The organism is Marichromatium sp. AB32, from assembly GCF_003718675.1.
Taxonomy (GTDB): domain Bacteria; phylum Pseudomonadota; class Gammaproteobacteria; order Chromatiales; family Chromatiaceae; genus Marichromatium; species Marichromatium gracile.
The window spans coordinates 1-52777 of sequence record NZ_RHFJ01000025.1 but is presented as its reverse complement, the minus strand read 5'-3'; the positions used below and the strand labels follow the sequence as shown (position 1 = coordinate 52777).

47 protein-coding genes, 2 tRNA genes and 3 pseudogenes are annotated in these 52777 nt (G+C 69.5%); 23 read left to right on the top strand and 29 right to left on the bottom strand.

Annotated features, from left to right (window positions below; translation table 11 throughout):
- A pseudogene (locus EBL85_RS09530) lies at positions 1 to 109 on the top strand (IS110 family transposase); the annotation flags it as partial.
- Positions 110 to 205: 96 nt separating this feature from the next.
- Here the strand turns inward: EBL85_RS09530 and EBL85_RS09525 are convergent.
- Both EBL85_RS09525 and waaF read right to left on the bottom strand, forming a co-directional pair.
- Positions 206 to 1333, bottom strand: a complete 1128-nt coding sequence (locus tag EBL85_RS09525; RefSeq protein ID WP_123142789.1) for a glycosyltransferase — start codon at positions 1331 to 1333, stop codon at positions 206 to 208.
- A 19-nt stretch (positions 1334 to 1352) separates the two neighbouring features.
- Entirely contained in the window at positions 1353 to 2414 is a 1062-nt protein-coding gene (gene waaF, locus EBL85_RS09520; protein WP_123142788.1) for a lipopolysaccharide heptosyltransferase II, read from the bottom strand.
- A 187-nt stretch (positions 2415 to 2601) separates the two neighbouring features.
- Between waaF and EBL85_RS09515 the strand changes: the two genes are divergently transcribed.
- On the top strand, positions 2602 to 3735 hold the full coding sequence (locus EBL85_RS09515) for a glycosyltransferase (RefSeq protein WP_005222904.1): 1134 nt from the start codon (positions 2602 to 2604) through the stop codon (positions 3733 to 3735).
- Here EBL85_RS09515 and EBL85_RS09510 read toward each other — a convergent pair.
- Positions 3732 to 4130: a hypothetical protein gene (locus EBL85_RS09510; protein WP_123142787.1), complete on the bottom strand. Its 399-nt coding sequence runs from the start codon at positions 4128 to 4130 to the stop codon at positions 3732 to 3734. The two genes, EBL85_RS09515 and EBL85_RS09510, sit on opposite strands and share 4 nt — an antisense overlap.
- Before the next feature lie 166 nt (positions 4131 to 4296).
- On the opposite strand from EBL85_RS09510, the gene EBL85_RS09505 reads away from it, so the two are divergent.
- On the top strand, positions 4297 to 5385 hold the full coding sequence (locus tag EBL85_RS09505) for a linear amide C-N hydrolase (protein ID WP_123141216.1): 1089 nt from the start codon (positions 4297 to 4299) through the stop codon (positions 5383 to 5385).
- A gap of 38 nt (positions 5386 to 5423) precedes the next feature.
- On the opposite strand, the gene EBL85_RS09500 is transcribed toward EBL85_RS09505, so the two are convergent.
- Positions 5424 to 6812 carry a glutamate decarboxylase gene (locus EBL85_RS09500; RefSeq protein ID WP_123142786.1) on the bottom strand — a complete coding sequence of 463 codons (1389 nt, stop codon included), beginning with the start codon at positions 6810 to 6812 and terminating at the stop codon, positions 5424 to 5426.
- Between the two features lie 253 nt (positions 6813 to 7065).
- Here EBL85_RS09500 and EBL85_RS09495 point away from each other — a divergent pair, with 253 nt between their 5' ends.
- Positions 7066 to 8175, top strand: a complete 1110-nt coding sequence (locus EBL85_RS09495; protein WP_123142785.1) for a glycosyltransferase family 2 protein — start codon at positions 7066 to 7068, stop codon at positions 8173 to 8175.
- Here EBL85_RS09495 and EBL85_RS09490 read toward each other — a convergent pair.
- Complete coding sequence (locus EBL85_RS09490) at positions 8068 to 8625, bottom strand: hypothetical protein (protein WP_190288065.1); 558 nt, start codon at positions 8623 to 8625, stop codon at positions 8068 to 8070. The genes EBL85_RS09495 and EBL85_RS09490 overlap by 108 nt on opposite strands.
- Before the next feature lie 168 nt (positions 8626 to 8793).
- Here EBL85_RS09490 and EBL85_RS09485 point away from each other — a divergent pair, with 168 nt between their 5' ends.
- Both EBL85_RS09485 and EBL85_RS09480 read left to right on the top strand, forming a co-directional pair.
- Positions 8794 to 9444: a hypothetical protein gene (locus EBL85_RS09485; protein WP_123142784.1), complete on the top strand. Its 651-nt coding sequence runs from the start codon at positions 8794 to 8796 to the stop codon at positions 9442 to 9444.
- 4 nt (positions 9445 to 9448) lie between these two features.
- Complete coding sequence (locus tag EBL85_RS09480) at positions 9449 to 10384, top strand: META domain-containing protein (protein ID WP_190288064.1); 936 nt, start codon at positions 9449 to 9451, stop codon at positions 10382 to 10384.
- 126 nt (positions 10385 to 10510) lie between these two features.
- Here EBL85_RS09480 and EBL85_RS09475 read toward each other — a convergent pair whose 3' ends face one another.
- Positions 10511 to 11761: a transposase gene (locus EBL85_RS09475; protein ID WP_123142782.1), complete on the bottom strand. Its 1251-nt coding sequence runs from the start codon at positions 11759 to 11761 to the stop codon at positions 10511 to 10513.
- A 474-nt stretch (positions 11762 to 12235) separates the two neighbouring features.
- Here EBL85_RS09475 and EBL85_RS09465 point away from each other — a divergent pair.
- Positions 12236 to 12550 (top strand): annotated as a pseudogene (locus EBL85_RS09465) (integrase core domain-containing protein); the annotation flags it as partial.
- Between the two features lie 28 nt (positions 12551 to 12578).
- Here EBL85_RS09465 and EBL85_RS09460 read toward each other — a convergent pair.
- The 11 genes and pseudogenes from EBL85_RS09460 to bioB all read right to left on the bottom strand — a co-directional run bounded on the left by EBL85_RS09460 (position 12579) and on the right by bioB (position 23472).
- Positions 12579 to 13181 (bottom strand): LysE family translocator, encoded by a 603-nt coding sequence (locus EBL85_RS09460; RefSeq protein ID WP_123142781.1) that lies wholly within the window; start codon positions 13179 to 13181, stop codon positions 12579 to 12581.
- A gap of 69 nt (positions 13182 to 13250) precedes the next feature.
- Positions 13251 to 13466: pseudogene (locus EBL85_RS17420) on the bottom strand (integrase core domain-containing protein); the annotation flags it as partial.
- A gap of 43 nt (positions 13467 to 13509) precedes the next feature.
- The gene (locus tag EBL85_RS09450) at positions 13510 to 14745 is read right to left on the bottom strand and encodes an SPOR domain-containing protein (RefSeq protein ID WP_123142780.1); all 1236 of its coding nucleotides are present in this window, start codon (positions 14743 to 14745) and stop codon (positions 13510 to 13512) included.
- 267 nt (positions 14746 to 15012) lie between these two features.
- On the bottom strand, positions 15013 to 15441 hold the full coding sequence (locus tag EBL85_RS09445; RefSeq protein WP_123139683.1) for a peptidylprolyl isomerase: 429 nt from the start codon (positions 15439 to 15441) through the stop codon (positions 15013 to 15015).
- Between the two features lie 908 nt (positions 15442 to 16349).
- On the bottom strand, positions 16350 to 17186 hold the full coding sequence (locus EBL85_RS09440) for a trypsin-like peptidase domain-containing protein (RefSeq protein WP_123142779.1): 837 nt from the start codon (positions 17184 to 17186) through the stop codon (positions 16350 to 16352).
- 16 nt (positions 17187 to 17202) lie between these two features.
- Positions 17203 to 18408 carry a D-alanyl-D-alanine carboxypeptidase/D-alanyl-D-alanine-endopeptidase gene (locus tag EBL85_RS09435; RefSeq protein WP_123142778.1) on the bottom strand — a complete coding sequence of 402 codons (1206 nt, stop codon included), beginning with the start codon at positions 18406 to 18408 and terminating at the stop codon, positions 17203 to 17205.
- A gap of 467 nt (positions 18409 to 18875) precedes the next feature.
- Complete coding sequence (gene bioD / locus EBL85_RS09430; RefSeq protein ID WP_123139686.1) at positions 18876 to 19550, bottom strand: dethiobiotin synthase; 675 nt, start codon at positions 19548 to 19550, stop codon at positions 18876 to 18878.
- Positions 19551 to 19581: 31 nt separating this feature from the next.
- Positions 19582 to 20481 carry a malonyl-ACP O-methyltransferase BioC gene (gene bioC, locus EBL85_RS09425; RefSeq protein ID WP_123139687.1) on the bottom strand — a complete coding sequence of 300 codons (900 nt, stop codon included), beginning with the start codon at positions 20479 to 20481 and terminating at the stop codon, positions 19582 to 19584.
- Positions 20481 to 21239: a pimeloyl-ACP methyl ester esterase BioH gene (gene bioH / locus EBL85_RS09420; protein ID WP_123139688.1), complete on the bottom strand. Its 759-nt coding sequence runs from the start codon at positions 21237 to 21239 to the stop codon at positions 20481 to 20483. Before bioH ends, bioC begins: the two co-directional genes overlap by 1 nt.
- Positions 21240 to 21265: 26 nt before the next feature.
- Complete coding sequence (gene bioF, locus EBL85_RS09415; protein WP_123142777.1) at positions 21266 to 22435, bottom strand: 8-amino-7-oxononanoate synthase; 1170 nt, start codon at positions 22433 to 22435, stop codon at positions 21266 to 21268.
- Positions 22432 to 23472: a biotin synthase BioB gene (gene bioB / locus EBL85_RS09410; protein ID WP_123139690.1), complete on the bottom strand. Its 1041-nt coding sequence runs from the start codon at positions 23470 to 23472 to the stop codon at positions 22432 to 22434. The genes bioF and bioB overlap by 4 nt, the downstream gene beginning before the upstream one ends.
- 110 nt (positions 23473 to 23582) lie before the next feature.
- Here bioB and EBL85_RS09405 point away from each other — a divergent pair, with 110 nt between their 5' ends.
- Entirely contained in the window at positions 23583 to 24287 is a 705-nt protein-coding gene (locus EBL85_RS09405) for a ComF family protein (protein WP_123142776.1), read from the top strand.
- A 10-nt stretch (positions 24288 to 24297) separates the two neighbouring features.
- Here EBL85_RS09405 and EBL85_RS09400 read toward each other — a convergent pair whose 3' ends face one another.
- Complete coding sequence (locus tag EBL85_RS09400; RefSeq protein ID WP_123139692.1) at positions 24298 to 25575, bottom strand: HlyC/CorC family transporter; 1278 nt, start codon at positions 25573 to 25575, stop codon at positions 24298 to 24300.
- A 481-nt stretch (positions 25576 to 26056) separates the two neighbouring features.
- Here EBL85_RS09400 and EBL85_RS09390 point away from each other — a divergent pair, with 481 nt between their 5' ends.
- A complete protein-coding gene (locus EBL85_RS09390; RefSeq protein ID WP_123139693.1) occupies positions 26057 to 26968 on the top strand; it encodes a recombination-associated protein RdgC in 912 nt (303 codons plus the stop codon).
- A 74-nt stretch (positions 26969 to 27042) separates the two neighbouring features.
- Here the strand turns inward: EBL85_RS09390 and EBL85_RS09385 are convergent, their stop codons facing one another.
- From EBL85_RS09385 to EBL85_RS09365, 5 genes are all read right to left on the bottom strand, one after another.
- Positions 27043 to 28050 carry an NAD-dependent epimerase gene (locus EBL85_RS09385; protein WP_123142774.1) on the bottom strand — a complete coding sequence of 336 codons (1008 nt, stop codon included), beginning with the start codon at positions 28048 to 28050 and terminating at the stop codon, positions 27043 to 27045.
- A gap of 85 nt (positions 28051 to 28135) precedes the next feature.
- Positions 28136 to 29422, bottom strand: a complete 1287-nt coding sequence (tviB, locus tag EBL85_RS09380; protein WP_123139695.1) for a Vi polysaccharide biosynthesis UDP-N-acetylglucosamine C-6 dehydrogenase TviB — start codon at positions 29420 to 29422, stop codon at positions 28136 to 28138.
- A gap of 121 nt (positions 29423 to 29543) precedes the next feature.
- Positions 29544 to 30836, bottom strand: coding sequence for an FGGY-family carbohydrate kinase (locus EBL85_RS09375; RefSeq protein WP_123142773.1), 1293 nt, complete (start codon positions 30834 to 30836; stop codon positions 29544 to 29546).
- A gap of 5 nt (positions 30837 to 30841) precedes the next feature.
- On the bottom strand, positions 30842 to 31231 hold the full coding sequence (gene queF / locus EBL85_RS09370) for a preQ(1) synthase (protein ID WP_062276506.1): 390 nt from the start codon (positions 31229 to 31231) through the stop codon (positions 30842 to 30844).
- Between the two features lie 84 nt (positions 31232 to 31315).
- On the bottom strand, positions 31316 to 31753 hold the full coding sequence (locus EBL85_RS09365) for a phosphate-starvation-inducible protein PsiE (protein WP_123139697.1): 438 nt from the start codon (positions 31751 to 31753) through the stop codon (positions 31316 to 31318).
- 279 nt (positions 31754 to 32032) lie between these two features.
- On the opposite strand from EBL85_RS09365, the gene EBL85_RS09360 reads away from it, so the two are divergent.
- From EBL85_RS09360 to EBL85_RS17200, 4 genes are all read left to right on the top strand, one after another.
- Entirely contained in the window at positions 32033 to 32857 is an 825-nt protein-coding gene (locus EBL85_RS09360) for an HDOD domain-containing protein (RefSeq protein ID WP_190288063.1), read from the top strand.
- Between the two features lie 83 nt (positions 32858 to 32940).
- Complete coding sequence (locus EBL85_RS09355) at positions 32941 to 34791, top strand: bifunctional diguanylate cyclase/phosphodiesterase (RefSeq protein ID WP_148040528.1); 1851 nt, start codon at positions 32941 to 32943, stop codon at positions 34789 to 34791.
- A 330-nt stretch (positions 34792 to 35121) separates the two neighbouring features.
- The gene (locus EBL85_RS09350) at positions 35122 to 36579 is read left to right on the top strand and encodes an NAD(P)/FAD-dependent oxidoreductase (RefSeq protein WP_123139700.1); all 1458 of its coding nucleotides are present in this window, start codon (positions 35122 to 35124) and stop codon (positions 36577 to 36579) included.
- Positions 36580 to 36655: 76 nt separating this feature from the next.
- Positions 36656 to 36820, top strand: a complete 165-nt coding sequence (locus EBL85_RS17200; protein WP_165913556.1) for a hypothetical protein — start codon at positions 36656 to 36658, stop codon at positions 36818 to 36820.
- Between the two features lie 40 nt (positions 36821 to 36860).
- Here the strand turns inward: EBL85_RS17200 and EBL85_RS09345 are convergent, their stop codons facing one another.
- A complete protein-coding gene (locus tag EBL85_RS09345; protein WP_123142770.1) occupies positions 36861 to 37307 on the bottom strand; it encodes a hypothetical protein in 447 nt (148 codons plus the stop codon).
- Positions 37308 to 37371: 64 nt separating this feature from the next.
- Complete coding sequence (locus EBL85_RS09340) at positions 37372 to 38286, bottom strand: patatin-like phospholipase family protein (protein ID WP_123142769.1); 915 nt, start codon at positions 38284 to 38286, stop codon at positions 37372 to 37374.
- Positions 38287 to 38555: 269 nt separating this feature from the next.
- On the opposite strand from EBL85_RS09340, the gene EBL85_RS09335 reads away from it, so the two are divergent.
- From EBL85_RS09335 to EBL85_RS09325, 3 genes are all read left to right on the top strand, one after another.
- Entirely contained in the window at positions 38556 to 39530 is a 975-nt protein-coding gene (locus EBL85_RS09335) for a diacylglycerol kinase family protein (protein ID WP_190288062.1), read from the top strand.
- Between the two features lie 4 nt (positions 39531 to 39534).
- Entirely contained in the window at positions 39535 to 40335 is an 801-nt protein-coding gene (locus EBL85_RS09330; RefSeq protein ID WP_123142767.1) for a metallophosphoesterase, read from the top strand.
- Positions 40336 to 40590: 255 nt separating this feature from the next.
- A complete protein-coding gene (locus EBL85_RS09325) occupies positions 40591 to 43794 on the top strand; it encodes an EAL domain-containing protein (RefSeq protein WP_123142766.1) in 3204 nt (1067 codons plus the stop codon).
- 200 nt (positions 43795 to 43994) lie between these two features.
- Here the strand turns inward: EBL85_RS09325 and EBL85_RS09320 are convergent.
- Both EBL85_RS09320 and EBL85_RS09315 read right to left on the bottom strand, forming a co-directional pair.
- Positions 43995 to 44071 (bottom strand) — tRNA-Arg (locus EBL85_RS09320).
- A 93-nt stretch (positions 44072 to 44164) separates the two neighbouring features.
- Positions 44165 to 44241, bottom strand: a tRNA-Arg gene (locus tag EBL85_RS09315).
- 256 nt (positions 44242 to 44497) lie between these two features.
- Between EBL85_RS09315 and EBL85_RS09310 the strand changes: the two genes are divergently transcribed.
- The 6 genes from EBL85_RS09310 to EBL85_RS09285 all read left to right on the top strand — a co-directional run bounded on the left by EBL85_RS09310 (position 44498) and on the right by EBL85_RS09285 (position 48668).
- Complete coding sequence (locus EBL85_RS09310) at positions 44498 to 44836, top strand: hypothetical protein (RefSeq protein WP_123139706.1); 339 nt, start codon at positions 44498 to 44500, stop codon at positions 44834 to 44836.
- Positions 44836 to 45669, top strand: a complete 834-nt coding sequence (gene mazG, locus EBL85_RS09305; protein WP_123142765.1) for a nucleoside triphosphate pyrophosphohydrolase — start codon at positions 44836 to 44838, stop codon at positions 45667 to 45669. Before EBL85_RS09310 ends, mazG begins: the two co-directional genes overlap by 1 nt.
- A 46-nt stretch (positions 45670 to 45715) precedes the next feature.
- Positions 45716 to 46573, top strand: a complete 858-nt coding sequence (locus EBL85_RS09300; RefSeq protein WP_123139708.1) for a DUF4743 domain-containing protein — start codon at positions 45716 to 45718, stop codon at positions 46571 to 46573.
- 52 nt (positions 46574 to 46625) lie between these two features.
- On the top strand, positions 46626 to 47858 hold the full coding sequence (gene ispG, locus EBL85_RS09295) for a flavodoxin-dependent (E)-4-hydroxy-3-methylbut-2-enyl-diphosphate synthase (protein WP_123142764.1): 1233 nt from the start codon (positions 46626 to 46628) through the stop codon (positions 47856 to 47858).
- Between the two features lie 54 nt (positions 47859 to 47912).
- A complete protein-coding gene (locus EBL85_RS09290; RefSeq protein WP_123142763.1) occupies positions 47913 to 48407 on the top strand; it encodes a heme-binding protein in 495 nt (164 codons plus the stop codon).
- An 81-nt stretch (positions 48408 to 48488) separates the two neighbouring features.
- Positions 48489 to 48668, top strand: coding sequence for a hypothetical protein (locus EBL85_RS09285; RefSeq protein ID WP_005223509.1), 180 nt, complete (start codon positions 48489 to 48491; stop codon positions 48666 to 48668).
- A gap of 4 nt (positions 48669 to 48672) precedes the next feature.
- Here EBL85_RS09285 and arfB read toward each other — a convergent pair whose 3' ends face one another.
- Positions 48673 to 49095: an alternative ribosome rescue aminoacyl-tRNA hydrolase ArfB gene (arfB, locus tag EBL85_RS09280; protein WP_005223517.1), complete on the bottom strand. Its 423-nt coding sequence runs from the start codon at positions 49093 to 49095 to the stop codon at positions 48673 to 48675.
- A gap of 186 nt (positions 49096 to 49281) precedes the next feature.
- Between arfB and EBL85_RS09275 the strand changes: the two genes are divergently transcribed.
- Positions 49282 to 49749: a universal stress protein gene (locus EBL85_RS09275; protein ID WP_123139712.1), complete on the top strand. Its 468-nt coding sequence runs from the start codon at positions 49282 to 49284 to the stop codon at positions 49747 to 49749.
- A 41-nt stretch (positions 49750 to 49790) separates the two neighbouring features.
- On the opposite strand, the gene EBL85_RS09270 is transcribed toward EBL85_RS09275, so the two are convergent.
- On the bottom strand, positions 49791 to 52631 hold the full coding sequence (locus tag EBL85_RS09270; RefSeq protein WP_123142762.1) for a DUF349 domain-containing protein: 2841 nt from the start codon (positions 52629 to 52631) through the stop codon (positions 49791 to 49793).
- Between the last annotated feature and the right edge of the window lie 146 nt (positions 52632 to 52777).

The following is a 52777-nucleotide window of genomic DNA, read 5'->3' as shown; positions in this document are numbered from 1 at the left end:
GCCCAAGATGGTCGCCCTCGGCGCCGCCATGCGGAAACTCGCCCACATCTGCTTCGGTGTGTTCAAGAACCGTCGTCCCTACCAGCCCGATTACGCTTCCGCGGCTTGACGGGAAAGACGGTATCTTTGCGGTTGCCATCTTCACGGTCGCCGGGCTTTTCGGGCACGTTTGATACCGGCGCGAAGTGCAAGTGCACAAAGACGATCATTCCTTTGTGCGCTTCGCGTCTTGGCGGTTGTGATTCCCAGCGCGCTCGGCGAGCAGTTCGCGGTAGACGGCGAGGTTGCCCTCGACCATGCCGTCGATGGAGAAGTCGCGGCGCATCAGCGCCTGACCGCCGGCGCCGAGCGCACGGCGACGCGCCGGGTCGGCGAGCAGGGCGCTGATCGCCGCGCCCAGCGCCTCGGCGTCGCCCGGCTCGACCAGTACCCCGTTCTCGCCGTCGCGCACCGCCTCGGGGATGCCGCCGGCGCGGCTGGCGACGATCGGTACCCCGGCGCTCGCCGCCTGCAGTAGCGACACCCCCAGTCCCTCCATCAGCGCCGGGTGCACCACCAGATCGAGACAGGGCAGGATCTCGGCGAGGTCGTCGCGGAAGCCGCACAGATGGACCCGGCCCTGCAGCCCCAGCGCGTCGATACGCTCGGCCAGCGCCGCCGCCTCCGGTCCCTGACCGAAGCAGCAGAGGTGCAGCCGGGGGTGGCGCGCGATCAGCGCGGGCAGGGTCTCGAGCAGGATCGCATGGCCCTTGCGCCGGATCAGCTGGGCGATCACCCCGACCATCAGCGCGTCGGCGGGTAGCCCGAGCCGGGCGGTGATCAGCGCCCGCGCGCAGGGCCCGGCATAGGGTGCGGGGTCGATCGCGCTGCGCACCACGCGCAGCCTGTCGGCCGCCAGCCCCTCGTCGCGCAGCACCCGGGCGATGCCCTCGGAGATGGCCACCACGCGGTCGTGCAGCCGGTACTTGAGCGCCACCAGCCAGCGCGGCTCGGGGTTGTCGACGCGGCGGGTGTGGATCACCGGCACCCCGCGCAGCCGCGCGGCGATGCCGCCCATGACGTCGGCGCCGATGCGGCTGTGCAGGTGTACCAGGTCGGGCCGGGTGCGGTCGATCAGCCGCGCCAGCCGCGCGGCCATCAGCAGGTCGGCGTCGCCGTGCATCGGCATGCCGTGGACCTCGGCCACCGGGGCCGCGGCCCGGGCCAGGTCGCAGCCGCGCGGACAGGCGAGCAGGTTGTGATGACCGCGCGCGTGCAGTCCGCGCAGCAGGTGCAGCACCTGGAAGGCGCCGCCGTAGAGATGACGCCCGCCCTCGACGTGGAGGATGCGCAATGTCCGCTCAGGGTTCGGCTCAGTCATCGGCGAGCAGCTCGCGGGCGGCCTCGACCACCGCCTCGACGGTGATCTCGCGCATGCAGTCGAAGCGCCCCTCACAGCTCGGATGGCGCTTGCACGGTGAGCAGGGGCGCGGGTGATAGAGCACCCGGGCGTTGTCGCGGGTGGTGTCGAGATAGGGACAGGTCGAGCCGAACAGCAGCAGGCTCGGGGTGTTCATGGCGATGCCGATGTGGCCGAGCCCGGTGTCGACCGCCACCGCGAGCGCTGCGCGGTCGATCAGCGCGGCGGCCTCGGTGAGGCTGGTGGCGCCGGCGAGATCGAGCAGCGGCGCCTTGCAGCGCGCGCCGATCCGCGCCGCCGCCGCGCGGTCGCCGGGGCCGCCGAGCAGTACCGGGACGAGCCCCAGCTCCTGGTGCAGCCGTTCGGCGAGGTCCGCCCAGCGCGACTCGATCCAGTGCTTCTGGGGCCGGGTGGTAAAGGGGCTGAGCGCGACCAGCCGCGCCCCGACCCCGGCCGGCGCGACCAGCTCGGCGACGCACGCGCGCTCGGCCTCGCCATGGTGCACCGCCATCGCGAAGGGCTCGACGGCGAGATCGAGGGTCCGGGCCAGGTGCAGATACTCGGAGCCGATGCGCTTGTAGGGACCGTCGCGCGCCACGGTGCGGGTCATCAGCCACTGGCTGCCCTCGCGCGAGCCCAGACCGATGCGCTCGGGCGCGCCGCTGAACCAGGTCAGCATGCCGCTCTTGAGCAGCCCCTGGAGGTCGATGGCGCGATCGAAGCGGCGCGCGCGCAACTCGGCGCGCATCGCGCGCAGCTCGCGCGCGAGCGTGCCCAGGCGACGCTCGCGCACCAGTCTGCGCCAGCGGTTGATCGGGCAGGGGATCACCTCGTCGAGGTCGGGGTGCTGGGCGAGCAGCGGCGCGCACTCGGGTTGGACCAGCCAGGCGATGTGGGCGTGTGGATGACTGCGGCGCAGCGCCGCGACCAGCGGCGAGGCGAAGACCACGTCGCCGATGGCCGAGAGGCGCACCAGCAGGATGCGCGGGGCGTTGGGATCTGGGCTTGGTGACATGTCGGTTGATCGGGTTCGGCGCAACGATGGTGTCCGGCCGGGGCGACCGGCGGGGTTGCTGATGGTCGTTATGATCCCAGAAATCGCCGGGCGCCGCGCGGCTGTCCGGACCCCGCCGGTTTTCGCCATAATGATGTCCATCCCGCCGGCCACGCGTCGGCCCACCGCCAGCCTCCGGACCCCGAGCATGACCCCAGCGACCCCCAGCCAGCCGAGCCCCCGCCCCGTGTGTCTCTTCATCCCCAGCTTCGGCGACGGCGGGGTGGAGCGGATGATGGTCAACATCGCCCGCGGGATCGCCGGGCACGGCCATCCGGTCGACTTCGTGGTCAACGACGCCGGGGCGCCCTTCGTCGACACCCTGCCGCCCGAGGTGCGGGTGCACGTGCTCGCGGCGAGCGGGCTGCGCGCGCGCACCCGTTTTCTCGCCGAGCTGGTCGCGCGCACCCGCCCGGCGGCGGTGCTCACCGCCAAGACCCGCGACGACCGGGTCGCGCTCGCGGTCAAGCGTCGGCTCGGCGGCGACACCCGCTACGTGCTGCGTCCCGGCACCGCGATGAGCGAGCGCTGGCGCGCCCGCGGCAAGGGCTGGCTGTGGCGCTGGCGCGAGACGCGCCGGCTGCGCGCGCTCTATCGTCGCGCCGACGCGGTGGTGGCGGTCTCCGACGGCGTGGCCGAGGACATCGTCGCCATCACCGGCATCCCGCGCGAGCGGGTGCGGGTGATCCGCAACCCCAACATCACCCCGGAACTGGCGGCACTGGCCGCGGCCGAGGTCGACCACCCCTGGTTCGCGCCCGGCGCCGAGCCGGTGATCATGGGGGTCGGTGGGCTGCGTACCCAGAAGGACTTCGAGACCCTGATCCGCGCCTTCGCCCGGGTGCGCGAGACACGCCCGTGTCGGCTGCTGATCCTCGGCGAGGGCCGTCAGCGCGAGCGCTTGCTGCGTCTGGCCGCCGAGCTGGGGGTGGCGGAGGCGGTGGCGTTGCCCGGGTTCGAGTCCAACCCCTATCGCTTCCTCGCCCGCGCCGCGCTGTTCGCGCTGTCCTCGCGTTGGGAGGGTTCGCCCAACGTGCTCACCGAGGCGCTCGCGCTCGGCACCCCGGTGGTCGCCACCGACTGTCGCAGCGGTCCGCGCGAGATCACCCGTGGCGGCGAGTACGGCCCGCTGGTCGCCGTCGGCGACGTCGCGGCCCTGGCCGAGGCGATCGAGCGCACCCTCGATCGGCCGCTGCCCGCCGAGCGGTTGCGCGAGGCAGTCGCCGAGTACCGTCTGGAGACCAGCGCCGGGCGCTATCTGGAGGTCTTCGGGCTGCGCTAGCCGGGCGCTGTTCGCCAATCGCGACCGCTGCCGATGCCGGACTCGGCATCGGCGCGCGCCGCTGTCGCGCTGGTGCCGCGACCGTGGTGGCCGCAGTGCGCGCACTCGAGCAGATGGAAGCGCTCGGCGAGTCGATAGTGGGCGAGGTGGGGCTGGCCGCACTGCGGACAGGTCTCGGTGCCGACCCGACTGCGCGCCTTGTGCGCCTGCTCGGCGTCGCGGATGAGCTGGTGCAGCGCCGCCTTGGAGCGTCGGCAGGCCTGGGCCTTGGGACCCTGGCTGAGTTGTTCGAGGATCAGCGACTCCGGGGTCGCGCTGCCGCGGATGCCGTAAGCACCGGGGGCCGGGTGGGACGTCTCCGGGGTGTCGTCGCGTGGTTCTTTGGGGGAAGTCATGACGATTCCTGGCTGGTCGATGTTGACGGATGATCGGGGTGCGAACGGTCGGTGGCAAGTCGCACCGAGCGTCTCGTCAATGCTGGTCCTGCGTTCGTTCGTGGTGCTGCTATGCTTAACGCTCTGGACCCGATGGTGTTCCGATCGCAACCGCAGGAGCCTGTGTATGAGCAAGCGCATCACGACCGTCGCCGCGGCCTGTCTGGCCGCCGGTATCGGCCTGCCCCAGGGCGGCGAGGCCTGTACCCGCACCCTCTATGTCGGCGACGACGAGACGGTGATCACCGGTCGCAACATGGACTGGATGCAGTCGATGGAGACCGCGCTCTGGGTGTTCCCGCGCGGCATGGCGCGCGATGGCCGGGCGGGACCGGACTCGCCGAGCTGGGTGTCGAAGTACGGCAGCCTGGTCGCCTCGTCCTACGATCTGGCAACCAGTGACGGCATGAACGAGAAGGGGCTGGTGGCCAACCTGCTCTATCTGGCCGAGTCCGACTACGGTGAGGACGCCGCGCTGCCGCCGCTCTCGATCGCGCTCTGGGCGCAGTACGCGCTCGACAACTACGCCACCGTCGCCGAGGCGGTGCAGGGGCTGACCGAGCAGCCGCTGCGGGTGGTCGCCAAGGATCTGCCCAACGGCAAGCCCGCCGCGCTCCATCTCTCGCTCTCCGACCCCAGTGGCGATTCGGCGATCTTCGAGTACCTCGACGGCGAATTGGTCGTCCATCACGGCCCCGAGTACCGGGTGATGACCAACTCGCCGCCCTATGCCGAGCAGCTGGCGATCGATACCTATTGGCAGGGGGTCGGCGGTATGGCCTTCCTGCCCGGCACGGTGCGCGCCGCCGATCGCTATGCGCGCGCCTCCTTCCTGCTCGATGCGGTGCCCAAGTCGCTCGACGACGACTATCTCGACGCCGTGCCCAATCGTACCTATGCCAACCAGGCCGTCGCCCAGGTGCTCTCGGTGCAGCGCGCCGTCTCGGTGCCGTTGGGCATCAGCGTCGAGCACCAGCCCAACCTCGCCTCGACCCTGTGGTCGGTGGCCGCCGACCAGAAGAATCGGGTCTATTACTTCTCCTCGGCGACCACGCCCAACACCTTCTGGGTCGCGCTCGACGACCTCGATTTCTCGCCCGGGGCCGAGGTCAAGACCCTGCCGGTCGACGGCGGCTATGTCTATGCCGGCAACGCCGCCGCGCATTTCACCGCCGCCGAGCCCTTCACCTTCATGGACGCCTCCGGCAGCGACTGAGCCGGTGCGCCGGGGCCAGCGCGCCCCGGCGCGCGCCCTCAGTGGGCGAAGCTGGGCGCGGGCGGCGCCGGGTCGTGTGCGCGTAACCCCTCGAAGTGGGCGACGGCCTTGGCGAGGTCGGCGAGCAGCAGCTCGGCGAGATCGGCGCTGAAGCCCTCGCGCACCACCACGCGCAGCACCGCGACCGACTCGGCGTGCTCGGGCATGGTGTAGGCGGGTACCTGCCAGCCGCTCTCGCGCAGCTTGTGGGAGATGTCGAAGACGCTGTAGTCGGTGATCTCGTCGCGCAGCTTGAAGGCGAACACCGGGATGGTGCTGGCGTCGCTGACCAGCTCGAAGGGGCCGAGGTCGGCGACGTTGCGCGCCAGTTCGGTGGCCACCTCGCGCAGCGCCGTCATCACCTGGGTGTAGCCGGCGCGCCCCAGACGCAGGAAGTTGTAGTACTGCCCCACCACCTGGTTGCCGGGGCGGGAGAAGTTGAGGGTAAAGGTCGGCATGTCGCCGCCGAGATAGTTGACCCGGAAGATCAGCTCCTCGGGCAGGTCCTCGTGGCCGCGCCACACCACCCAGCCGACGCCGGGATAGACCAGGCCGTACTTGTGCCCGGAGACGTTGATCGACTTGACCAGCGGCAGGCGGAAGTCCCACACCAGCTCGGGGTCGAGGAAGGGGGCGACGAAGCCGCCGCTGGCGGCGTCGACGTGCATCGGGATCTCCCAGCCGGTGGTGGCGTTCTGCGCCTCCAGCGCGGCGTGGATCGCTTCGATCGGCTCGTACTCCCCGGTGAAGGTGGTGCCGAGGATGGCGACCACGCCGATGGTGTGCGCGTCGGTGCGGGCGATCACCTCCTCCGGGGTGATGACGTAACGCCCCTTCTCCATCGGGATGTAGCGCGGCTCGACGTCCCAGTAGCGACAGAACTTTTCCCACACCACCTGGACATTGGCGCCGAGGATCAGGTTGGGGCGATGGGTGTCCTCGCCGCGGGCGCGGCGCCGCGCCCGCCAGCGCCACTTCAGCGCCATCCCGGCGAGCATCACCGCCTCGCTCGAGCCGATCGCCGAGGCGCCGACCCCCTGCTCGGGGGCGTGGAAGAGGTCGGAGACGATGTTGACGCAGCGCGCCTCGATCTCGGCGGTGCGCGGGTACTCGTCCTTGTCGATCAGGTTCTTGTCGAAGGCCTCGGCCATCAGCCGCTCGGCCTGGGGTTCCATCCAGGTGGTGACGAAGGTCGCCAGGTTGAGCCGGGCATTGCCGTCGAGCATCAGCTCGTCGTGGATCAGGTCGTAGACCGTCTCGGGCTCGATCTCGTGCTCCGGCAGACGGTATCGCGGCACCGCCTCCAGCATGCGTCGCCGCGCATAGGCCGGCGCGAGCAGTGCATCCTGCTCCTCCGGGCTGATCGACTCGATCTTTCGCGTCACCATCGCCAATCCCTCCATCGCCACCGCCCCGGGGTTCGGGGCGCTAGGTGCAAGCGTAGTCAATGGTGCGCGGGTCGCCCGTCGGTGTGCATTCGGATCGGGCAAAGGGGCCGCAGTCGACTGAATCCGTTGTGGAAAGTTTGCCTTCCGCCGCCGCCCCGGCCATACTGCCGCCGCCCCTGAGTTGCAGCGTGGCGTCAGCGACGTTCAGCGTTGCACGTCACCCTCTTCCAACCCCGAAACGAGTCCATCCGCCGTGCCCATCGAGCTATTCTGGCTGCTCCTGCCGTGGAGCCTCGCGTTCATCTTTCTCGGTCGGTTGCGCGCCTGCCCGCCGCTGACGCGTCCGGTCGGTGGGGGCAAGGTGTCGGTGATCATCCCGGCGCGCAACGAGCAGTCGCGGTTGCCGCCGCTGCTCGCCTCGTTGCGTGAACAGGACCACGACGACTACGAGGTCATCGTCGTCGACGACAACTCCACCGACGCCACCGCGGCGCTGGCACGCGCCGCCGGGGCAAAGACCTTGTGTCTCGGCGAGTTGCCGCCCGGCTGGCTCGGCAAGCCCCATGCCTGCTGGGTCGGGGCGCAGGCGGCGAGCGGCGACCTGCTGGTCTTTCTCGACGCCGACACCGAGCTCGAACCCGCCGGACTGCGGCGCATCGCCGCCACCCATGCCGCGCGTGGCGGGCTGGTCTCGGTGCAGCCCTATCACCGCATGGTCGCGGCCTACGAGCGGCTGTCGTCGATCTTCTTCGTCATCATGATGGCGAGCATCCGCTCCTTCACCCTGGCCGGCGACGCGCTGCGCGCCAACGGCAGCTTCGGTCCCTGCATGGTGTGCTCGCGCGCGGATTATTTCCGCACCGGCGGGCATCGTCTGGTGCGCGCCGAGATCGTCGACGACGTGGCGCTGGCGCGCGAGATGGCGCGACGCGGCGTGCCGACCTCGAACTTCATCGGCGCCGGCACCATCGCCTTTCGCATGTATCCCGACGGGGTGCGCGATCTCGCCGACGGCTGGACCAAGAACCTCGCGCGCGGGGCGATGACCACCGGTCCGCTGATGCTGCTGATGACCACCTACTGGATCTATGGCGCGGTGGCCGCCGTCGACGCCTCGCTGGGCTGGGCGAGCCAGGGGCTGTCGACCTGGGTGGTCGCGGGGCTGATCGCCTACGCGGCCTATGTCGCGCAGCTGTGGTGGCTGTTGCGCCGGCTCGGCAACTTCGGGCTGGCCACGGCGCTCACCTATCCGGTCTCACTGGCCTTCTTCGTCGCGGTCTTCTTCCGCTCGCTCTATCGCACCCTGGTGTGCAACAGCGTGCGCTGGAAGGGGCGCTCGATCGCGGTGCGCACGCCGGGCTAGGAGCGCGATCGCGCGCAGCAGCCGCGCGCGGTTGTAGCGCTGCACCAGGATGCAGGGGGCGTTGACCAGCGCACCATAGATCAGCATTGCCACGCCGACCGGCCAGGGGGTCCAGACGAAGAAGCTCAGCGCCATCGCCCAGGTCAGCCAGTGCGAGACCTCGGCGCGCGTGGTCTCGCGCACGAAGCGGTGTAGATAGGCGAGATCCTGCCCCCGCAGGTTGCGCTTGGAGAAGCCGCCGGCATAGAAGGCCCCTGCCTCGGGCAGATGATCCTTCCACGTCTGGATGCCGAGCCGCTGATAGAGCCGACCGTCCAGCTCCCAGCGATAGCTGCGACCGAGCAGCGGCAGCCCGGCGAGCAGGCGCTCGGGCAGGCGGTGCGCCAGATAGCCCGCGCCGAAGTGGATCGACAGCCAGATCAGGGCATAGAGCGCGACGGTCGTCAGCACGGCGGGGAGTCTCGCTGTAGTGGGGGAGGGGCGGCATCTTAGAGGCGTTCGGCGAGCGCGACCAGCCTTGAACCCAGGACGCGCGGCCCTCAGAGAGCACGGGTCGGCGCGCGCTGGCCGCTCTCCATGCCGGGCGCGAGGGCGCCATCACACGAGGAGGTATCGATTATGCGGGTTCAACCCCTTTTGCTGGTCGTCGTCACCGGGCTGTGGGCGCTCCCGGCCACCGCCGACTGGACCGACGCGCGCTGCGAGATCTACCCCACGGGGGAGGACCGTGCCGAGCAGACGCTCCCCTGTACCTTCAGCCAGCGCCAGGGCTATGTGACCATCACCCGCGAGGACGGCGTGGTGCACGAGCTGGCGCCGAGCGGTGAGGCGGTGGGCAACTTCCGCGATCAGGCGGGCCGCCCGGTCTATCGCCAGAGCGGGCTCGGCGACCAGGGGCTGATCTTCCGCTTCCCCGACGAGAGCCTCTATGTCTACTGGGATCGCGGCCCGACGACGACCGCCGCGGACAACCCGACCTGGCCCTTCTCCACCGCCGACTACGACGCCACCACGCTGCTGCGCTGTCGCGCCCTCACCGCCGAGGCGTTCGGCCAGTGCCCGGCCGGCATCCTGCGCATGGACGACGGTCAGGCCTCGATCGTGGTGCAGAGCCCCGCCGGTGAGCAGTTCACCATCAACTTCATGACCGGCTACGTCAACGCCACCAACCGCAGCGTCGAGGCCTCGCGCGATGGCGACACCTGGACCGTCGTCATCGACGGCCAGGAGGTCTACGAGGTGCCACTCGCCGCGATCGAGGGGGGCTGAGACGATGAGATATCCGACCATTTTGCTGATCGCGCTGCTGTGCGGCGTCAGCTCGCTGGCGCTGGCCGAGTCCTCGCCCCTGGCGGGGACGGCCTGGAGGCTGGTCGAGATCCAGTCGATGGACGATCAGGTCTATGTCCCCGAGGAGGGCGCCGAGTACAGTCTCGAACTGCGCGATGACGGCATGGTAGCCATTCGCGCCGACTGCCAGCTCGGTACCGGCACCTGGGCGTCGGACGCGCCCGGTCAGCTGCGCTTCGGTGCCATCGCGACGACCCGGGCGCTGTGCCCGCCAGGCTCCCTGTCCGAGCGCTATCTGGCGCAATTCCAATGGGTGCGGAGCTATGTCATCGAGGACGAACACCTCTTCCTCGCCACCATGGCCGACGGCTCCATCATCGAGCTGGCGCCGCTCGAGCCCCCGGCACCGGTCGCGACCCTCTTCGGCGAGTCGCTGCGCGACGTCGATGCCACGCAGCTCCAGGAGATCATCCTCGGGCGCCTGTTCGAGCACTATGCCGACGAGCAGGGCATCGTCGCCGAGCCAGACGAGATCGCTGCCCTGCTCGAACGGTTGCGCGCCGGTCGGGCGGCTGCGGGACTGGATGCCGACACCAGGTTGAGCCCGGACGCGCGCGAACAACTGGCGGTCATGCAGCGCGACATGGCCCGCGCGCTGATCCGTCACTGGAAGGTCAACCGTGCACTCCACCAAGAGTACGGCGGGCGCATCATCTATCAACAGCTCGGCCCGGAACCGCTCGATGCCTATCGCGCCTTCCTCGACGCACAACAGACCGCGGGCGCCTTCAGTATCCACGACCCCGCCCTGGCCGAGGCGTTCTGGCGCTACTTCATCGATGAGTCGATCCACGACTTCATGCCCCCGGGCAGCGACGACGAGACGCAGGCGTTCGCCGTCCCGCCCTGGGGGCGTTGAGCCGGTGTGCGCTGATCGGTGAAGGCTCGGCCAGGCGCGACAGGGCGTCGTGATGTCCACCAGAACGGCGCCGAGCCCTCGTGCGGTCTCAGATGCGCAGCACCTCGGGCAGGCGCTTGGCCGGCCTCAGGCCGCCAGCCCCCGCCCCGGACCGAACAGCGCCCTGGCGCGCCCGACACCCCGCAGATAACGACACTCCCGCTGCGCGGCGAGCGCCGTCAGCCGCTCTGGCGCACCGATCGCGGCACCGAACCCCTTGAGCAGGAAACCCGCGTGCTCGACGAAGCGCTCCGGCGCGATGCCGAGCCGGGTGAGGATGTCGGGCAGCTCCGCCGGGATCGACCCGCGCTTGCGCGGATGCAGGGCGCGGCCGAGCGAGTCGACGAGGGTCAGATAGTCGTCGAAGGTGAAGGGGATCGACGCGGGGACCTCGGCGGGGTTGCCGAAGGGCAGTAGTGGGGCAAGGGGCAGGCGATCGAGGACGGTCTCCCAGAGGGTGGCGCTGCGGGCGTCTGGATTCGGTGAGGCGTTGCCTGCGGTCTCAGGCGATGTGGATATGTGACTGGCTGGAGAGGCGCCGTCAGCCTCGGGGGGCGTGATTGTCTTTAGCTGGGGAATCGGTCGTTGCAAGTCGGGATGGACGTCTGGTGGTGGTGGTGGTTGCTGCTCAGCAGCTGAGCCGTGCACTATGTCGAGTTGCTGTCCGGTCATCGTGCCCTCGTCGCCCGCCCGCAAGCCCGCAATCCGCGCTGCAATCCCGGTATGCGCACTCTCCTCCGGCGTCTCCGCGATCCCCGCCCGGATCGGGTTGAGATCGACATAGGCCATCACCGCCAGCAGCGCCGTCTCGTCGAGGATTGCCTGCGAACGAAAGCGCCCCTCCCAGAACCGCCCGCGTACCCCATCCTCCCGATTCGCCGCCCGCGCGATTGACTCGTTCAACACCCGCATGAACCAGGAGAGATCCGCCAGCCGCGCCCGATAGGTCGCGACCAACCCCGCGACCCCATCCAGCTCCGTCTCGGTCATCTCCGCCCGTGTCGCAGGCGACAGAAACCGTTCCACCACCATCGGCCCCCGGAACAGACACCGCCAGCGCCGCAACACCTCGGCATCCGACCACCCCGCCGCCCGATCGGCATCGACCCGCACCACCAGATGCACGTGATTGCTCATCACCGCATAGGCCGCCACATCGATCGCGAACACCCCCGCGAGCTGACGCAACCGCAACTCCACCCAGCCGCGCCGATGCTCGAAGCTCCGTCCGGTCAATCGATCGAAGCCACAGAGATAGGCCCGGCGCACGCAGCGCGTGACGACGTGATACCAGGGCGTATCGGACAAGGAGACGAGCGCGGCGCGGGGACGAGTCATGGGGCATCTCCGCTGGAGGTGTTGGGTGAAGCGTAGGAGAGCGCCTTGGGGGCGTCAACGATAAGTGGGTGTCCTTTTCAACCCTCGATCGCGAACCCTCGATCGCGAACACCCCCCCGGCGAGCTGACGCAACCGCAACTCCATCCACCCGCGCCGATGCTCGAAACTCCGCCCCGTCAGCCGATCGAAGCCGCAGAGATAGGCCCGCCGCACGCAACGCGTGACGACGTGATACCAAGGCGTATCGGACAAGGAGACGAGCGAGGCGCGGGGACGAGTCATGGGGCATCTCCGCTGGGGGTGTTGGGTGAAGCGTAGGAGAGCGCCTTGGGGGCGTCAACGGTAAGTGGGTGTCCTTTTCAACCGGGGGGCGTCAACGGTAAGTGGGTGTCCTTTTCAACCGAGTGGGTGTCCTTTTCAACCTTCACCCTTAACCTTCAACCGGGTGTCCTTTTCAACCCTTTTCAACCCTTGGACTGCATCGCTTCGATCAGCTCTGTGCCCAGCATGCCATCGAGCATCGTCTGATCAAACCCAGAACCCCGCAGACCAACGGCCTGGTCGAGCGCTTCAACGGGCGCATCGCCGAGGTGCTGGCCACCACACGCTTCGACTCCGCCCTGAGTCTGGAACAGACCATCACCCGCTACGTCCAGGTCTACAACCAGCATATCCCTCAGAAAGCGCTCGGGCACATCACTCCGATTCAAGCGCTCAAGGAGTGGGCGCAGAAACGGCCGGAGCTATTCAATAAGCGGGTTTACAATCTCAAGGGGCTTGACAAGTAAGTAAGTGGCTTGCTGGTTGAGGTTATGGTCAATGTGTAATTACAGTATTTGTAGGTATTACGGATATAACTAATAGACAGGCCATTGTGTAGTTGAATAATTGGCGGCGAACAGGATTTTTTAAAGCTTTTCTTAAGCTAGAGCCAAAAAATAGCCACGCTCCTACACAGGGAAAGGATACCGCAAAAAATGTTGAAGCTAGTATGATTGTTTGGTTGTAGAAGGTGGCTCCACCGCTGGTAAATGCCGCAACTGCTCCTATGGATACTATCCAGGCTTTCGCATTGACAAGTTGAAATAATGCGCCTTTAATGAATGAAAGAGGCTCGCTTGAATCGCTCAAGGTTGTGTCCCCTCCTGAGCGGGCGATTAACCATGCTAAGTGCAGCAAGTAGCTAACGCCAATGATTTTTATAATTAAGTACAATTCTGGATTTAAGTGAAAAATCCGGCCCAATCCTAGTCCTACGAGCAGAAGCATGGATGAAAACCCAACACATATGCCAGCTAGCAGTGGAAGGCTTCTCGTTATTCCATAATTCATGCCGGATGTCATTATTATAATATTATTAGGGCCGGGTGTTAGTGTAGAAGAAATGGCGAATAGTATTATTGCTGTTAGGTTTTCCATGTATTTTTATTTTTCCAGTCCATGGAGGTTATATGCCCGCTTGCTAAATAGCTCTGGCTGTTTCTTCGCTCACTCTTCGAGTGCTTGATTGGGAGCGATATGTCTGAGCGCTTTATGGGGGATGTGTTGGTTATAGACCTGGACGTGACGAGTGATGATCTGCTCCAGACTCGGGCGAAGTCGACGCGTGTGGTGGCCAGCACCTCGACAATGCGCACGTTGAAGCGTTCGACCAGGCCGTTGGTCTGCAGGGGGAGGGATCAGATGATGCTCGATGGCGTGCTGGCATAGACCTAATCGAAGCGATAGTGTCCGGAGCGAAACCAACCTACCCCCCCACATCCACAGCCCTAACCTCCACCCCAACCCCCAAACTCCTCACCCAAATATCCAGCCCCCGAATCCCCTCCGGCAACGCCTTCCGCGCCGCCACGGCCTCGGCCCGGGTGGGATAGAGGCTGTGGATGAGCACGTACCAGGGCTTGCCCTGGTAGGTCTCCTGGCGCCAATAGAGACGATCGGGCAGGTCCTGTTCGCGGATGAAGGCTTCCAATCCGTCGCGGGAGAAGGCGCCGAGCAGTTGGATGGCGTAGCTCGGTGCGTCGAGGGTGATGATCGGGGCGTTGTCGTCGAGCGCCGGTTGGGTGGCAGGCGTCTCGGTGGTCTCGGTTGTTGCGGCCTCGGTCGGTGCGTCCGGCACCGCCTCGTCGGCGGGAGCTGGCGCGATCGTCTCGGCCTGGACGGGCGTGGGCTCGGCGGGTTGTGTCTCGGGCTCCGCTGAGACGCTCGACGGTGCCGGGGGCTCCGGCTCCGGCTCGGGAGGCGCAGCCTCGACGGTCGTCGGGGTCGTCGCCTCGTCGGTCTCGATGACCGCCGGCAGGCTCGGCGTGACCGGGGCCGGGGGGAGGCTCTGTCGGGTCAGGCGCAGGGGCTGCTGCGTCTCGTTGAGCGCGACGCTGTCGGTGAGCGAGGCCGAGGGGCGGGCCGGGGCCGGGGGAGTGATCGCGGGCTCGGCGGTCGTCGTCGGCTCGGGCGCGGCGCGCAGCTCGCGGGCGAGCTGTTCGATGGTGACAGAGAGCGCATCGAGTTCGCGCTGGACCTGGGCGTCGGACTGAGGGGTGCCGCTCGGACGACCCTGGATCGCGGCGATGCGCTCGACACGCTCGGCGAGCGCCTGGCGTTGGGCATCGAGCTGACGGTAGGCGAGGGTGAGGGCGAGCGCGATGCCGATCAGCAGCACCACCAGGGTCGCGAACACCAGGGTGCGCCAATGCCGCAGCCGACGGTCGAGCAGGGTGCGGTGGTTGAGCAGGGCGCGCTGGAGCTGGGCGGTGGTGAGACGACGATCCTCGTCCATGTCGCCGAGCCGGTTCAGCACCGTGTCCTGCAGCTGCTTGAGATCGCGCCGCTGTTCGGCGACGCCGACGGCGAGCTTGGCGATCTGCGCGGCCTGTTGGCTGATCCGGGTCCGGGCGGCGACGTCTTCGGCGCCGGGTCTGGGGTCGGACGCCGTTGATGTGGCCTGGGCCTGGATGTCCGGCTCGGGGGTGGTGGTATTGTCCATGACGATCTGCCCCGCTACTGATCTGGGCGAGCGTGGGCCTGGGCTGTCCCGCCGTTCGAGCAGGTCGCGGGCGCCGGCCTGGGTTCGGGATAAGGCGTCGTTGGACGGGGCGCGTCTGTCGCCGTCGGCTGACCGTCCTGGGGGAAGAGTATCGGTGTCTGGTCGGTCGAGGGCAAGCGTCGGTGGAGCGGTGGTGCGTCCCTGCACCGGGCCGGGAGCGGCTGCTCCCTTGGCCTGACCGCGCAGGGTGCGCGGCCCGGCCAGCGATCAGGAGATCGAGACCAGCTCCAGGGCGAAGGTGAGGTCCTTGCCGGCGAGCGGGTGGTTACCGTCGATGGTGACCTCTTCGTCGTTGAACGCCTTGACGGTGAAGGAGACGTGCTGACCGTCGGGACCCTGGGCGTGCAGCACCATGCCCTCGTGCAGGTCGATGTCGGCGGGGATGGCCGAGCGCGGCACCTCCTGCGTCATCTCGGGACGGTACTCGCCGTAGGCCTGGGCCGGGGGGATGGTGACGGTCTTGTTCTCACCGACGCTCATGCCCTTCACGGCCTCCTCGAAGCCGGGGATGATGCCGCCAGCGCCGATGGTGAACTCGATCGGCTCGCGTCCGACCGAGCTGTCGAACTGGGTGCCGTCCTCGAGGGTGCCGGTGTAGTGGATCTTGACGGTATCGCCGAGCTTGGCTTCAGACATGGGATGGTCTCCCGGAGTTTGGGGTGCATTGCGCCGACCGGGGCAGTCCGGCAGGCGAGCGAACGGAGGTCTCGGGTCGAGGGCTGGGAGGGGGACGAATCGCGCCGTCTTGCGGTCTGCGGGAGACGCGAGACGATCGAAGGAACGGGACGCCGGCCGGGACCGGTCGCTCCACCGAGGGGATGGCGCCCCGCCGAGGCCCGAGTGGTGGACGCGGCGACGGGGCGACCCGATCGGTTGCGTTGTTCGTCGCGATCGGTCTCTCCCAGGGATCCTTCGATGACGCGAGGCTCTCTGGGCGCACTCTAGAACAGGGTGGCGGTGAGTGCAAATCGCCGCCAGCCGCCAGCCGCCAGCCGCCAGCCGCCAGTGGATTGACCGCAAAGCCACAAAGGACGCGAAGGCGAAAAGGGCGATCAGCTTTCTGCCGCCAGCCGTCAGTCCTCAGCCGCCAGTGGATTGAACCGCAAAGAGACTGTCTTGCCCGTCAACCGCCGACCATACACACCAGGCTCCCCTACAGGAGGCTGGATGCTGATCGCTGGAAGCTGATTCGAACCGCACAGACTCGAAGGGCACGAAGACGCGCAAAGAAGAAAATAGCCCCCAGCGATCAGCCACCAGCGGCCAGTGGCTGCCTGTCCTCGAGCGCTAGCGTGCTACAGCTGGGGGGCAGCAGGGCCGTCATCGAGGGCACAGATACACTGGCGGCTGGTGCTACTTCGACCGTGACCATCACCGCCACGTCTCGCTGACAGGATGGCGTACAACGCAACATCCGCGAGGCGCTCGGACACGCGCGCGGAGCTGGCCGACAGCGCCCACTGGCGACTGGAGGCTGCAAGCTGCAATCCCTTTGCGCCCTTCGAGTCTTTGCGGTTCACCCTTTCCGGCTCCCGGCGCTACCTCTAGCGCAGCCGCGCGAGGATCGCGCGGGCGCGGTTGGCGGGGACGGCGAAGCCGATGCCGACGTTGCCGCCGGCCGGGCCGATGAGGGCGGTGTTGATGCCGACCACGGCGCCGCTGAGGTCGATCAGCGGGCCGCCGGAGTTGCCGGGGTTGATCGAGGCGTCGGTCTGGATCAGCTCGCCGAAGCGGTTGTCGGCGATGCCGCTGCGCCCGACCGCGCTGACGATCCCCGAGGTCACCGTCTGGCCCAGACCGAAGGGGTTGCCGATGGCGATGACGAAGTCGCCGACCTCGAGCCGGTCGGAGTCGGCGAAGCGCAGCGCGCGCACCTCGACCGGCGGGATCCTGAGGATGGCGATGTCGGTGTCGGAGTCGGCGGCGATGCGCCGGGCGCGGAAGCTGCGCCGGTCCTTGAGGGTGACGCGGATGCTGGTGGCGCCCTGCAGCAGATGGGCGTTGGTCATCACATAGCCGCGCTCGGCGTCGACGATCACCCCGGAGCCGACGTTGCGTTGGCGCTCGATCTCGCCGGGTTCGGGCAGTGGCAGCCCGAAGCGTTCGAGAAAACCGCGGAACTCCGGGTCGCTGAGAAAGGGGTGGGCACGCGCCGAGACCTCGGCATCGACCGCGATGTTGACCACCGCCGGGGTGATCTCGCGCATCAGCGGTGCCAGCGAGGGGTAGTCGGCGCCGGCCTTGCGGTGCGGGAAACCGGCGAACTCGGGCACGGCGAGCTGGCGCTGGTCGGCGCTCTGGGGCAGGGCGCAACCACCGAGCGCCAGCAACATGGCCAGCGCCACCAGCACGACGCGGTGACGGACGATGGGGTCGAACACCTGTACCTCCCGTGATTCAGCGCGCCAACGCGCTGGCCAGCCGCTGGCGCAGGCTGCGATCGACCGGCTGCTCGACGAGCAGCGCGAAGCGCCCCCAGCCGCCATTGCGCCGGACGTAGCCGGCATAGCTGCTGACCCCGGTCAGGGTGCCGGTCTTGGCCAGCACCCGGGGGTCGTCGTCCTGGCGCGGCATCAGGTCGCGATAGGGGGTGAAGGCGTCGAGCAACTCGACGAGCTGGCGCGCGCTCAACCGGTTGGCGCGCGACAGTCCGGCGCCGTCGTCGATCACCGCGTCGCGCCAGCCGAGCCGGTCGCGCGCCAGCCGGGTCACTGCGCGCCGCGCCTCGGCCATCCCCGCCACTCCCTTGTCCTTGGGGTCGGAGAGCATGATGAACAAGCCGTTGGCGATGAAGTTGGTCGAGTACTCGAGCATCGGCGCGATCATCTCGGCGAGGGTGCGACTGTTGTGGTGTCGATAGACCAGCCGCGCACCGCGTGGCGCCCGCGCTTGACGGATCGGCCCGGTGACGCTGACACCGGCGCGTTCGAGCAGCGCCGCGAACAACTCGCCGAAGTGACGCTCGGCACGGGCGCGGTCGATCAGGTTGACGCGATGGCGACCCGGTCCCAGGTCGGCGCCCAGCGCCTGCGCGGTGGCGGTCAGCGGCGTCTGTGGTTCGCCGCTGCGCAGCCGGCCATCGGCCTCGCGTATCAGGCTCACGGTGTTGAAGTTGGCCGCGAGCGCGCTCAGCGGGGCGTCGTAGGGGTTGCTGGTGCGCGAGCGCCCGGGGATCTCGGTATCGGCGCCGAGCGCGTGAGTATCGAGCCCGAGTCCGTTGATGCGGGTGAGGCCGCGCGCGCGCAGCGCGGTGGCGATGCGCATCAGCTCCTCGGAGACCAGATAGGGATCACCGTGCCCGACGACCCAGAGGACGCCGTCGTCGTCGAGGCGGACATCGGTGTGGAAGCGATGCTCGCGCCCCCAGGTTTCGAGCGCGGCATAGGCGGTGAGCAGCTTCATCGTCGAGGCCGGCACCCGTGGCGTGGTCGCGCCCTGGGCGATCGCGGTGGTGCCGTCGGGCTCGACCAGCAGCAGGCTGGCGTGCTCCAGCCCGCGCACGGTGGCGAGCGGATCGGCACCGCGCGCCAGACCGCTCAGACACAACAGGGCCGCGCCCAGCACGAGTGCGGCGCGGCGACGGGATGAATGGAGTGCGATCATCGGACGCTCGTCGTCAGTGGCATCAGGATGCCCGGCACCGGGCCGGGCCGTCGGGCGCACAGCATAGCCCAGGCGCGGTGGATTCACCGCAAAGACGCGATGGGGGCTTCCAGCCGCCAGCCATCAGCCTCCAGTCATGAGCGGCCAGCGTCAGAGTCCGAGTGCCGACCTCCACTGGCGGCTGATCGCTGGAGGCCGGTCGCTCATAACAAGCGTCACGGCAACGGCATCGGGTCGAGATAGGCTGCGACGGTGGCCGGAGTGATTTGGTCGAGCCAGACGCGTAGGTTGGGTTGCCGGTGACAACCCAACGCATGCCTCAACGTCTGCTGATCGAGCGCCGATGTCGGGTTTCCCGTCCTCGGGCTTACCGCTTCTTCGGTGAAACGGTGGACGGAGGGGTCACTCAATCGACGCAAACTTCGCGTGCTTGGCGTCTTGGCGGTTCAAGGTCTTTGCCCCTTCCGTCACAGCAACGGCGTCGGGTCGAGATGGGCGGCGACGGTGGCCGGGGTGAACTGGTTGAGCCAGGGCACCACGCCGAGCCGGGGGGCGGCGATGGCGCGGGTGAGGGTGTCGAGGTTGGCCGCCGAGGCGGGCATCGTCGGGTCGACCTGATTGGCGACCCAGCCGACGAGCGGGCAGCCGCTGGCGCGGATCGAGTCCTGGGTGAGCAGGGCGTGGTTGATGCAACCGAGCTTGACCCCGACCACCAGCACCACCGGCAGGTCGAGCGCGCGCGGCAGGTCGCGCATCGACAGTCGGTCGCCGAGCGGGACGCGCCAGCCGCCGGCGCCCTCGACCACCACCCAGTCGGCCTCGTCGCTCAGCGCCCGATAGGCGTCGCGGATCGGCGCCAGCGCGATCTCCACCCCGGCCTCGGCGGCGGCCACGTGCGGCGCGATCGCCGGGGCGAAGGCATAGGGGTTGATCCGCGCATAGGGCTGTTCGCACCAGCCGGCGGCGGCGAGGCGCTCGGCGTCGTCGTTGCGCAGTCCGTCGGCGGTCTCGACACAGCCCGAGGCGACCGGCTTCATCCCCAGCACGCGTAGCTCGCGCGCGGCCAGCGCGGCGATCAGCCCCTGGCTGACGGCGGTCTTGCCGCAGTCGGTGTCGGTTCCGGTGACGAACAGGCCTGGCATCGGCTGGGTACTCCTTGTCTTTGAATGATGGTCAGTCGCGCCCGCCGAGCTGGCGGCGGAGCTGTTCGAGCGGCACCGCGACGGCGCCGTCGGCGGTGCTCGATTGTTGCGTCTGTTCGGGCGCCCAGGCGTGGCCGTAGAGCACCTCGTAGGTCGCCGGCAGACGGCCGTCGTCGCGTCGTTCGCGCTCATAGGCGGCGGCGAGGGCGGCCAGCCGCGCCCGTCCGGTCAGGCCGCGCGGGCGGTCCCGGCTGGCGTTGCGCGCGCCGATCGCCTTGAGGTCGTGCATCAGCTCGGTGGTGGTGGGATAGGTCAGGGTCAGTCGTTCGGCGTCCATCACCGGGTCGGCGAGGCGGGCGCGAACCAGCGCATCGCCGATCTCGTGCATGTCGGTGAAGGGGCTGACGTGGGCGTGACCGTCGACCTCGGCCCAGGCCGCGCGCAGCTCGCGCAGGGTGTCGGGACCGAAGGTGGTGAACTGCAGCAGACCGCCGGGGCGGAGGATGCGCAGACACTCGCCGAAGGTGTGTTCGAGGTCGTTGCACCACTGGATGGTGGCGCTCGACAGGATCAGGTCGAACGAGTCATCGGCCAGCGGCAGCGACTCGGCGTCGGCGCAGACGCACAGCGGACGGCGCCACCAGCGCCCGCGCCGGCGCGTCTGCTGCAGCATCGGCTGGGCGAAGTCGAGCGCCACCACCTCGGCGCGCTTGTAGCGTTGCTGCAGCGCGGCGGTGCAGTAGCCGGTGCCGGCGCCGAGGTCGAGGATACGACGCGGCTGGAGACGGATGTAGTCGAGCCGCTCGAGCAGGCGGTCGGCGATCTCGCGCTGCAGCACCGCCGCGGCGTCGTAGCCGGGCGCGGCGCGCGCGAAGCTGGCGCGGGCGCGGCGCTTGTCGATCGGCGCCAGCCGTGGGTCGGGCGTCGACATCAGCCCAGCGCCTCGGCGACGAAGCCCTCGATCGCCGTCAGGGTCTCGCGTCGGTGCGAGATGTGCGGCGCGTGCGCGGCGCCGGCGATCACCTGGGTGCGGGCGCCGGGCATGATCAGCTCGATGCGCTCGGCCACCGCCGCCGGCACCAGGGCGTCGTGACTGCCGAACAGCCACAGCGCCGGACAGGCGATGTCGGGGAGCTGGCCGCGCAGGTCCTCGTCGCGCAGCAGGTCGAGTCCGTCGGCGAGTGCGCGCGGGTCGGGCTCGGGGCGCGTGGTGAGCTCCTGGCGCAGGGTGCGCAGGGTCTCGCGCGCGGCGTCGCTGCCGCGCACCTGGAGCGCGAGGAAGCGCGAGAGGGTGCCGCTGGGGTCGTCGAGCAGCCCCTGGTGGAACTGACCGAGGGTCTCCTCGGCCATCGCCGGGCGCCAGTCGGCGGCCTGGACGAAGCGCGGCGTGGCGGTGAGCTGGATCAGTCCGCGCACCCGCTTGGGGGCGCGCAGCGCGGCGGCCTGGGCGACCAGTCCGCCGAGCGACCAGCCGAGCCACACCGCCTCCTCGGGGGCGGCCTCGAGGCAGGCGTCGGCCCAGGCCCAGAGGTCGGCGCGGGCGGGCGTCCGGGCGCCGTGGCCGGGGAGTTCGATGGTCTGGATCGGCAGGCCGCCGAGCTGTGGCGGCAGGCCGTCCCAGACGGCGGCGTTCATGCCCCAGCCGTGGAGCAGTACCAGCGGCAGGGACGGGTTGGATCCGGTGGACACGCGGGTCTCCTTACGATGCAGTGGGGTCAGTCCGCGCGATCGGCGCGGGGCAGCTCGGCGAGCGCCGCGAGCAGCCGGTCGACGTCGGACTCGGTATGGGCGGCCGAGAGGGTGATGCGCAGTCGCGCGCTGCCCTCGGGTACGGTCGGCGGACGGATGGCGCCGACCAGGATGCCGCGTTCTTCGAGCGCCCGGCTCCAGGCCAGGGCGCGCGCGGCGCTGCCGGCGACCAGCGGCTGGATCGGGGTGGCGCTCGCCATCAGTTCGAGACCGAGCCGGGTCGCGCCGTCGCGCAGCCGAATGATCAGCGCCTGCAGGTGCTCGCGGCGCCAGGTCTCGCGCTCGGCCAGACGCAGGCTGACCCGGGTGGCCTCGGCCAGCGCCGGCGGCGTGGCGGTGGTGTAGATATAGCTGCGGGCGCGCTGGATCAGGGTCTCGATCAGCACCGCCGGGCCGGCGACGAAGGCGCCGGAGACGCCGAGCGCCTTGCCCAGGGTGCCCATCAGGATGGGTGCCGCGTCCTGGTCGAGCCCGAAGTGCGCGAGCGAGCCGCGCCCGCCGGGACCGAGCACGCCGAGACCGTGGGCGTCGTCGACCATCAGCCAGGCGTCGGCGCGCCGCGCCTGCTCGGCGAGCGCGGGCAGCGGGGCGAGGTCGCCGTCCATGCTGAACACGCCGTCGGTGATCACCAGCCGGGTTTCCGGGTGACGCTCGAGCTGCTCGGCGAGGGCGGTGGCGTCGGCATGGGCGTAACGGCGCAGGGTGGCGCGCGAGAGCTGGGCGGCGTCGAGCAGCGAGGCGTGGTTGAGCTTGTCCTGGAGCAGGGTGTCGCGACGCCCGGCGAGGGCGCTGATCACCCCGAGATTGGCCATGTAGCCGGTGGAGAAGAGCAGCGCGCGCTCGCGTCCGGTAAAGGCGGCAAGCTCCTCCTCCAGCGCCTCGTGCGCGGCGCTGTGGCCGTTGACCAGGTGCGCCGCGCCACTGCCCACGCCCCAGCGCTCGGCACCGCGTTGCAGCGCGGCGATCACCTCGGGGTGGTTGGCCAGCCCGAGATAGTCGTTGCTGCAGAAGCTCAGCAGCTCGCGCCCGTCGATGCGGGCGCGTGGCTGCTGCGGACCCTGCTGGACGCGGCGTCGGCGATAGAGATCGGCATCACGCAGCCGCTCGAGCTCGGGGACGAGGACATCGAGGCTCATGCGTCGCTCGGCAGCATCTCTTCGAGTTTGACGTGACGCTTGCAGGCGCCGGGCTCCTCGCGCTCGCCGTGGTCCTCGACGAAGTGCATGTCGAGCCGCGCGAACAGGTCGCGGTCGCGGCTGGTGCCGGCGTTCTTGGTGGTGAGCAGGTGATCGCCGTAGAAGATCGAGTCGGCCCCGGCGAGGTAGCACAGCGACTGCATCTCGTCGCTCATGTCGTGACGCCCGGCGGAGAGCCGGATGTGCGAGGCCGGCATCACCAGCCGGGTGGTGGCGACGACGCGGATGAACTCGAACGGGTCGATGGCGTCGCGCCCGAACAGCGGCGTGCCCTCGACCTGCACCAGCATGTTGATCGGCACCGACTCGGGGTGGGCCGGCAGGGTGGCGAGCTGCTGCAGCATCGAGGCGCGGTCGCGGCGCGACTCGCCCATGCCGAGGATGCCGCCGCTGCAGGTCTTGAGGCCGACCTCGCGGACGTGCTTGAGGGTCTCGAGCCGGTCCTGATAGGTGCGGGTGGTGATCACCTGGCCGTAGAACTCGGGCGAGGTGTCGAGGTTGTGGTTGTAGTAGTCCAGCCCGGCGTCCTTGAGGGTGCGCGCCTGCTCGGCGTCGAGCATGCCGAGGGTGACGCAGGTCTCGAGCCCGAGGTCGTGAACCCCCTTGATCATCGCGATGACGTGCTCGAGGTTGTTGGCGGTGGGGTTGCGCCAGGCCGCGCCCATGCAGAAGCGCGTCGCACCCTGATCGCGCGCGGCGCGCGCGGCGGCGAGCACGGTCTCGAGTTCGAGCAGCCGTTCGCGCTCCAGCCCGGTGTGGTTCTTCGAGCTCTGCGAGCAGTAGCCGCAGTCCTCGGGGCAGGCGCCGGTCTTGATGTTGAGCAGGGTGCTGACGTGGATCCGGTGCGGGTTGAAGCGGGCGCGATGGGCGCACTGGGCCTCGAACATCAGATCGTTGAACGGCTGCTCGAGGACGGCGAGGACCTCGTCGACGGTCCAGTCGGTGCGGATCGGGGGCGCTTGCAGGGTGGCTGACATGGGAGGGTCCGGATGGCTGACAAAATCCACCAGATGCTATCGGTTTTTCGCTTCTTGTCAACTTTCGCGAGGCTTCAAGGTTTACCGCGCGTCGTCCGGGGCGGAGCGCGATGACGCTGCTGGGGCGTCTGATCGAGGGGCTCTATCCGCCGACCTGCGTGCTCTGTGGCGCGCCCGGCGAGTCCGGGTTCGATCTCTGCGCCGGCTGTCGCGCCGAGCTGCCGGTCAACCACCATTGCTGCGCCCGCTGTGCCCAGCCCTTCGATACCGACCTCGGTGCCGGGCGCTGGTGCGGGCGCTGCGTGGCGCGCCCGCCGCCCTTCGTTCGCTGTCATGCGCCGCTGCGCTATCAGGGGCTGGTGCCGGGGCTGATCGCCGATCTCAAGTTCCACGCCCGACTCGATCGCGCGGTGCTGCTCGGGCGGCTGCTCGCCGAGACGCGCGCGGCGCTCGCGCCGCCGTTGCCCGAGCTGCTGGTGCCGGTGCCGCTGCACCCGGCGCGCCAGCGCGCACGCGGCTACAACCAGGCGCTGGAGCTGGCGCGGGTGGCCGGCGTCGCGCTCGACGTGGCGGTCGCCCCCGGGCTCTGTCTGCGGGTGCGCGCGACCCCGCCGCAGGTCGGCCAGCAGCGCCGCGCGCGCCAGCGCAACATCGGCCCGGGCGCCTTCACCTTGGCCCGGGCACTGCCCGCCAGGCGTCTGGCGATCGTCGACGATGTGATGACCACCGGTGCCACGGTGAGCGCGCTGGCGCGGGTGCTGACGCGCGCCGGGGCGTGCGAGATCGAGGTCTGGGTGGTGGCGCGCACGCCCTGATCGCGCCCTCTCAGCGCCGCGGGCGGCGTGTCGGGCGCGGGATGATCCTGACCGTCTTCACCCCGTTGTCGGCGGTCTGGATGATCTCCATCGGGTGCCCCGAGAGCTTGAGGCTGGTGCCGGGTTCGGGGATGGTCTCGAGGTACTCGAGGATCAGCCCGTTGAGGGTCTTGGGCCCGTCGGTCGGCAACTCCCAGCGCAGCACGCGGTTGAGTTCGCGCAGCCCGATGCCGCAGTCGATCAGCAGCGAGCCGTCCTCGGCTGGCTGGATCTCGGAGATGCTGTCGGAGGGGTCGGTGGTGAACTCGCCGACGATCTCCTCGAGCAGGTCGGCGAGGGTGATCAGCCCCTGGAAGTCGCCGTACTCGTCGACCACCAGGCCGACGCGCTGCTTGGTGTGCTGGAAGTTCAACAGCTGCTGGTAGAGCGGGGTGCCCTCGGGGACGAAGTAGGGCTGGCGCGCGATCGCCCGCAGGTGCTCCTTGCCGAGCCCCTTCTCGAGCAGGGCGTGGAGCGCATTGCGGGCGTGGAAGACGCCGATGACGTTGTCGATGCCGCCGTCGTAGAGCGGCAGGCGGGTGTAATTGGTATTGCGCACCGCCTGGATGATCTCTTCCGCGCTGTCCTGGATGTCGATGCCGTCGACCTCGTTGCGCGGGATCATGATGTCCTCGACGGTGGCGCGTTCGAGGTCGAGGATGCCGAGCAGCATCGAGCGGCTGCGCTCGGGGATCATCGCCCCGGCCTCGCTGACCACGGTGCGCAGCTCCTCGCGGCTGAGCGCGGTGCCCTGACCGCCGTCCTCGGGGGCGATGCCCATCAGTCGCAATAGCCCGTTGGTGAACAGGTTGACCAGCCACACCACCGGATAGAGCAGCTTGAGCAAGGGGCCGTAGACATAGGCGGCGGGGAAGGCGAGGCGCTCGGGATGGAGGGTCGCGTAGGTCTTGGGGGTGACCTCGGCGAAGATCAGGATCACCAGGGTGAGCAGCCCGGCGGCGATGCCGATGGCCGCCTCGCCGCCGAGTCGGATGGCGATCACCGTGGCCAGCGAGGAGGCCATGATGTTGACGAAGTTGTTGCCGAGCAGGATCAGCCCGATCAGCCGATCGGGACGATCGAGCAGCTTGCGCGCACGCCGCGCCCCGCGGTTGCCCTGATCGGCCTGGTGACGCAGACGGTAGCGGTTGAGGGTGAGCAGCGCGGTCTCCGAACCCGAGAAGAAGGCCGACAGCAGGATGAGCAGGAAGAGGATCAGGAACAGGCCGGGCAGGGGAAAATCGTTCACGTTGGGTTACCGATGGTCGGTGAGCAGTGGTGGCTGGGGCGCTGCGATGGATCGGGGATCGGGCGGTGCAGGGTGTACGCCTGGGCGTGTCGGGGCGGCGCTGGGCATCCCGGCGCCGGCGGTGGATTCTAACGTAAAGCCGCGCTGGTCGCCTTTCCAGCCGCCGGATATCAGCCGCCAGCCGCCGGTGGCGCCACCCTCAAAGGCTGACGTCTGGAACGTACGCCAGGGCTGACGGCAAGCGATGCCCTCATCGAGGGCGCACCCGCGCTGGTTGCCGGCGGTTTGAATCCCTTTGTGCACTTTGCGTCTTTGTGGTTCAAACTCCCGCTGGCCGCTGGCCGCTGGCCGCTGGCCGCTGGCCGCTGGCCGCTGGCCGCTGGCCGCTGGCCGCTGGCCGCTGGCCGCTGGCCGCTGGCCCTGTGTCCTTGCGGTTCCTCCCGTGTCGGGCATAATTCAGCGCTTTTTGCCGGGGAAGCCAATGTTCAAGAACGCCAGACTCTATCGCCTCGAACAGCCCGTCCGCATCGACGGACAGGAACTCGAGGCCCAGCTCGACGGGCGCAGGTTCCGTCCCTGCGGTCCGCTCGAGACCGCGACCATGGGCTGGAGCGCGCCGCTCGGCGAGGACGGCGGGGCGCTGGTCCATCCCCTCGAGGGCTGCCTGCTGATCTGCGCGCGCAAGCAGGAGCGTCTGCTGCCGACGGCGGCGGTGAAGGAGGCGCTGGAGGAGCGTATCGGCGAGATCGAGGCCGGCGAGTCGCGTGAGGTCGGTCGCACCGAGCGGCGCCGTCTGCGCGAGCAGATCGTCGACGAGATGCTGCCGCGCGCCTTCACCCGCTCGCGTCGCACCCGCGCCTATATCGACACCGAGAGCGGCTGGATGGTGATCGACGCGGCCAGCGAGAAGCAGGCCGAGGAGGTCGTCTCGCTGCTGCGCGAGACCCTGGGCAGCCTGCCGGCGCTGCTGCCGGCGCCGGCCGAGCACCCCGCCGAGGTGCTCTCGCGCTGGCTGCTCGAGGACAGCGCCCCGGCCGACTTCGTCGCCGGTGACGCCTGCGAGCTGCGCGACGCCGAGGAGAAGAGCGGGGTGGTGCGGATCAGCGGCGGTGATCTCACCAGCGACGAGGTGCTCGCCCATCTGCGCGCCGGCAAGCGCGCGGTGAAGCTCGCGCTGACCTGGGACGAGCGCTTCAGCTTCACCCTTGCCGACGATCTGTCGCTGAAGCGGCTGCGCATGGCCGAGGAGCTGCTCGACACCCTCGACGACGAGATCGAGGACCCGGCGGTGCGCTTCGAGACCGAGTTCGCGCTGTTCGCGCTGCAGCTGCGCAACCTGCTCGCGCGGCTCGAGACGGTGTTCGGGCTCGCCGAGGCGCGCGCCGGCATCTGAGCCGTCGACGCCGGGCGTCTTCGCCCGGCGTCCTCCTCCCCACCGGCCCGCCCTCGGCGCGGGCCGATGTCCCCTCACACCCGATAGAAATCGCGATACCAGTCGACGAAGCGCGCCACGCCGTCGGCCACCGAGGTATTCGGCTGGTAGCCGGTGTCGCGCACCAGATCGGCGACGTCGGCATAGGTGTCGGGCACGTCGCCGGGCTGCAGCGGCAGCAGGTTCTTCTCGGCCTCGCGCCCGAGGCAGCGTTCGAGCACCGCGATGTACTCCATCAACTCCACCGGATTGTTGTTGCCGATGTTGTAGATGCGGTAGGGCGCGGCGCTGGAGGCTGCGTCTGGGGCCGCGCCGCTCCACGCGGGATTGCCCGCGGGGACGCGGTCGAGCACCCGGATCACGCCCTCGACGATGTCGTCGATGAAGGTGAAGTCGCGACGGTGCTTGCCGTAGTTGAAGACGTCGATCGGCTCGCCGGCGAGGATCGCGCGGGTGAACTTGAACAGCGCCATGTCGGGCCGGCCCCAGGGACCGTAGACGGTGAAGAAGCGCAGCCCGGTGGTCGGCAGCCGGTAGAGATGGCTGTAGGTGTGGGCCATCAGCTCGTTGGCCTTCTTGCTCGCCGCGTAGAGGCTGACCGGGTGGTCGACGTTGTGATGCACCGAGAAGGGCATCTCGGTGTTGGCGCCGTAGACCGAGCTGCTCGAGGCGTAGACCAGGTGCTCGACGCCGTGATGGCGACAGCCCTCGAGGATGTTGGCGAAGCCGACGAGGTTGGTGTTGACGTAGGCCATCGGGTTCTCGATCGAGTAGCGCACCCCGGCCTGGGCGGCGAGATTGACCACCCGGTCGGGGCGATGCTCGGCGAAGGCGGCATGGAGCGCCGCGCCGTCCTCGATGTCGATGCGCAGGTCGTGGAAGCGCGGATGGTCCTGGGTGCGCGCCAGTCGGGCGCGCTTGAGGTTGACGTCGTAGTAGTCGTTGAGGTTGTCGACGCCGATCACCTCGTCGCCGCGCTCGAGCAGACGCAGCGACAGGGCCGAGCCGATGAAACCGGCGCTGCCGGTGACCATGACTTTCATAGTGTTCTCGCTCCAGGGCGCGCCCGGGGTGGGCGCGCCGGGTCGGGGGGATGGGGGCGTGTGCCCGGCCCGGGCGGGCGCGGGCTCAGAGCCGGCCGTCGACCTGATCGCGCGGCAGCAGCTGCTTGACGTCGTAGAGCACGGCGCCGGGCTTGCCGTAGGCGCGGATGCGCTCGGCCCCGAGCGCGGCGTACTGGCGATGGGCGACGGCGAGCACCACGGCGTCGTAGACGCCCGCGGCCGGGTCGTCGACCAGGGTGATGCCGTACTCGGCCTCGGCCGCGGCGCTGTCGGCCCAGGGGTCGTGGACGTCGCAGGCGATGCCATAGTCGGCCAGCTCGGCGAGGATGTCGACCACCCGGGTGTTGCGCAGGTCGGGACAATTCTCCTTGAAGGTCAGTCCCAGCACCAGCACCCGCGGCGCCTCGCCGAGTCCGCCGCGTCGTGCCATCAGCTTGATCACCTGACCGGCGACATAGGCGCCCATGCTGTCGTTGAGCCGCCGCCCGGCGAGGATGATCTCGGGGTTGTGGCCGATCTGTTGCGCCTTGTGGGTGAGGTAGTAGGGGTCGACGCCGATGCAGTGACCGCCGACCAGGCCGGGGCGGAAGGGCAGGAAGTTCCACTTGCTGCCGGCGGCCTCGAGCACCTCCTGGGTGTCGATGCCGAGCTTGCCGAAGATCAGCGCCAGCTCGTTGATCAGTGCGATGTTGAGATCGCGCTGGGTGTTCTCGATGACCTTGGCCGCCTCGGCCACGCGGATGCTGCTGGCGCGGTGGGTGCCGGCGGTGATGATCGAGGCGTAGAGCGCATCGACGAAGTCGGCCACCTCGGGGGTCGAGCCCGAGGTCACCTTCTTGATCGTCGGCAGCCGATGTTCCTTGTCGCCGGGGTTGATGCGCTCGGGGCTGTAGCCGGCGAAGAAGTCCTGGTTGTAGGTCAGCCCCGAGATCCGCTCGATGATCGGTACGCACACCTCCTCGGTGGCGCCGGGGTAGACGGTCGATTCGTAGACCACCACGGTGCCGGGGCGGATGATCTCGCCGATGGCGCGGCTGGCCGATTCCAGCGGGCCGAGGTCGGGCTGTTTGTGCTCGTTGATCGGGGTCGGCACGGTGACCACCAGCACCCGGCACTCGGCCAGGTCGGCGGCCTGTTCGGTGTAGCTCAGTCGCCTCACCGCGCGCAGCTCCTCGGGCTCGACCTCGAGCGAGCTGTCGCGCCCGGCGCGCAGCTCGGCGATGCGTGCCGCGGCGATGTCGAAGCCGACGGTGTCGTAGCGCTTGCCGAACTCGACGGCCAGCGGCAGGCCGACGTAACCCAGTCCGATGATGCCAATACGCAGGTCTTGCAGGTCCGAATCGAAGGTCACGGCAGGAAGCTCCTTCTTGGGTCAGTGAGAGAAAGCGGACGTCGGCCGGGCCGTCTTGGGCACGGATCGTTGCATGTTAGCAGCCCGTTGTGGGGTGGCGCGACGGTGTTCGATGGCCGCTTCAGCCGTCGGCGCTGCCGCCTCGGGCGAGCAGTGCTGCGCCGAAGGCCGCTTCCTGACGCAAGGCGCGGAGCACGGTGCAGTCGAGCAGGCGTGCGCGCATCCGCGTCCAGGTAGGGTTGTGCGCGCCGCCGCCGATGCTGAGCACGTGGCGTGGCCGTGGTGCGCCGAGCTCGGCGAGCCGGGCATAGCCCTCGGCCTCGATCCGGGCGATGCCCTCGAGCAGGCCGTGGAGGCGGCGTACCGGGTCGCCGGGGTGAGGGTCGAGCCGTGGCGCGAGATGCGGGTCGGGGTGCGGGAAGCGCTCGCCGATCCCCGGCAGCGGGTAGTAGTCGAGCCCCGAGTCGCGCTCGGGGTCGATGCGTGCGCTGAGCGTGACGAGGGCGTCATCGTCGAACTCGCGGCGCAGCACCCCGGCGCCGCTGTTGGAGCCGCCGCCGACCAGCCAGTGCGCGCCGTAGCGGTGGCTGTAGACGCCGTAGTCGGGGGCCTCGATGCGCTGCGGCGAGAGCACCTTCACCACCAGGGTGGTGCCGAGGCTGGTGAGCGCCTCGCCCGGTCGCGCGAGTCCGGCGGCGAGCGCCGCGGCGGTGCTGTCGGTGGTGCCGGCGACCACCCGGGTGGTCGGGGGCAATCCGGTGATGGCGGCCACCGCCGGGGCGAGTGGTGCGATCCGGGTGCCGGGGGCGAGCACCTGCGGCAGCCGCGCGCCGGGTGGCAGCAGTGCGCCGACCCACTCGGGCCAGCCCGCGCGCTCGGGGTCGTGACCGAGCTTGAGGGCGTTGTGCCAATCGCTCGCGGCCAGCACGCCGGTCAGTCGGGCGGTGAGCCAGTCGGCCTGATGCAGCGCCCAGAACGGACCTGCGGGGGCGAGCCGGTCATGGAGCGCGAGCAGCTTGGCCAGCCCCGAGCCGGGGCCGCGCGCGGCGCTGCTCGTCGGCGCGCTGGCGGCGATGCGTGCGGCGGCCTGGTGGGCGCTCTGGTCGTCGTACATCAGCGCCGGGCCGAGCGGATCGCCGGCGGTATCGGCGAGCAACAATGTGGGGGAGGTGGCGGCCACGGCGAGCGCCGCGGGGCGATGATCGGGGAGTGCGGCGACCAGCGCGCGCAGCACCTCGGTGAGCGCCTGCCACCAGTCCTCGGGGTTCTGTTCGACCCGACCGGGGGCCGGTCGGGTCGAGTCGGGGAGTGCGGTGCGGGTCTCGGCGAGCGGCTCGGCGGCGGCGTTGATCGCTACCGCCCGACACCCGGAGGTGCCGAGATCGAGCCCGATGAAGGCCGCTTCCCCGCGCATCGGTCTCAGGGCAGCTGCACCTGGGGCTGGGGCTGCCAGTCGGCGGCACGATGCTCGGCGACCACCGTGGTGTAGATGCCGCCGCGCACGTTGAAGTCCGCGGTCAGACGCATGAAGCGCGGCTCGGTGGCCGCCACCAGGTCGCCGAGGATGCGATTGGTCACCGCCTCGTGGAAGGCGCCCTCGTCGCGATAGGACCAGACATAGTTCTTCAGCGCCTTGAGTTCGACACAGCGCGCCTCGGGGATGTACTCGAGGGTGAGTTCGGCGAAGTCCGGCTGGCCGGTCTTGGGGCACAGACAGGTGAACTCGGGCACGCGGATGCGGATGGTGTAGTCGCGCTCGGGCTGGGGGTTGGGGAAGGTCTCGAGCGAACGGCTCGGGGCGCTTGGCATTTCTCGGTATCTCCTGATTTGAAGCAGGCCGCGGGTGGCGGCCGGGGCGCAAGTTTACGCGTTGCGCCGGTGCAAGGCGATGGTTCAGCGGTGCTCGGTCGGCTCGGGCTCGTGGTGCGTCGCCTCGCCGGCGGCGTCGATGCTGTAGCGCTGACTGTAGCGCACGATGAGGATGGCGATGCTCACCAAGAGGATGGCGCCGCCCTCGTAGAGCAGGTTCTCGGGGGCGATGTTCTTGCCCTGGAGCACGATCAGCCGCGACAGCGCGGTCACGGCGATGAACATCGGGTAGGTGAAGGGCACGGCGTGACGCACGAAATAGACGTGGGTCATCGCCATGATCTCGATATAGATGAACATCAGCAGCAGGTCTTCGAGGCGCACCTCGCGATGCTCGCCGATGCCCCAGACCAGCTGCGCGATGCCCATCAGCGCGAGCACGCCGACGCCGGTGAGCACCAGCTTCTCGGTGAAGCGGAACAGGGTCGAGAGCAGGGCGTTGAGTCGCTGTTCCAGGCGCATGTCGGCTCCTCCCTTCGACTGGACGTTGGGCCCCGTGACGATCGGGGGGCGGTTCGTCCAAGGATAGTCAGCCGTCGTGAGATATGAGATTTTGGGATCTGGGTCCTGCACGTGAGCAGAATCGAGTGTAGAGTTGGGCGCTAGCCCGAGTTTCTGTATGCCCCGGGGTGTCGAGCGCGATGCGCCGGGGCATGTCGCGAGTTCCAAGTGACAGACGTTCCCGCCGCCGTATCCCCGTCATGCTCGCCGCCTGCCCGACTCGGCACGCTGATCCGCGAGTTGCAGTCCCTTCCGCCGCTTCCCGAGCAGGCGCAGGTGCTGCTCGCCGAGTTGGTCGACCCCGAGCTCGATGTCAATCGTGTGCTCGAGCTGATCGAGCGTAGCCCGCCGATCGCCGCGCGGCTGCTCGGGATCGCCCGCTCGGCCTTCTTCGCCGGTCCCATCCCGGCGCGCGATCTCGGCGATGCGGTGATCCGGGTGCTGGGCTTGCGCCTGGTGCGCGACCTCAGCATCAGTCTGCTGCTGAGCGCGCCCTTCGAGCGCGATCGCTGTCCGGCATTCGACCCCGGGCGCTACTGGCGTCGGGCGATGCTCACCGCGACGCTCGCCGAGGCGCTCGCGGCCAAGGTGCCGGGCGATCGCGAGGAGACCCTCGCCGGGGTCTATCTCGCCGGTCTGTTGCACAACCTCGGGCTGCTGGTGCTGGTGCACCTGACGCCGGAGGTCATGGACGAGGTCTTCATCGCCGCCGCCGACGACCCCGAGCGAGGGGTCGCCGAGTTGACCCGACAACGGCTGGGACTCGATCACTGCCTGGCGGGGGCCGCGCTGGCGCGCGCCTGGCAGCTGCCGCCGGGGCTCGCCGTGACCATGGCGCGACACGGCGAGCCGGACTATGACGGTGGGTACTGGCGGCTGGTGCAGCTGGTGGGCTTTGCCGAGCGCTTCGCGACGTTGGCCGAGCGTCATCCGGAGACGGCCGGGGATCTGGACCTGGCGCCGCCTGCGGCGTTGGGGGTCGAGGCCGATGAATGGCGGCGGACCGCTTCGCGCTGGTGCGCCCGGATCGGGCATCTGTGCGAGATGGCGGATGCCTTCAGCTAGAGGTTGACATGGATATCTTCCAACCCAGTGCAATGGACGCCGGTGGGGACTCCGGCATTCTTTCCCTGATCGAATCCCTGAGCATGCTGCGCAGTCTGGTGGTGCCGGACGCCACGGCGCTCGACGAACCCGAGCTGTGCGCGCACGCCGCCCGCGCCTGTGTCACGCATCGCGACCTCGAGTGCTGCGCCCTCTATCTCCAGCACGACCGCGCGCTGGTCTGCACCGCCCATGTCCGCCGCGACCCCGATGACGCCGATGCGCCCGGCGCGGCGCTCGACGAGCTGGCCGCGCGCGTCATCGCCGACGGCGAGATCCTGCGCGGCGCCAGCGAGGTCCACGGTTCGCTGCTGGCCGCACCGCTCGCCGCGGCGGGACGGGTGCAGGGCGTGCTGGTGGTCGGTCATCCTGCCGCCGGGCGTTATTCGCGCTGGCACGAGCGCCTGTTGCAACTGGTCTGCGACGTGTTGACGCAGACCCTCGAGCACGGGCGGCTGGTGCGTGGCCAGCGTGAGGCCATCGCCGAGCGCAGCCGCGCGCTCAGTCACTGCGACGCCTCGCTCGATGCCGAGCGCCGTCGGCGCTCGGCGGCCGAGTCGGCGCTGGTGCGCGAGTCGCGGCTGCGCGATCGGCTGGCGCGACTCGACACGCTCACCGGGCTGCTCAATCGCGCCGCCTTCGAGTCAGAGTTGGCGCGGGCGCTGGGGCGGGTTGCGCCCGGCGCCGGGGGGCGGGCGCTGATCCATGTCGATATCGATCGCTTCCGGGTGATCAACGACGCCGCCGGTCAGGCCGCCGGCGATCAGCTGATCCGGGTGCTCGCCGAGCTGCTGCGCGAGCATTTCGCCGGGGCGAGCCTGCTCGGACGGCTCGGTAACGACGAGTTCGGCATCCTGCTCGAGGGCAGGGCGGCCGACCGGGTCGAGACCCTGGCCGAGTCGCTGTGCGATGCGGTCGACGACTTCCAGTTCAGCTTTCGCGGCTATCGCTTCGTCATCAGCCTGAGTATCGGCGTGGCCGAGTATCGTGACGGCGACTCGGGCGAGCAGCTGCTGCGCAAGGCCTATTCGGCCTGTCTCTCGACCCAGGAGGTCGGCGGCGGCAACGTCCGGCTGTATCGCGAGCACGACGGCAAGCTCAAGCGGCGCAACAACGAGGCGCACGCGCTGTCGCGGCTGGTGCGGGCGCTCGAGGAGGACCGCCTGGAGCTGTTCTCGCAGCCGATCGTGGCCAACGCCAGGGCGCCGCATGCCGCCGCCGAGCCGATCAACTACGAGATCCTGCTGCGACTCAAGGGAGAGGATGGCGATCTGATCTCGCCGGGGCAGTTCCTGCCGATCGCCGAACGCTACGGGCTGTCGGTGAAGCTCGATCGCTGGGTGGTGCGCTCGGTCCTGCAGACGCTCGCCGAACATGCCGAGCGCTTCGATCGCTTCGGCTATGTCACCATCAACCTCTCCGGTCACTCGCTCGGCAGTCGCGGCTTCCTCGACTATGTGCTCGAGCAGCTTCGCCACTTCGACACCACGCCGGGCAAGATCTGCTTCGAGGTCACCGAGACCGTGGCCATCTCCGACCTGCAGGCCGCACGTCGTTTCATCGCCGGGCTCAAGTCGCGCGGTTGTCGCTTCGCGCTCGACGACTTCGGCAGCGGCTATGCCTCCTATCTCTATCTGCGCGACCTCGAGGTCGACTTCCTCAAGATCGACGGCGAGTTCGTCCAGGGCATCGCCACCGACTCGGCCAACCTTGCGCTGATCCGCTCGATCAACGACATCGGCAAGATCCTCGGCAAGCGCACCATCGCCGAGCACGTCGAGAACGACGCCACCCTGGCGCTGCTCGAGGAGATCGGCATCGACTTCGTTCAGGGTTACTTCATCGGCCGTCCCGAGCCGCTGCGCAACATCCTCGAGCCCGAGCGGTCTCATTGAGCTGTTGGTGACGCGGCCATAGCGCCGTGTCGGCGGCATCGTCAACGAGATTTGACATCCACCGCGAGTTCATGGTTTTTCTGCCGCGATGCCGATCGCCGGTCCAGGGCGAGCGGACGCGGCGCGGGGTGTCGTCATCGCATCGTCGATGCCCTTTCTTATCAATGGCTTGAGGTCGCTCTGCACGGCTGTGCCGGGGACGGCAGGGATGGCTCGAGGTGTGGGTGGTGGCTCCCTTCGGGGGGAGCAGGCGCACACGCGACGAATTCCTTCGCGCCCCGGTCACGGGTCTCGCCGGAGCCGCCAGGTCAAGCACTGTGGAGTTAGCACATGGCGCGTATCGTCATTCTCGGGGCAGGGATTTCTGGGCACACGGTCGCCAGATATCTCGGCAAGTGGGTCAAGGGCAAGCACCAGGTCGTGGTGGTCTCGCCCAACGCCAAATGGAACTGGATCCCTTCCAACATCTGGGTCGGGATCGGTGAGATGACCGAGCGACAGGTCACCTTCGAGCTGGCCCCGGTCTACAAGAAGCTCAAGATCGACTTCCGTCAGGCCAAGGCGCTCTCGATCCACCCCGAGGGCGGGGAGGCGGGCGAGCGGCCCTATGTCAGCATCGAGTACACCGACCCGGCGCGGCTCGGGCAGACCGACACGCTCGACTACGACTTCCTGGTCAACGCCACCGGTCCCAGGCTCAACTTCGGCGCCACCCCCGGGCTCGGACCGGAGGGCGGCTACACCACCTCGGTGTGCACCGCGAGCCATGCCCTCGAGGCCAACGCCCAGTTGCAGGAGGCGATCGCGGCGATGCAGCAGGGCGAGCGCCGCACCTTCGTGGTCGGCACCGGGCATGGCATGTGCACCTGCCAGGGCGCGGCCTTCGAGTACATCTACAACATCGACCAATGCCTGCGCGACGCCGGGGTGCGCCAGCTCGGTCGGCTGGTGTGGATCAGCAACGAGTACGAGCTCGGTGACTTCGGCATGGGCGGGGTGCACATCACCCGCGGCGGCTATGTCACCAACGGCAAGACCTTCGCCGAGTCGCTGATGGCCGAGCGCGGAGTGGAGTGGATCACCCGCGCCCATGTCTACAAGGTCGAGCCCAAGGTGATCCACTACGAGCTGCTCGACGGCAGCCATGGCGAGTTGCCGTTTGATTTCGCGATGCTCATCCCGCCCTTCGCCGGGGCCCTGCTCAAGGCCTTCGACAAGGCCGGCGAGGACATCACCAGCACCCTGTTCGCGCCCAACGGCTTCATGAAGGTCGATGCCGACTACACCCCCAAGGCGTTCGAGGACTGGACCACCGAGGACTGGCCCAAGACCTATCAGAACCCGACCTATCGCAACCTGTTCGCGGTGGGCATCGCCTTCGCCCCGCCGCACCCGATCAGCAAGCCGATGAAGAGCGCCAACGGCACCCCGATCAGCCCCACGCCGCCGCGCACCGGCATGCCTTCGGCGACCATGGGCAAGGCGGTGGCGACCAGTATCCGCGACATGCTCAACGGCGCCGAGGAGCCGACCCATACCGCCTCGATGGCCGAGATGGGTGCCGCCTGCGTGGCCTCGACCGGCTCCGGTCTGCTCACCGGCAGCGCGGCGACGATGACCGTCTTCCCGGTGGTGCCGGACTATGAGCGCTATCCCGAGTACGGTCGCGACATGGACCTCACCTTCGGCGAGGTCGGACTGGCCGGACACTGGATGAAGTATCTGCTGCACCACGTCTTCATCTACCAGGCCAAGCTGCGCCCGGGCTGGTCGGTGCTGCCGGACTGAGTGATGCCGCGCCGAGCGCAACCCTTGTCATGGCGGGGCGCGTGCGCCCCGTGACGCCCCACACAGAGAGACCGTCATGCCGATCAAGAACAAAGAGCCCTACCAGCAGGAGTACTACGCGCCGGTGCCCACCGGGTTCACCCGCTACATGCGCACCTCGCTGATCTGGCAGATCGTGCGTTTTCTCGTCATCAACTGGAAGATCCTCAAGCTGATGACCCGCTCGCACGTCTCGCGCTGATCCCTCACGCCCGCCCCCGGTGCAGACCGGGGGCGCGGTCTCATTCGCCGCCGAGTTCGCGTGCGGTCTGCTCCAGTCCTTCACGCATCCCCTCGACCCACTCCCGGGCCTGCGCACCCATTGCTGCGCTCACCGCCTCGGCGAGCGCCTGGCGCGAGAACTCGCGCCCGTCGATGCGCAGTCGCGTCGGCGCCGTGCCATAGACCGAGAGCGGGTCGGCGAGCGCCAGGGCGTCGTCCTCGACCGCGCGATAGGGATAGAAGCATTGCGCGCTGGCCTGCCGCCCGGCGCCGTCGGTGAACTGCAGCCTGACCTCGAGGTCCCGATATTGAGCGGGCAGACGGGTCTCGATCTGCCAGTCGCTGGCCGCGCCCTGGGTGAGCACCAGTCCCTTGCACAGGGTGACGCGGACGTCTTCGCCCGGGGCCGAGCAGCCGGCCAGCAGTACGGCGCCGAACAGGGTCAGTGAGCGTTGTCCGATGGACATGAGCGGGTCTCCTCGCGGTTGCGGTGACGGACATTCTCGCTGCTGGGCGGGGGCGTGGCCAGGGTCAGCCGGGTGCCCCGGTGCCGCGCTGGGCGACGAGCTTGCCGAGCTTCACCGGCAGGATCTCGAGGGTGGTGCGGTAGCCGGCCTGGTAGAGCTCGAGCTTGGTCTCGGGGCTGAGACGGAACTCCAGCGGCGAGATCTCGCCGGTGTCGATCACCACCGTGGTGTTCCAGAAGACGTCCTGGACGAACTCGCGCGAGAGCGTGGTCATGAAGGCGCGGATGAGCATCTGCAGATAGCCCGGCAGCGGTACCCGGCGGCGCTCCGCCGGGCGTTCGTTCTGCTCGTTGGCGCGCAGTCGGAAGCAGCAGCTGGGGGTGCCGTCGCCGGCCCAGTCGCGACGCAGCGCGTCCTCGGAGAGGATGCAGCCGTCGATCATCAGGTGTTGGCGGTACTCGCGATAGGCGAACAGCAGCGGGATCCCCATCGAGTAACGGATCGCCTGGGAGACGCGCATGTCGGGGTCGTGATCGCGATCGAAGACCACCGGCGAGCCGTTGCGCACGTCGGTGGCGACGACATGGAGCGTGCGCGACAGATCGCGAAAGCGCGCGCCCTCGAGCATCTCGTCCATCCAGCGCTCGAAGCCGTCGCCCGATGAGAGTCCGCCGCGAAACAGCAGTTGATAGAGGTTGAAGTCGCGAAACCGGCGGAAGTCGACATTGATCGCCAGCTCCTTCATCGCCTCGGCCGACCAGCCGGCGGCGAACAGCCCGGCAACGATGCTGCCGCCGGAGACGCCGACGATGTGTTCGCAGTCGATATCGAGCTCGCCGAGTGCCTGGATGACGCCGACGTGGGCCGGTAGCCGGGTGCCGCCACCGGCGAGGATGGGCACCAGCCGGTTGATCTCCGGGGGGCGGGCCTGATGTGTCTGATGCGAGCTCCGGGCACCGCTGGCGAACGACTCGGTCATGGAACACCTCGAGTGGTGTGCCGCTCGTCGGCGGGGTTGCCAGGCGGCGCCGCGCGATCCTTGACGCACCCTCGTCGCGGGACGGGGGGCTCCGTGTCAATGCGCGCGGCGAGGCCCTCGGATGGCCTCGCCGCGCCGCCGATCAGGTTATAAGCGCATCGTCCGGGGATCAAGCCTCGCTTCGATGACGGGGCTTCAGGCGCGTGAATCTGTCCCCATGTATCAGTGCGATGCCGCGCTACCGCGAGCCGACCAGGAGGAGTCATCACATGTTCGCCACCGCAGTGCCATTCCAGCCTCACACCAGCGCGCCCGGCGCGCGCGCCGGCGTGCGGGTGCTGGTGGTCGCCAATCGCGCCTCCGGTAGCGCCGCGGCGCTGGCTGCGGTGGACCTGCTGCGTCAGCGTCTGAGCGAGCAGGGGCGCCGGGTCGACGAGCTGGCGCTGGTCGCCGGGCAGGTCGAGGAGATGCTGCGCGCCGCGCTCTCGGGCGTGACCTATCAGGCCATCTATGTCGCCGGCGGTGACGGCACCGTGCTGGCGGTGGTCGAGGCCCTGGCCGGTCGGTCGGTGCCGATCGCGATCATCCCCTGCGGTACCATGAACTGGACCGCGCGCGATCTCGGCATCCCGCTCGCTCCCGAGGCGGCGATCGATGCGCTGCTCGACGCGGAGGTGCGTCATATCGATCTCGGTCGGGTCAACGGCAAACCCTTCCTCTGTGCCTGCATGGTCGGTTTCGGCTCGCTGCTGGCGCGCTGGCGCGAGCGTGAACGCGCGCGCGGCAACAGCCCCTGGGTGCTGTGGCCGAAGCTGGTGTGGCGGGGGTTGTCGCTGATCCAGCGTTATCGCCACCTGCGTCTGCGGCTGCGCACCGCCGAGCGCCACGAGCGACTGCGCGCGCGGGCGTTGGTGGTCACCGCCAACCTGATCGACGACCGGCCCGGTCCGGTGCCGCGCCGTCCTCGGCTCGACGCCGGCCAGCTCGGGCTCTATGCCGTACGCGACGCCTCGGGTGTCGAGCTGATGCGTCTGGGGATGCGGCTGATGCTCGGCACCTGGCAGCAGGACGACGCGCTGCTCGCCACCTCGGCCAGTCACGCCGAGATCGGCGTCGGTCGGCGTCGCGCCGTCTCGGTGATGTGCGACGGTGAGCGGGTGCGGCTGCGCACGCCGCTGCGTTTCACCCTGGAGCGCGCGACGGTGGCGGTGCTGGTACCGCGCGCGGGGCGCCCGACGGTCTGAGCCGATGCGCATCGCCCATCTCTCCGACCTCCATTTCGGTCGTGACGCCCCCGACCTCGTCGCGGCGCTGCAGACCGAACTCCACGCCCTGGCCCCCGACCTGGTGGTGCTCAGCGGCGATCTTACCCAGCGTGCGCGCCCCGCCGAGTTCGCCGCCGCCGCCGACTTCATCGCCCGGCTACCGGCGCCGGTGCTGGCGGTGCCGGGCAATCACGATCTGCCCGGATGGCGACCGCTGCTGCGCTTCATCGATCCCTGGGGACGCTGGCGCGCCGGGCTCGGGCGCGCGCTCGAGCCCGAACTCGACGGCGCCGGTTTCATCGCCGTCGGCATCAACACCGCGCGGCGCTGGGGACCGCACCCCGACTGGTCGCGTGGGCGCGTCAACCGCACCCAGCTCGTGCGCATCGAGCGGCTGGTGACGCGCGCCGAGCCCGGTGCGGTGCGGGTCCTCGTCGCTCACCACCCCTTCCTGCTCTCCTCCGAGCTGCGTCGCCGTGGTCTGGTCGGGCGCGCGCGCCGCACCCTGGTGGGGCTGCGCCGCGCGCGCATCGATCTGATCCTCGGCGGCCATCTCCACCGCGGCTATGCCGGCGTCGCCGAGGGCGTGGTGGTGGCCCAGGCGGGCACTGCGGTCTCCACCCGGCACAAGGGCGAGCCCAACGCCTTCAACTGGATCCGCGCCGATGCCCGCGAGATCCAGGTCGAGCCGCGTTCCTGGAACGGCGTCGGGTTCGTGGGCACGGCTTGCTGGCGCTTCGCCCGCACCGAGGCGGGCTGGCAGGGCGGCGTCGAGGGCTGCTGAGTCGGTTGTCGTCGCCGTGTGGCGCCGCGGCGCGACGATGCTTGGGATCCTCCGGCCTCAGCCTCACCTCTGAGTGCGAGCTCGATCGATTGCATGGCCCGACCCTTGCCGTTGTGTCGGGAGCTGGGGCGCACGCGCCTCTCGGCTCGATCCGGGGCGTGTCTGTCGTATCGATGTCGCCGGGCGCGCCGCCTCCCTTCGCCGGTTGCCACCGCATCGGTGGTGGATGATGTCGCGGTGATCCATGGTGAGACGATGAGTGAATCCCCCCCGAAGTCCAGCGACGCATTGCGTGATCGCGCCCGCCAGGTGCTGCGCGAAGGCCGGTTCGGTCATGTGCTCGAGGCCATCGGGCAGGGTGATGTCGATATCTCCGCGCTGCTCGAGGAGCTGCATGTCTACCATGCCGAGCTCGAGCTGCAGCAAGAGGCGCTGCGTGAGAGCGAGCAGGCCAGCGAGATCGCCTCGCAACGCTTCCGCGGGCTCTATCAGGAGCAGCCGCAGCCGACGCTCAGGATCAGTCCGGAGGGGGAGATCCGAGACCTCAATGCCGCCGCCGCCCGACTCTGCGCCTTCGAGCACCGGCGCTTCGAGCGCTTGGCCGCGCCCAGACACCAGTCCTTTCTGTGCGCCGCGCTCGAGCGCGCCCTCGACGACGGCAAGGCGAGCTGTCGCGAGGTCGAGCTGCGGGGGCGCGAGGGCGCCGCGCTGATCGTCGACCTGGTGCTGATCCGCCTGCCGATCCCCAACACCGACGAGTTCGAGCTGATCTGCAACATCGTCGACCAGACCGAGCGCATCGCCCAGCGCGAGGCACTGGTCGAGGCCAATGCCAAGCTCAGCGCCGCCGCCGAGATCATCGACGCGAGCAACATCGTCGCCTTCCGCTGGTCGCCCGAGCCGGGCTGGCCGATCCGCTATGCCTCGGACAACGTCCGGCGCTGGGGCTATCGGCTCGAGCAGATACGCTCCGGCGAGATGCATTTCGCCGACCTGGTCCATCCCGATGATCGCGCCGCGCTGGAGCAGGGCTTCGACAGTTTCCTCGGCGTCGAGGGGCCGGCCTTCACCCAGCGTTATCGCATCCTCTGGGCCGATGGCTCGGTGCACTGGGTGGAGGAGGACACCAGCGTCCAGCGCGATGAGCAGGGGCGGATCCTCTCTATTCAGGGCTTGATCGCCGACGTCACCGAGCGCGAGCGCATCCAGCAGGCGTTGCGTCATCAGCTACAGTTCCAGCGGTTGATCGCCGAACTCTCGACCCAGTTCCTCCATGCGACCGCGGATGCCTTCGACGGCCTGCTCCAGTACGCACTGGAGCGCATCGGGCGCTTCTTCCAGGCCGACCGCTGTGTCCTGTTTCGGCTCGACCCCCAGTCCCAGACCCTGCGTCAGGATTGTCAGTGGTGTGCCGAGGGGGTGGCGCCGAGCAGCCCGCTGCTCCAGGCCACGCCGTTGGCGCAGACGCCGTGGCGGATGACCCAGATCCATCGTCAACAGCCGATCGGGATCACCGACATCGAGCGGTTGCCGCCCGAGGCCCATCTCGAACGGGCGATGTTGCGCGCGCGCGGCACCCGTGCGCTGCTCGCCGTGGCCCTGACCAGCCATGGTCAGTTGTTCGGCTCGCTGGGGCTGGAGAGCGCGCGCCAGCCGCGGGAGTGGAGCGAGGACGAGGGGCAGGTGCTGCAGCTCTTCGGCGAGACCATCGTCAATCTGCTGGTGCGTCAGCAGATCCAGCGCGACCTGCTGCTCAGCGAGACCCGTTATCGTCAGGTCACCTCGGTGATGACCGATGTCGCCTACGCCAGTCAGCGGCGTGACGGCGGACTGTTCTGGATCGAGTGGATGACCGACTCCATCCTCGCGCTCACCGGCTATGCGCTCGATGAGGTGCTGGGGCAGCGCAGCTGGCGTTTCATGGTGATCGAGGAGGACGGGGAGCTGTTCGACGACAACATCGTCGATCTCGAACCCGGCCAGACCTCGACCTGCGAGCTGCGGTTGCGCCACAAAGACGGTTCGTTGCGTTGGGTGCGGGCCACCACCGAGTGTCAGCTCGATCCGAGTGATCCAGGGGTGCGTCGCTACTACGGGGGGCTGGTCGATATCAGCGACGAGAAGACCCTCTCCGACAAGCTCGCCTTCCTCTCGCACTACGATCCGCTCACCGGTCTGGCCAACCGTCGCTTGATGCGTAAGCGCATCAAACGTGCGCTCACCCAGGGGAGGCGTGGTGCGCGCAGCCTGGCGCTGCTCTCGATCGACCTCGACAACCTCAAGCTGATCAACGATTCACTCGGTCACCAGGCCGGTGATCAGGTGTTGCGCGAGGTCGCGCAGCGGTTGCTCGGTATTCTCGGTGGCAATGACACCCTGGCGCGCTTCGGCGGCGACAACTTCATCTGGCTGACCGCCGATCAGCCCACCCCGGAGACCTGCAGTGAGCGGGTCAAACAGATCCTGGAGGTGCTGGCTCCGCCGGTGGCGATCGAGGATCGCGCGGTGCTGATCAGTGCCTCGACCGGCATCTCGCTGTATCCCGACGATGCGGTGAGCGCCGACGAGCTGATCGGTCATGCCGACGCCGCCCTGCACATGGCCAAGGCCGAGGGGCGGGGGAGCTATCGCTTCTTCACCCCAGAGACCAACGAGCGGCTGCACGAGCAGTTCCTGCTCGAGCAGGATCTGCGTCTGGCGCTCGAGCGCGACGAGATCCTGCTCCACTTCCAGCCGCGGGTCGATCTGCGTGACGGGCGTATCCTCAGCCTCGAGGCGCTGGCGCGCTGGCAGCATCCCGAGCGCGGGCTGATCCCGCCGGGGCGCTTCATCCCGCTGGCCGAGAGCACCGGGCTGATCCTCCAGCTCGGCCCCATCGTGCTCGATCTCGCGTGTCGTCAGCTCCTCGACTGGCAGGCGCAGGGGGTGCCCGTGGTCCCGATCGCAGTCAACCTGTCGGCCAACGAGCTCTTCCTCGATGGTTTGGCGCAGCGGCTCGCCAATACCGCCGAGGCCTTCGGCATCGCCCCGGAGATGCTCGAGTTCGAGATCACCGAGAGTGCAGCGATGCGCTCGATCGAGCGGGCGGTGGCTGCGGTCACTGAGCTGCGTCAACGCGGTTTCTCGATCGCGCTCGATGACTTCGGCACCGGCTACGCCTCGCTGAGCTATCTCAACCGCCTGCCGGTGAACTCGCTGAAGATCGACCGCTCCTTCCTCGCCGAGATCGACGAGCGTCCCGAACTCCCCCGTCAGGCCATCGCCATCCTCAAGGCGATCATCGGCCTCGGCGAGAACCTCGGCCTCGAACGCATCGCCGAGGGCGTCGAGACCGAGGCCCAGCGCCGCTTCCTGCTCGCCCACCACTGCACCGTCGCCCAGGGCTACTACTATTGCCGCCCGCTCCCCGCCGAGCAGCTCGAACCGCTGCTGCGGGCGGGGCGGGTGGGGGGGCTGTGAGCGATGGGACGAGACGTAAGACCCGCGGCCCGTTTCACGTCGCGCCCGCGCCGCGCTCGCTGTCGGGGCGGCTCTGGCTCGAGGTCTGTGGGCTGGTGAGTGAAGCGTGTAGAGATGGGCTCTGCGGCAGGGGCAGCGTGTTTTAGTCCCCGGAAACGAAAAACGGCCAGTCGATTGCTCGACTGGCCGTTGATCTTGTATGGCGCGCCCGGAAGGATTCGAACCTCCGACCACCTGGTTCGTAGCCAGGTACTCTATCCAACTGAGCTACGGGCGCATCGTGTTCCAGCGATTGCGGCGCGAGGCCGAGGGCTCGGTGGGGCCCTGATGAAAACGCCTCAGACAATGATGATCTGAGGCGATCTCTGTATGGCGCGCCCGGAAGGATTCGAACCTCCGACCACCTGGTTCGTAGCCAGGTACTCTATCCAACTGAGCTACGGGCGCATGAATTTTGCTCCATCTCTGGAGGCTCTATCCAGCCTCGCATGCCTGCGGACTGATTGAGCGGCTTCAGTGGAGTCGTTGCCGACATCGAACACCGAAGAGGCGACAATTATTCCGGCCTTTGTCCGTGCTGTCAACCCCTGATCGCGATCCGTTTCGTCGATGGACCCTCGCGCGGCCGATCCGCTACCATCGGACGCGGTGGCGCCGTGCCGTGTCGCGCCGTTGTGAACCAGGTCTGACAGGGGGAGAAGGGATGCGTCTGATCATCATCGCCATCGTCTCCGGCTGGGTGCTGGTCGCGCTGGCGCTGGCCGTGCGGGTGCGCGCCTGCGATCTCGAGGCGCGGCTGAGCGCGGCCTATTTCGTGCTCTGGCCGGTGGCGGCGGTGTCGCTGCTGCTGCAGGCGCCGGTGCCGGGCGTGATCGCGCTGCCGGCCACTCTCGGCTTTCTGCCCTGGTTCCTCTCCGGCCCGCATCTCTGGGCGCGACTGCGCCGTGGCGTGCCGGCCGCGCCCGGCGCCTTCATCGGCATCGCCTTTCGGGTGTGGGGCTGGGGCATCCTGCTCTCCATGCTGCTCGGGTTGTTCTTCTGATGTCCTCCACCGATTCCGCTCCCGTCGCGTCGCGACGCTACGACCTCGACGACCTGCTCGCGATCATGGCGCGGCTGCGTGACCCCCAGTCGGGCTGCCCCTGGGATCTCGCCCAGACCTTCGCCACCATCCTGCCCTTCACCCTGGAGGAGGCCTACGAGGTCGCCGATGCGATCGAGCGCGACGACATGCCGGAGTTGCGCGACGAGCTCGGCGACCTGCTGCTGCAGGTGGTCTTCCACGCCCGCATGGCCGAGGAACGCGGCAGCTTCGCCTTCGCCGAGGTGGTGCAGGCGATCTGCGAGAAGCTGGTGCGGCGTCATCCGCACGTCTTCGCCGACACCGCGCTCGACGACGGCGCGGCGGTGCGCGAGCACTGGGAGCGGGTGAAGGCCGCCGAGCGCGCGCACAAGGGCGCGGGCGCCACGCCGCCCGGGGCGCTCGACGGCGTGGCGCGGGCGCTGCCGGCGCTGCTGCGCGCCGAGAAGCTGCAACGGCGCGCGGCGCGGGTCGGCTTCGACTGGGACGACGCTGCTGGCGTCTTCGCCAAGGTCGAGGAGGAGCTGGCGGAGTGTCGCGAGACCCTGGCGCGCCCGGCGGGCGCGCCCGAGCGGGTGCACGAGGTCGGCGACCTGCTGTTCTCCTGCGTCAACCTCGCCCGTCATCTCGGCGTCGACGCCGAGCAGGCGCTGCGCGAGGCCGGGCAGCGCTTCGAGCGGCGCTTCGGCGCGGTCGAGTCGCGGTTGCGCGAGGCCGGGCGGGCGCCCGCCGCCGAGCTGCGCGACGAGATGGAGCGGCTGTGGGGCGAGGTCAAGCGGGAGGAGCGGGATTGAATCATCACATGGCGCGCCGCCGGGCGCGCGCGACGGAGACCGATTGATGGGGCTGTACGACAAGATCCTCGCCTGTAATCGCTGGGACCCGGAAGACTTCGTGCCCTGGCTGCTCGACGGGGTGCGAATCGGCACCCTGCGCCATGCCGCGGCGCGGGCGCTGACGCGCTGGCCGCGCTGGTTCCGCGTCGAGCCGCAGGCGGTGCACTGGATCAACGCGCCGCGCGACTTCGCGGCGCGCTCGGCGCTGCTCGCCGAGGTGGTCGAGACGCTGGTGGCGCAGGGCGAGATCCCCTATGCCCACGGCGAGCTCTATCCGGTGACCCCGAACGGGCGCGATCGCGCCTGCTGCGTGGTCGATCGCGCCGCCGGTCCCTTCTTCGGCATCCGCGCCTTCGGCCAGCACCTCAACGGCTTCGTGCGCACCGCGCACGGGCTGGAGATGTGGGTGGGGCGGCGTGCCGCCGATCGCAGGCTCTATCCCAACCGGCTCGACAACCTCGTCGGCGGCGGCCTGCCGCACGGCCTGGGGGTGCGCGAGAACCTGCGCAAGGAGTGCGCCGAGGAGGCCGGGATGGCCGCGGCGCTGGCCGATCTGGCGGTGCCGGTCGGCGCGGTGATCTACTGTCGCGACTCCGAGCGCGGGCTCAAGCCCGATGTCATGTACTGCTATGATCTCGAACTGCCCGAGGACTTCGTGCCCCGCTGCACCGACGGCGAGGTGCAGGCCTTCTATCGCATGCCGGTCGATGAGGTCGTGGAGATCGTGCGCGATAGCGACGAGTTCAAGCTCAATTGCAACCTCGTCGTCATCGATTTCCTGATTCGTCATGGCTTGATCGGTCCCGACGAGCCGGACTATCTTGCCCTCATCCAGGGGCTGCGCTCGCCCTTGCCCTGCTGAGCCGCCCAGCCCGGCGCTCATCACCCCATCCATTCCGCGGAATCAACAGCACATGAGCCCAGATCGATCCCCCATCCAGCGACGCGCCTGCGTCCCCGTGCGCGTCGGCCACCTCACCATCGGCGGCGGCGCCCCGGTCGTGATCCAGTCCATGACCAACACGGACACCGTCGACGTCGAGGCCACCGTGCGTCAGACCCTGGCGCTGGCGCGGGCGGGCTCGGAGATGGTGCGCATCACCGTCAACAACGAGGAGGCGGCGCGCGCGGTGCCGCGCATCCGCGAGGCGCTCGACGCCCAGGGCTGTGCGGTGCCGCTGGTCGGTGACTTCCACTTCAACGGCCATCGTCTGCTCAACGACCACCCGGCCTGTGCCGAGGCGCTGGGCAAGTACCGCATCAACCCCGGCAACGTCGGTCGCGGCGAGAAGAAGGACGCGCAGTACGCGAGCATGATCGAGACGGCCTGTCGCTACGACCGGCCGGTGCGCATCGGCGTCAACTGGGGCAGCCTCGACCAGGAGCTGCTGGCGCGGATGATGGACGAGAACAACCGCGCCGCCGCGCCCAAGGAGCCGCAGCAGCTGATGTACGAGGCGATGGTCGAGTCGGCCGTCTCCAGCGCCGATCGCGCCGTCGAGCTGGGACTGCCCAAGGACCACATCATCCTCTCGTGCAAGATGAGCGGGGTGCAGGACCTGATCGCCGTCTATCGCATGCTCGGCGCACGCTGCGACTACGCCCTGCACCTCGGTCTGACCGAGGCGGGGATGGGCTCCAAGGGCATCGTCGCCTCGACTGCGGCGCTTGCGGTGCTGCTCCAGGAGGGCATCGGCGACACCATCCGCGTCTCCCTCACCCCGGCCCCGGGCGAGGCCCGCACCCGCGAGGTCGAGGTCGCGCAGGAGATCCTGCAGAGCATGGGGCTGCGTTCCTTCACCCCGATGGTCACCGCCTGTCCCGGCTGCGGTCGCACCACCAGCGACACCTTCCAGCACCTGGCGCAGGACATCCAGGCCTATCTGCGCGAGCGCATGCCCGAGTGGCGCGGCACCTACCCCGGCGTCGAGCAGATGCAGGTGGCGGTGATGGGCTGCGTGGTCAACGGCCCGGGCGAGAGCAAGCACGCCAACATCGGCATCAGCCTGCCGGGCAACGGCGAGCGCCCGGCCGCGCCGGTGTTCGTCGACGGCGAGAAGGTCGCCACCCTCAAGGGCGACGGCATCGCCGAGCAGTTCAAGCGCATGGTGGACGACTACATCGAGCGTCACTACCGCGCGCGCTGACCGGTCGCCGCCGCGGGGCGGCGGCGCACATCGAAGCAGACGGAGGAGCGAGTGATGCGCAAGCCGATCATCCCGGTCGCGATCGCGGCCATGCTGACGCTGGCCGGTCCGCTGAGGGCCGAGGACCCCCTGGTGGTGCCGCTGCAGCGGCTGTCGCTGGCTGCGGCCAGCGCGGTGGCCGAGGGCGCGGTGGCCGAGTGTCGTGCGCGCGGCATCCAGATCGCGGCGACCGTGGTCGATCGCGAAGGGACGGTGCAGGTGGTGCTGCGCGACACCATCGCCGCACCCATCACCGTCGACATCAGCCGGATGAAGGCCTTCACCGCCGCTAACTTCAACGCCGCCACCTCGGCGCTGGCCGAGCGCGCCGAGAGCCCCGTCGGCCGGGTCGACGGGCTGGTGATGTCGCCCGGCGGGGTGCCGATCCACGCCGCCGGCTCGGCGCTGGTCGGCGCCGTCGGGGTGAGCGGTGCGCCCGACGGCGAGACCGACGAGGCCTGCGCGCGCGCCGGGCTGGCGGCGATCGCCGACGACCTGGACATGCTCTGACCCATCCCCGGCGCCGCAGCGGAGGCGTCGCCGGGCAGCTCATCACCGGCCCCGTCGGCCGGTCAGCCGAAGGAGACCGTCATGCGTCTGTTCGAGGCCGAACCCGCGCTGGTCGCGGATCTGCGCGGAGAGTGCGAGCTGGTGGAGACGCGCACCCGCGCCGGGGTCGAGGTACTCACCCTGCGTCATCCCACCCTGGGGCGTCTGGTGCTGGTGATCACGCCCGAGGGCGGCGGCATCGTCGCCGAGTTCGGCGACTGAGCGATCAGTCCTCGCCGGGGCGTACGCGGCGCAGTTGCTTGTCGCGACCGCGCTTGCGCTTGGCCTCGAGCCGGCGCCGCTGCGAGCCCTTGGTCGGACGGGTGGCGATGCGCGGGCGGGGGCGGGCGGTGGCCTCGCGGATCAGCGCCGCGAGGCGCTCGCGCGCGTCGGCGCGGTTGCGCTCGCGGGTGCGGTGGCGGTGGGCCTCGATGCGCACCACCCCGGACTGGTCGATGCGTCGGTCGTTGCGCAGCAGCAGCCGTGCGCGTACCGCCTCGGGCAGCGACGGGCTGGTGGCGATGTCGAAACTGAGCTGGACGGCGGTCTCGACCTTGTTGACGTTCTGGCCGCCGGGGCCGGGGGCGCGGATGAAGCGCTCCTGGAGTTCGGACTCGGCGATACGGATCTGCGGGGTGATCTCGAGCATGGCGGGGCTGTCGGAGGACGCGCGGCGACCGGGCAACCGCGGTGTCGATGATGGGGATATCTGCCGATCCCGGTGGCGATGGTCGATAATCGGCATGTCCCTGGAGTGCAGGGGCGGGTGGGCAGTCTAGCGATGCCGAGGGTGTCGCCGCAAGGTCCGCCCTGGTCAAGTCCAGCGAGGTGTGTGATGGACACAGAGGATTATGGGCACTTGCTGCTCGCCACCGATTTCGAACCCGAGAGCGAGCCGGTGGTGGCGCGCGCGGTGCGGCTGCGGGCGCTGTTCGGGGCACGGTTGACGTTGCTGCACGTGGTCGAATACGTGCCGCCGTCGATGGACTACATGCCGGTGGGCTATTCGGGCGATCCGCTGATCGGCGGCGAGGCCGGGCTCGAGGCCGAGTTGTTGCGGGTGGCCGAGCAGGAGATGGCCGCGCTCGGCGAGCGTCTCGGCGTGCCCGCCGCCGATCGTCTGGTGCGCGTCGGCGCCACCGGTCAGGTGATCGACGAGGTCGCAGCCGAACTCGGGGTCGGGCTGGTGGTGATCGGCAGTCACGGTCGTCACGGTCTGCTCGGGCTGTTCGGCGCCACCGCCCGGCAGGTGTTGCGCAACCCCGACTGCGACGTGCTCTGCGTCAAGCTCGGCCAGGACTGAGCGCGACCGGGGCGCGCGCGCCCCGTGTCGCCCGACCCCGCTCAGGCCGGTGTGCCGGTATCGCGCGCCGGCTCCGGGGTGAGCGCCGCGACCACCCGGGCGAAGCGCGTCTCGAGCGCGGCGTCGGCCGGTGCCGGCGCGCTCAGGTACCAGTCGCGCAGCAGCTCGGTGGTGCCGCCGAGCGGGTCGCTCTCACCATCGCCCATGCGTTCGGCGAGCCGCGCCACCTGATACGCCAGACGCTGCTGACTATACGCCGGCGGCGAGTCGATGCCGGTGAGGATCTCGAGCTGGAGACAGAGCTGCCGGCGCTGCTCGCCGTGCGCATCCAGCTCCGCGGCGAGCGTCTGCGCCGTCGCGGCATCGGCGAGCGCCTCGCAGGCCCGGCGCAGGCGCGCGTCCATCGCCGCCTGCAGCGCCTGATCGTGCAGCGCGCCGAGCGCGCTCCATTCCGCCTCGATCGCGGCGCGCTCGAGACCCTGTCCATGCTCGGCGATCGCCGCCTGCTCGATTCGGGCGCACAGCGCCTCCTGGCGCTCGAGCAGCGCGATGCTCCGGCCCCGCTCCCGCTCGCGCGCGTGCTGTCGTGCCTGCACCAGCCGCTCGCGCGCCGCCTGCCAGCGTGCCTTGAGCGCACCGGCCGCCTGACGCGGCACCGCCAGTGACTGCAGTTCGCGCCAGCGCGCGTCGAACTCGCCCAGCCGGGCCTCGAGTCGCTCCGGCGTGGTCTCGTCCGCGGCGCTCCGCTCGGCCTCGGCGCAGAGCGCCTCGCGCCGGGCGAGGTTGTCCTCCAGCTCGGCGAACTGGGCCTTCTGCAGCGCCGCGCGCCGGGCGAACACCGCGTCGCAGGCGGCGCGGAACTCGCGCCAGATGCGGTTCTCATCCTTCTGACGCGCCGCGACCGTGGTGTGCCAGTCGCGTTGCAGCGCCTTGGTGCGCTCGAGTGCCTCTTCGAGCGGTTGGTGCTCGACCAGCGTCTCGACCTCGGCGATCAGCGCGCGCTTGAAGGCGAAGTTACGCTTGCGCTCGCCCTCGAGCCGCCGCTCCAGACGCTTGAGCGCGCGGTGGAAGCGGCGCTCCAGGACGTGGCGGTGACGCGCCTCGACCGGGCCGATCGCCGCCCAGGCGCGACGGGTGTCGGCGCGCGTCTGCACCACCTGTTTCCAGTCCGCCTGCTCCCAGTCGACACCCTCGATGAAGGCCTCGAGCTGGTCGCAGAGCCGTTCGCAGGCGGCGCGGTTGGCCGCGCGCTCGGCCACCTGGGCCTCGAGATGGGGGCGGCAGCGCTCGCGGATGCGGGTCGCGGTCTCTTGGAAGCGGGCGCGCAGCGTCTCGTCGGCGCGCGCCCCGGAGCGGTCGAGTTCCTTCCAGCGCTGTTGCAGCGACTGCAGCTGCTCGGCGGCCTGTTCGAGCGCCGGCGCCTCGGCCTCGAGCGCGGCGATCTCGGTGCACAGCGCCTCGCGGTGCTGGTCGGCGCTCCAGCGGCGCCACTGCTGCAGCTCGCGCAGCTGGGGGGCGAGCTGACGCAACCGCTCGGCGGCACGGACGCTGTCGGCGTTGGCGCAGCCGCTGGTCTCGACCAGTTCGAGCCCGGCCTGCAGGCTCTGGAAGAGGGCGTCGGCCTTGCGCAGCTCGCCGGCCTCGAGGCGCTGTTCGAGTTCGGCGAGCCTGCCGCCGAGCTGGTCGCGTCGCTGCTCGGCGTTGCGCCGCTGGGTGCGGATGCGTGTGGCGAGCCGGTCGACGAGCGTGCCGCACGCGGCCGTCGCCGGGTCGCCGTCGAGGGTTGCGCAGCAGTCGCGGGCGCGCTGGAGCAATCGCTCGGCGCGGTGGCAGGCCAGCGGCTTGGGGCTGTCGAGCAGTTCGCCGATGCGCGTCTGGTGCTCGGCGAGCTGGGCGCGTGCCTGCGCCTGTGCGCGCTCGCGGCTGTGGTGATCGGCGATGCGGCTGGCGAGTGCGCGGCGTCGGGCATCGAGCGGCGCCTGCTCGGGGTCGGGCAGGGCGGCGAGCGCCCCCCATTCGTGCTCGATCCGGGCCAGTTCGGCGGCGTCCGGGGTGGCGGCCTCGGCGAGGGTCTCGAGCCGGGCGAGCAGCGTCTGATAGGTCGCGGCGCGCGCGGTCTGGTCCTGCTGCTCGGCCTGCTCCCTGGCCGCTGCCGAGCTGGCCGTCTCGAAGGCCGCGATGAAGCGCTCGCGCGCCTGTTGGTAGCGGGTGCGCAGCTCGGGTTCGGCGCGCGCCTCGAGTTCGGCCCACTGCTGGTCGAGATGGTCGAGCAGCGCGCGGTCCTGGGTCCAGTTGCCGAGCCGACCGAGTCGCTCGGCGCGTTCGCACAGCCCGCTGCACTGCTCGCGGATGCGCTGCGGCTCGGCCTCGCGCTCGGCGATCAGGCGCAGTTTCTCGCGGGCGCGCCGGTGGACGACCTTGTCGCGCTTGCCGATCTCGCGCACCACGCGTTCGAGCGCCTCGCGCCTCTCCAGTCGCTCGATCGCGGCGCGGCGGTTGGCCGCCACCGGGTCCTCGAGGGCGCACTCGGCGAGTGCCTCGGCGGCATCGAGTCGGGCGATGAGCGACAGCCGCAGCGCCGGATCCGGGCAGCGGCGAGCAAGGCTGGCGAGTGCCTCGGGGGCGGTGATCGCCGCGAGGCGCGATTCGCGCTCGGTGGCCGGCTGGAGGCGGGCGAGCAGTTCGCCGTAACGGGTCGCGGCGGCGTCGCGCTCGCTCGCCGCCGTCGCGTTGACGAGGGTTGCGGCGAGGCGGTCGAGGTCGCCTGGTTCGACCGGCGGTGGCGGCGTCTCGGCCGGTTCACGCGCGACGGATGCCGGTGGCGTCCTCGGGTGTGCGGTTGCGTCGGTCTTGCGCCGCTTGAGAAAGCGTTTGAGTAACATCTCGTTCCCACCCAGGTTTGCGCTCGAGCCTGCGCGGCGCGCGACGTTGCCGCGCCCGTGGCTGAAGGTGTCAATGACGGAGCCGTCGCGAGGGTTCGGACGGCTCCGAGTCGATCGGTTCTTCCAGGGCGCGCCGTCTCGTCGAA

What these genes read in the sequence shown, in the direction of transcription:
- EBL85_RS09285 (WP_005223509.1), top strand. Translation starts at nt 48,489, where the DNA reads ATGCGTCTGTTCGAGGCCGAACCCGCGCTGGTCGCGGATCTGCGCGGA.
- bioF (WP_123142777.1), bottom strand. Translation starts at nt 22,435, where the DNA reads ATGAGCCTCGATGTCCTCGTCCCCGAGCTCGAGCGGCTGCGTGATGCC.
- EBL85_RS09485 (WP_123142784.1), top strand. Translation starts at nt 8,794, where the DNA reads ATGCGGGTTCAACCCCTTTTGCTGGTCGTCGTCACCGGGCTGTGGGCG.
- EBL85_RS09330 (WP_123142767.1), top strand. Translation starts at nt 39,535, where the DNA reads ATGCGCATCGCCCATCTCTCCGACCTCCATTTCGGTCGTGACGCCCCC.
- EBL85_RS09355 (WP_148040528.1), top strand. Translation starts at nt 32,941, where the DNA reads ATGCTGCGCAGTCTGGTGGTGCCGGACGCCACGGCGCTCGACGAACCC.
- EBL85_RS09515 (WP_005222904.1), top strand. Translation starts at nt 2,602, where the DNA reads ATGACCCCAGCGACCCCCAGCCAGCCGAGCCCCCGCCCCGTGTGTCTC.
- EBL85_RS17200 (WP_165913556.1), top strand. Translation starts at nt 36,656, where the DNA reads ATGCCGATCAAGAACAAAGAGCCCTACCAGCAGGAGTACTACGCGCCG.
- EBL85_RS09500 (WP_123142786.1), bottom strand. Translation starts at nt 6,812, where the DNA reads ATGGTGACGCGAAAGATCGAGTCGATCAGCCCGGAGGAGCAGGATGCA.
- EBL85_RS09385 (WP_123142774.1), bottom strand. Translation starts at nt 28,050, where the DNA reads ATGAAAGTCATGGTCACCGGCAGCGCCGGTTTCATCGGCTCGGCCCTG.
- EBL85_RS09310 (WP_123139706.1), top strand. Translation starts at nt 44,498, where the DNA reads ATGCGTCTGATCATCATCGCCATCGTCTCCGGCTGGGTGCTGGTCGCG.
- EBL85_RS09270 (WP_123142762.1), bottom strand. Translation starts at nt 52,631, where the DNA reads ATGTTACTCAAACGCTTTCTCAAGCGGCGCAAGACCGACGCAACCGCA.
- EBL85_RS09350 (WP_123139700.1), top strand. Translation starts at nt 35,122, where the DNA reads ATGGCGCGTATCGTCATTCTCGGGGCAGGGATTTCTGGGCACACGGTC.
- EBL85_RS09445 (WP_123139683.1), bottom strand. Translation starts at nt 15,441, where the DNA reads ATGTCTGAAGCCAAGCTCGGCGATACCGTCAAGATCCACTACACCGGC.
- waaF (WP_123142788.1), bottom strand. Translation starts at nt 2,414, where the DNA reads ATGTCACCAAGCCCAGATCCCAACGCCCCGCGCATCCTGCTGGTGCGC.
- queF (WP_062276506.1), bottom strand. Translation starts at nt 31,231, where the DNA reads ATGCCAAGCGCCCCGAGCCGTTCGCTCGAGACCTTCCCCAACCCCCAG.
- EBL85_RS09460 (WP_123142781.1), bottom strand. Translation starts at nt 13,181, where the DNA reads ATGGAAAACCTAACAGCAATAATACTATTCGCCATTTCTTCTACACTA.
- EBL85_RS09390 (WP_123139693.1), top strand. Translation starts at nt 26,057, where the DNA reads ATGTTCAAGAACGCCAGACTCTATCGCCTCGAACAGCCCGTCCGCATC.
- EBL85_RS09505 (WP_123141216.1), top strand. Translation starts at nt 4,297, where the DNA reads ATGAGCAAGCGCATCACGACCGTCGCCGCGGCCTGTCTGGCCGCCGGT.
- EBL85_RS09345 (WP_123142770.1), bottom strand. Translation starts at nt 37,307, where the DNA reads ATGTCCATCGGACAACGCTCACTGACCCTGTTCGGCGCCGTACTGCTG.
- bioC (WP_123139687.1), bottom strand. Translation starts at nt 20,481, where the DNA reads ATGTCGACGCCCGACCCACGGCTGGCGCCGATCGACAAGCGCCGCGCC.
- EBL85_RS09475 (WP_123142782.1), bottom strand. Translation starts at nt 11,761, where the DNA reads ATGACTCGTCCCCGCGCCGCGCTCGTCTCCTTGTCCGATACGCCCTGG.
- EBL85_RS09510 (WP_123142787.1), bottom strand. Translation starts at nt 4,130, where the DNA reads ATGACTTCCCCCAAAGAACCACGCGACGACACCCCGGAGACGTCCCAC.
- EBL85_RS09335 (WP_190288062.1), top strand. Translation starts at nt 38,556, where the DNA reads ATGTTCGCCACCGCAGTGCCATTCCAGCCTCACACCAGCGCGCCCGGC.
- arfB (WP_005223517.1), bottom strand. Translation starts at nt 49,095, where the DNA reads ATGCTCGAGATCACCCCGCAGATCCGTATCGCCGAGTCCGAACTCCAG.
- EBL85_RS09340 (WP_123142769.1), bottom strand. Translation starts at nt 38,286, where the DNA reads ATGACCGAGTCGTTCGCCAGCGGTGCCCGGAGCTCGCATCAGACACAT.
- mazG (WP_123142765.1), top strand. Translation starts at nt 44,836, where the DNA reads ATGTCCTCCACCGATTCCGCTCCCGTCGCGTCGCGACGCTACGACCTC.
- EBL85_RS09375 (WP_123142773.1), bottom strand. Translation starts at nt 30,836, where the DNA reads ATGCGCGGGGAAGCGGCCTTCATCGGGCTCGATCTCGGCACCTCCGGG.
- EBL85_RS09325 (WP_123142766.1), top strand. Translation starts at nt 40,591, where the DNA reads ATGAGTGAATCCCCCCCGAAGTCCAGCGACGCATTGCGTGATCGCGCC.
- EBL85_RS09480 (WP_190288064.1), top strand. Translation starts at nt 9,449, where the DNA reads ATGAGATATCCGACCATTTTGCTGATCGCGCTGCTGTGCGGCGTCAGC.
- EBL85_RS09435 (WP_123142778.1), bottom strand. Translation starts at nt 18,408, where the DNA reads ATGATCGCACTCCATTCATCCCGTCGCCGCGCCGCACTCGTGCTGGGC.
- bioB (WP_123139690.1), bottom strand. Translation starts at nt 23,472, where the DNA reads ATGTCAGCCACCCTGCAAGCGCCCCCGATCCGCACCGACTGGACCGTC.
- EBL85_RS09275 (WP_123139712.1), top strand. Translation starts at nt 49,282, where the DNA reads ATGGACACAGAGGATTATGGGCACTTGCTGCTCGCCACCGATTTCGAA.
- EBL85_RS09300 (WP_123139708.1), top strand. Translation starts at nt 45,716, where the DNA reads ATGGGGCTGTACGACAAGATCCTCGCCTGTAATCGCTGGGACCCGGAA.
- ispG (WP_123142764.1), top strand. Translation starts at nt 46,626, where the DNA reads ATGAGCCCAGATCGATCCCCCATCCAGCGACGCGCCTGCGTCCCCGTG.
- EBL85_RS09405 (WP_123142776.1), top strand. Translation starts at nt 23,583, where the DNA reads ATGACGCTGCTGGGGCGTCTGATCGAGGGGCTCTATCCGCCGACCTGC.
- EBL85_RS09450 (WP_123142780.1), bottom strand. Translation starts at nt 14,745, where the DNA reads ATGGACAATACCACCACCCCCGAGCCGGACATCCAGGCCCAGGCCACA.
- EBL85_RS09290 (WP_123142763.1), top strand. Translation starts at nt 47,913, where the DNA reads ATGCGCAAGCCGATCATCCCGGTCGCGATCGCGGCCATGCTGACGCTG.
- bioD (WP_123139686.1), bottom strand. Translation starts at nt 19,550, where the DNA reads ATGCCAGGCCTGTTCGTCACCGGAACCGACACCGACTGCGGCAAGACC.
- EBL85_RS09365 (WP_123139697.1), bottom strand. Translation starts at nt 31,753, where the DNA reads ATGCGCCTGGAACAGCGACTCAACGCCCTGCTCTCGACCCTGTTCCGC.